Source organism: Rhodococcus sp. NPDC003382 (genome assembly GCF_053589135.1).
Genome location: NZ_JBSFRH010000009.1, coordinates 57,672 through 115,342, shown reverse-complemented (window position 1 = coordinate 115,342; position 57,671 = coordinate 57,672). Strand labels below are relative to the sequence as shown.

Genomic DNA, 57,671 nt, shown 5'->3' with positions numbered 1-57,671 from the left:
GCTTCGGGCCCGACGGCGACATCGCCGCTGCCACGGTGATCGGGACGCCGGGATACGAGTAGGGGCCCAGCTGGACCCGGGCATCCTCGAGCGAGAACCATTCCGTCTTCCGGTCGACCGGACCGGGCGTGGTGAGCAGTTCGAGGATGGCGTCGAGGGCTTCTTCCATCCGCGGCCGCAGGAGGTTGTAGTCCATACCCATCATCTGCGAGTCCGCCACCAGCGCGCCGGGCCCGACCCCGATGCGGATTCGGCCACGAGTCATGTGGTCCAAAAAGGTGATTCGATCGGCAACCATCAGCGGATGGTGGTAGGGAAGGGAGATGACGCCGCTGCACAGCTCGATGCGCGACGTTCGCTGCGCGGCCGCCGCGATCATCAGTTCCGGGGACGGCCCGACCTCGTATCCGCCGCTGTGATGCTCCCCGAACCACACTTGGTCGTATCCGAGTCGATCAAGCTCCTCGACGTGGCAGAGGTCCTGTTCGATCGCCATCGTAGGGTTACGCCGAGGGTTGTGATACGGCGGAAGAAACACTCCACACTTCAGTGGCGCAGGCTTCGCAGTTGTCGAATTCATGTCAGGTCTCCTGTCGATAGTTGCGTGATGCGCCGCAGATGGTGACGATGGCCCGGGCCGTCCGTTCACCGCGGTTGTGCCATCGATGTTTGTTGCCGTTGACGACCACCGTGTCGCCGGCATTCAATTCGACCTCCACCCCGTCGTCGAGCTCGAGGACGAGCGAACCTTCCAGAAGCACATGGACGTCAACGGAATCGGTGCGGTGAAAACCCGGTGCGTCATCGTCCATGACGACGATTCCGTTGTCGTTGTCGCCGATGCGCCCGGGTTCGAGGACCCAGCCGATCACCCACACTCCACCGGGATCCGGAAACCCGACGGTGTCCGGTATCGCACCGGGATCAGGAACCTCGGGAATGCCTTCGGTGCGCCAGATCGGGTCGATGCCGGCGGCGTGGATCCTGTCGATCTTCTCGTCGGCCACGAGCACCGCCGCACCGTTCCGCTCCATTGCGATCACACGTCGAAAACTCATCTCCGACCTCCGGGAGACAACTCTGTAGCGGCGCAGATTCTCGAAAAGCAGCTGCGCCGAAGGGAACTCGGGTCGATATCGGGTCCGTGCCGCCAACGCGGGCACATGAACTGTCCTACAACGGGTTTCAACCCGGTCGAACACACAAGAAGCACCACCGCACATCTCGTGCGCTACGCGACCCGCACACATCGGAGTGCTTCAGATCACATCACTCAATCTAAATGCTATCGGTTAATCGGTCAAGCGGAGCGAGCGGTTCGGCAGAATCCAGGAAATCGCGGACCCGAGACATCTACACTGTTGACCAGCGGGAAATCGCTGATCTACTTTCTTCCCAGAGGAATCGCCTTTCTTCCCAAGGCAATTCCCCTTTCATGGCAGCTCCCGCACTTGTCACCGCGCGTCCTCGGCCGACTCCCCGGAAGCCACCTCACCGAGGCGATCTCCCGGACCACTCCCCTCGCGAAGGATCACCGATGATCACGACACAGACCGATATTCCCGCTCACCTGATCACCGACTTCGATGTCTACGATCCGTCCCTGGCCGTGCCTACCGACGTCTTTCAGGAACGCGTCGCCGCATTACGCAGGCAGGGTCCGATCCTCTATTCCCCGCACCACGGCGGGCACTGGGTCGTCACGAGGTACAAGGAAGCCCTCCAGATCCTCCAGGATGCAGAGACGTTCTCGAGCTTCCCGAACAATCTACTCAATGCCGCACAGGGCAAATTCCTACCGCTCGAACTCGACCCGCCCGAACACAGCTACTACCGGCAGGCCTTGCAGCCACTGTTCAGCCCCAAACGTATGAAGGCGCTCGAACCCGAGATCCGAAGAATCATCAGCGAGCTGATCGACCGGTTCGCGCACAAGGGCGAATGCGAGTTCATCGCCGAGTTCGCACACGAATTGCCGACTCGAATCTTCCTTGCTCTCATGGGGTGGCCATTGGGCGACGCACCGCAGTTCACGGAGTGGACGGACATCACGCTGCAAGGCATCCCCGGTGCGACCGAAGAGGAATCCGCCGCGGCCCGCGCGAAGGCCGCCGCCGAAATCTACGAGTACTTCGGGCGGGTCGTTGCGCAGGTCCGATCCGGCGAAGACCGTTCCGAAACCCTCACGGCGCAGATCATCAACACCCCTCTCGACATCCAAGACACACCCCGGCCACTCTCCGACGAGGAGCTGTGCCGAATGTTCTTCCTGCTTCTGGTCGCGGGGCTGCATACCGTCCAAGGCGCTCTCGCGTGGGGACTGATCCACCTGTCGCGCAATCCCGAGCAGCGCGAGGCGATCGTCGACGACCCGACGCTGATCCCGTCGGCGGTGGAGGAGATTCTGCGCATCGAGACCGCGACGAGCGCCGGCCGGCGCGCAACCCGCGACGTTCGGATCGGCGGTGTCTCCGTCAAGGCCGGCGATCAACTACTGGTGGTGATGACCGCCGCCAATCGTGACGACGACGAGTTCGACTGCCCGGACGAGCTTCGCATCGAGAGACATCCCAATCGTCACATCGGATTCGGTGCCGGTCCTCATCGCTGCCTCGGCTCCCACCTCGCGCGGCTCGAGCTGACGCTGGCCCTCGAAGAGATCCACTCGAGGATTCCCGACTACGCCCTCGTCCCGGGTGATCCCGCCGTCTTCCATTCGTCACAGGTCCGGGGCTGCGCGAAGCTTCCGATCACGTTCACGCCGTCGACGCGCTGAGATCCGCCGGGCCGCCGACGGGTCCGCAACGACGAAGGTCCCCGGAGGAAAACTCCGGGGACCTTCGGGCTTGCGTCACACTGTGGAGGGAACCGGCGACAGCGCCGGATCGTCGGCGGGGGGCTGCAGCACCCTGTCACGCACGAGCGCGTCGATCTCGGGCGTGCTCAGGCCGAGCACGGTCTCGCAGATCTCCCGCGTCTGCTGTCCGGGCGCCGGCGCCTGCCGCAGCGGCCAGGCCGGCAACGCCGAGAAGTGCGCCACCTGCTTCGCCGTCGGCAGCGAGGCCGGCAACAACTCGTGGGTGAGTTCGGTGTACGCACCGCGGGCGACGAGCTGCGGATTCGTCAGCAACTCCGGCAACCGGACCATCGCCCCAGCGGGGATGCCGACTGCCTGCAACGCCTCCATCGCCTCGGTCGGCGTGCGCAGCGCCATCCACTGCGCGAGAACCTCGTCGACCTCGGCCCGATTCTCGATCCTGCGCTCGGCGGTCGCGAAACGCGGGTCGTCGGCCAGCTCGGACCGTCCGAGGACCTCGCACAGCCGGACCCAGTCCTCGTCACCGCGGACGGTGACGGCACACCACTCGTCGTCACCCGCGCACGAGTACACCCCGGACGGCGCCGAGTACGGATCCGAATTGCCCGGTGCGTGAATCGATCCCGGCTCGAGGTACTCCGCGACGAGTTGATTGGCCAGCTGCACGATCGCGACATCGGCCTGCGCGACCTCGATCGCGGCGCCGCGCCCGGTACGAAGCCGGTTGATCAGCGCGGCGAGGATCGTGGTCGCGGCGACCTGTCCGGCGATGTGATCGGGGTAGACGGTGGAGCCGTCGCACAGCCCGTCGGAGGCGTCCGAGTACCGCCAGAGCGCCGAGACACCGCAGGCCGCCCGCACCAGCGGCCCGTAGCCGAGGCGCTTGTTCCACGGTCCGACGCTGCCGAACGCGCTGCTCTCGGAGACGATGATGCGCGGGTTGATCGCGGCGAGCTCGTCGTACGACAGGCCCATCGCGGCGAGGGTGCCGGGCTTGAAGTTGGCGAGCACGAGGTCCGCCTCGGCGGCGAGCTTCTTGAAGATGCGGATGCCTTCGGGGCTGCGCAGGTTCAGCCCGAGGCTGCGCCGGTTGCGGTGGCCCCACGCCACGGACGCGGCCAGAGCGGCGCCGCGCTTGGACTGGCGCAGGCCGTCCGGGAAGTTCGAGTTCTCGATCTTGATGACATCGGCGCCGTTGTCCGCGAACTGACGCCCGAGTTCCGCGCCGAACACGACGACACCCATGTCGAGAACCCGCAGCCCCTCGAACGGACGCGTGCCCGGTTCGCGCCGCGGCGCGGGGATCAGGTCACGCGTGTCGTCGGCGGCCGCCCCGAAGACCTGTTCGTTGTGTTCCCCGGGTTCCGGTGCGCGAGTGCGGATTCCGGCCCGCTCGCCGTTGATCTTCGCGTAACCGGACGGAACCCGTGCGGTCAGGCCGGGCGCGATCTCGGTGTCGACGAAGGTGCCGGACGCGTCGAAGTGCTCGGTCGTCAGCACCTCGGCGACCGTGTTGAGCCCACCGATCGGGATACCGCGGGCAGCGCCTTCGGCGACGAGTTCGTCACGGGTGTAAGTGCTGAACAACTGCTCGATGAGCGGGTTGAGACGATCGGACGCGGCGAACCGGGCGGGGATCGTGTCGTACTTCGGATCCGCGAATTCCTCGGGCTCACCGAGCCATTCGAACATCGCCCGCCACTGACGCTTGGCGAGCAGGCAGATGCGCACCTGACCGTCGCCACACCGGTAGACCGGATAGAAGTTGGCGGCGTCGGGCCGGCCCCGCGGGAAGTCCTCGGAGCGGCCGGCGGCAGCGGACCCCTGCACACCGAAGCCGGGATCGAAGCCGTGCGTGACGACCTCGAACGCCGAGACGTCGACGGTCTGCCCCCGTCCGGTGTGCAGGCGGTCGAAGTAGGCGAGCAGAGCCGACCACGCCGTGTGCACGGCCACCGACTCGTCGATCAGGCCGTTGGGTGGCAGCAGCGGCTCCTCCCCCGGTTCACCGGACCGCGACAGCACGCCGCTGAGCGCGTAGAGAACCTGCTCGGTCGCCGCCCAGTCGCGGTACGGACCGTCCTGCCCGAAACCGGTGATCGACACGGCCACGAGCGCGGGATTGATCCGGCACAGATCCTCGGCGCCGATGCCCCGCGCCGCCAGGAAGCCCGGCGCGAACGAGTCGAGGAGAATGTCCGATCGCCGTGCCAGTGCGCGCAGCCGGTCCCGGTCCTGTTCGTCGTCGAGGTCGAGGACGACACCGAGCTTGTTGGCGTTGCGCAGCGCGAACGGAACACTCACTCCGTTCCGGACCGGCTGCGCCGATCGCCCGGCCGATCCGCCGGGAAGTTCGACCCGGACGACCTCGGCCCCGAGGTCGGCGAGAAACCTGCCTGCGGCGTCGCCGAATCCGTCCGTCAGTTCCAGTACCCGGACACCCTGCAGTGGAAGTGCCATCATGTGCTCCAAAGTGTGTGCTTGCCGCGAGATCCCGCGCGCATCAGCGAGTTCCGAAGTACACCGACTTCGCGTTGAAGTACGGCGCCAGTCCCTCGGGTCCGAGCTCGCGGCCCAGCCCCGACGACTTGACGCCGCCGAACGGCGCCGCGAGATCCAGGGCGTAGTAGTTGACTCCGACGGTGCCGCTGTGGATGCGTGCGGCCAGGTCGAGGCCGTGCTGTTCGTCGGTGGTCCAGACCGTGCCGCCGAGGCCGTATTCCGAGTCGTTGGCGATCGACACCGCTTCGTCCTCGTCGCCGTACGGGGTGATGGTCAGGACCGGGCCGAAGATCTCCTCCTGCGCGATGCGCGCGGAGTTGTCGACATCGGTGAACACGGTCGGCTCGACGAACCAGCCCACGGACTGCGACGCGGGGCGCCCGCCACCGGTGGTGATGCGGTAGCCGTCGGCGCGACCGGCCTCGATGTAGCCGAGCACGCGCTCGCGCTGCGCCGCCGACACCAGCGGCCCGATGTTCGTCGCCTTGTCGAGCGGATCGCCGACGGTCAGCGCCCGCACCGTCTCGGTGACCGCCTCGACCACCTCCGCGTACCGCGAGCGCGGCGCGAGGATCCGGGTGCTCGCGTGGCAGGTCTGGCCGTTGTTCACCAGCGACACCTCGAGCAGGTTCTTCGCGAATACGTCGAGGTCGGCCTGCTCGGTGACGATCGCCGCGGACTTGCCGCCCAGTTCGAGGGTGACCGGGCGCAGCAGCCGGCCGCAGACTTCGCCGATCGCGCGGCCCGCGGCCGTGGACCCGGTGAACGCCACCTTGTCGACGCCGGGGTGCGAGACCAGGTAGGCACCGGCTTCCCGGCCGGCCGGGACGACGCTGAGCACGCCCTCGGGCAGACCGGCCTCCACGGCGGCGTCGGCGAAGGCGAACGCGTCGAGCGCGGTCTCGGGTGCCGGCTTGAGGACCACCGTGCATCCCGCCGCGAGCGCGGGGGCGAGTTTCATCGCCGCCAGCGGCTGCGGGTAGTTCCACGGCGTGATCGCCGCGACCACACCGACGGGTTCGCGGCGCACGACGGTCCGGCCGCCGAACGCGCTCGGCCGCACGTCCTCGTCGGCCGCGTCGCGGATCAGGCCTGCGTAGTACGAGAACATCGCCGCGGGGCCGAAGCCGTTGACTCCGTTCGACAGTGCGATCGGCATGCCGTTCTCGCGGGTCACCAGCCGGGCGGTGTCGCGACCCCGGGCCTTCAGCGCTGCGGCGAACCGGTCGAGCAGGTCGGCACGTTCGGCGTTGGTCAGCGCGGCCCACGGGCCGGTCAGCGCGGCGCGCGCGGACGCGACCGCCTCGTCGATGTCGGCCTCGGATGCCAGGGCCGACGTACCGAGCACCTTCTCGGTGGCCGCCTCGATGACGTCGGTGGTGGCACCGGACTTAAGCGCGACCCACCGGCCGCCGATGAACAGTTCGTTCCTGTCCAGGTCGTTCATGTCGTGCCTTTCGCGGGGGTGACGGTCAGAGCGTGTCTTCGTGGCCGAACAGCACCGAGCTCACGAGCGGCGCCATCGGGCCGCCGATGAACAGCGACGTCTTCGCGTTCGCCACCGGATTGGTCGAGGTGCCGCGGATCTGGCGGACCGCTTCGACCGCGAGGTTCAGGCCGTTGACGAACGAGTCGGCGAGGTTGCCGCCACTGGTGTTGATCGGGAGTTTGCCGCCCGGTGCGGTGAGGTTCTCGACCGTCATGAACGTGCCGGCCGCTTCCCCCGGGGGACACAGGCCGTGATCGATCAGCGCCGCCACTGCGGGGCCGCTGAAGTTCTCGTACACCTGCACGACGTCGACGTCGTCGGGACCCAATCCGGCTCCGGCCCAGAGTCGTTGCGCAACACCGGGTTTTCCGTTGTTGGCGGGACCGAATCCGGCGGACATGTACTGCTCGCCCAGGTCGTTGTCGATCAGCTCGGAGAAGCCACCGGGTGCCCCCTGCGCACCGGCGAGCAGGTACGCCGGATCGGGCCGCAGGGTCTTGGCGCGTTCGGCGGAGACCAGCACCAGCGCGACCGCGCCGTCGCTTTCCCGGGAGCAGTCGAACAGGTGGAACGGTTCGGCGATCAGCCGGGACTTCTCGTAGGTGTCCTCGTCGAGGGGCCTGCCGTAACCCTGCGCGGTCGGGTTGTTCTGCGCGTGCTGGTACGCGGCGAGGACGAGCGCGCGCATCGCGCTGCGCGGCACGCCGCCGTGCTCGAGCATCCGCTGGGTGCGCATGGCGCAGATCTGCGCGGGCGAACCGATGCCGTGGGCCAGGAAGTGACTTCCGTAGTGGTACTTCGCATACCCGAGCCGGCCCGTATCCTCCTGCGACATGGCGCGGTACACCACGACGCACTCGGCCTGGCCGGTGGCGATCGCGGCGGCCGCGTTCGTGATCGCGGCGGCGACACTGCCACCGCCACCGCCCCACATCATGTTCGACCAGCGGAGTTCGTCGATCAGCAGCGCGCCGCCGATGATGGCGCCGTCGTTGGGACCGCCCGCATAGGAGACGAAGCCGTCGATCTCGCGGGGGTTGATGCCCGCGTCGACGCACGCTTCGAGAATGACCTCGAGGATCATCCGCTTCTCGCTGTGGGGTGCCTCGCCGCGACGGTAGTGCTGTTCGGCGACGCCGACGACCGCAGCGGCCCCGCGCACGTTGCCCGCGCTCATCGCTGTTCTCCTTCTTCGGTCGTGCCGGTGCGACGCCAGCGCAGCAACGGCCAGGTCGCGCCCTCGGTGTGCTCGAACACCCCGACGACGGGGTCGCCGATCTCGGGGTTCGTGTCGATGTCGTCGGTGAGGATGCCCAGTACCCGGCGTCCGCCGGCGTGGGGCAGTTCGACGAGCACCGTCACGTAGGGAAACTTGTCGGCGTATTCGTCCATGTAGGGGTACCAGCTGCGATTCCAGCTGTAGACGGTACCGACGGGTTCCACTGTCTCCCAGCCGATGTCGAAGCCGTGGCAGGTGCCGCAGATGGCCTGCGGGCCCCAGATCCAGGTGCTGCACCCGGTGCAGCGCTGCAGCCGCAGCTCACCTTCGAGGAGGCCTTCCCAGTAGGGCCGGTCGAGCCCGTCGGGAGCGGGCCCCCATGGTTCGGTCGTCGTCATGCGTTCGCGTCCGTTCCTGTCGGAAAGTTCTCGAGTTTCGCGGCCAGCCACCGTCCGTCGCGGAGTTCCCAGATGGAGCGCAGCCCGATCGAGCGGTCGCCCATGTCGTAGACGGTCTCGCCCACCATCAGGTCGCCCTCGGCACGCACGTCCCTGATCTCGAAACCCTGGGCGGCCGCGCGCGGGGCGTCGACGCCGTCGAAGACCTGCGGAATGTTCTCCTGCACCATGTCGGCCAGGGCGGCCTTCATGTTTCCGGCGACGACGTAGCCCACGTGCTGTTCGTACAGGGCGCGGAAGTCTTCGACAGACATTGTGAACTCCTCGCTTTCGTGACACGAGACCGTCGTGTCAGTGGCATTAACCTTATGTCTTTAGATAAAAGCCGTCAACGTCGGGCGAACCGGAACTGCCCGTCCTCCGAGACGACGACCTGCCTGCCTGCGACATCGTCCTCGACGAGACGCGCGAGATCGTCGGCGTCCGTGGTCGCGGCGAGCGTCCGCTCACCACCGGCGGTGCGGGCTGCGAGGAAACCGCGCTCCGGGGCGCCGTCGCGGCCGTACACCACGGTCCACGACTCCGCCGACGCCGTGCCCGCACAGGACAGCAGCGCCTTCGTCGTGGGGAGCGCGTCGACCTCGGCCTGCACATCCAGACGACGGAAGCCGCCGGCCGGCGGTTCGGACCGGTACACGCCCATGGCGTGCTTGGTCAGGTACCCGCTGTTGGCGGTGACCAGGCCGTACGAGCCGGGAGACTCGCGCAGCCGCGCCGCCATCGTCGCGATCGAGTGGCTGACGTAGTTGTTCCACGGTCCGCCGCCGAACGTCAGGCCACCGGTCACGGTGAGGGGCCGACCCGGGTCGTCCAGGGCGAGACCGAGTTCGTTCGCCGCGACCTGCACCGCCGAGGGGAAGCACGAGTACACGTCCACGTGCGCGACGTCGTCGAGCCCGATCCCCGCGAGCTCGAGGGCCCGCGCGCCCGCGATGCGGATCGCCGGGGACCGGTCGAGCGCACCGCGTTCGGCGATCGCATAGGTGTCGTGCGATTCGGTGCCGGACTGCGGAAAGACCCAGCACTCCTGCGGAATTCCGAGCCGGGTGGCGGTCTCCACCGAGCACAGCAGCAGCACCGCGCTCTGATCGACCATGTTGTTCGAGTTCAGCAGCTTCGTGTAGGGCGTGGAGATCATCCGGTTGTCGGGCGACGGGGTCGCGATCTCCGCGGCGGTGTACTCGCGCTGCACCCAGGCGTTCGGGTTCGTCGCCGCGATCTTGCTGAACCGCGACCACAACCCGCCGATGAAGTCCTGGTGCTCCGCGACCGAGCGCCCCGCCGACACGCGCAGCGCCTGCTCGAACAGCGGATAGACGTACGACGGCCGGTCCAGACCGATCCGGCGTTCGCTCTCGTCGGCCATCGGCACGTCGGTGACCATGATTTCGGCGGCCGGCACCGACTCGTCCTGCACCGTCCATTCCGGACGCTGCTTCTGCGCGCGCAACTTCGTTCGGGTGCGCCAGGATTCGGCACCACCGATGAGCACGACGTCGGCACGCCCTGCGGCGATGTCCTCGGCGGCACCGTTGACGAGGACCTGCGGCGTGCTGCCCCCGTTGCCCGAGTAACCGGTGTGCCGGACGGTCGCGCCGATGCGCTCCCCGACGAGCGCACCCGGATCCCGGTAGCGCCAGGACAGCAACCCGACCACACGGACCGAATCGACAAGCTCGAGCAGTCGCGCCGAACCGGCATCGTCGGCCGCCGCGCGCGCGGCACGCACCATCAGATCGACGGGTTCGATGCCACCGTCGCGCTCGTTGACCTGGCCGACGCCGACCAGGATGGGGGTTCTCGGATCCAGACTCACGACTGCACCGCCTCCAGAATGCGCTTACGGTTCTCCGGCTTCGGCCACCCACCGAGGATGAGGGTGGTGAGACACGTCGGCTTCCACTTGGTTTCGATCTCTTCGATGATCTTGTCCGCGGGACCGACGAGCGCGACGTCCTCGACCATCTCGGTGGGCACGGCCTGCGCGGCGAGATCGGCCCGCCCGCTCAGGTACAGCTCCTGGATCTCGGCACAGACCTCACCCCAGCCCATGCGCGCGAACACGTCGTTGTGGAAGTTCGCGCCCTTGGCGCCCATGCCGCCCGCGTACAGGGCGACCGTCGGCTTGAGCCGGGACGCGGCCTTCTCCACATCGTCGTTCTCGACGAGCCAGCACACGTTCGCGACCTCGAAGTCGTCGGCCGTGTGGCGTGCGCCTTCCCGGGCGAACCCCTCGGCGAGTGCCTTGCGGTAGAACTCGTCGCTCTTGGGCGAGAACCACAGCGGTGTCCAGCCGTCGGCGATCTCGGCGGCCAGCGCCACGTTCTTCGGTCCCTCGGCGCCCATGTAGACGGGAATGTCGTTGCGCAGCGGGTGCACGATCGACTTGAGCGGCTTCCCCAGTCCCGTTCCGCCTTGCAGGGGAAGCTGATAGTGCCGTCCCGAGTAGGTCACCGGTTCGTCCCGCGCCCACACCTGGCGCATGATCTCGATGTATTCGCGGGTGCGTTCGAGGGGCCGCGGGTACGGCTGCCCGTACCAGCCTTCGACGACCTGCGGTCCCGAGGCGCCGATACCGATGATCACGCGGCCGCCGCTGAGGTGGTCGAGGGTCTGCGCAGCCATCGCCAGCGCCGTCGGTGTGCGGGCGGACATCTGGCACACCGAGGTGCCCAGCTTGATCGTCGACGTCTGCGCGCCCCACCACGCCAGCGGCGTCAGCGCGTCGGACCCGTACGTTTCTGCGGTCCAGAAGCTGTCGACCCCGAGCGTCTCGGCCTCGGCGAGCATCCGCTCGACGTGCCGCGGCGGGCCCGACCCCCAATAACCTGCGGCGATTCCTACTCTCATGCTGCCTCGCTACTTCTGCTACGTGTGTTCTGGTCGAGCCGGCGTCGGCCGATGGTCAGTGGTTCCGGAACTCGGGGGGACGCTTCTCGAGGAAGGAGACGACGGCCTCCCTGTGGTCCCGGGTCAGCGAGCTGAGGATCTGGGTGCGGTTCTCGAGGTCGATCGCGGCACGCATGCTGGGCACCTCGAGGTTCGACCACATGACCTCCTTGGTCATCCACACCCCGAACGGGCTGTTCTGCGCGATGGCCTCGGCGGTGTCCAACGCGACGTCGAGCAGTGCGTCGGCAGGTTCGACGGACGAGACGAGGCCGATGCGTTCGGCCTCGCCGGCGTCGATCGAACGGCCGGTGAGCATGATCTGCGCGGCCCGGGAGAACCCGATCATGCGGGGCAGCAGCCAGCTCATGCCGATATCGCAATTGGACAGGCCGCGGCGGATGAACGCGGCGTGGAACACCGCGGATTCCGACGCGATACGAATGTCGGCCATCAGTGCGAGCGACATGCCGCCGCCCGCCGCAGCCCCGTTGACCGCGGCGATGACCGGCGGCCGCGCGCTGCGGAAGTCGTCGACGAGACCCGCGATGTGCTTCTGCACGCGCAGTCCGAGTTGCGCACGCCCCTCACCCTCCGTGGTGCCCGACGGCGTTCCGTATCCGCGCAGGTCCAGCCCGGCGCAGAAGGCCCGGCCTTCGCCGGTGAGGACGATCGCGCGGGTGGTCGAATCGTCGCGAACCTCGGCGAGCACCTCGTGCAACGCGTCGATGAGGTCGACGTTCATGGCATTCAGCTCGTCGGGGCGATTCAGCCGGATCACGAGCACACCTGGCCGCGGTCGCTCGGTCAGGATCGGTTTCACATCGGACATATGACTCTCCAAGGGACTGAGTGCTCGACACACGCAGGCTAATGGCTTTAGATTAAAAGCTCAAGGAAACCGCGCACGGACGACGACCGAAGGAGTCCCATGACGAACCTCGACGGCAAGGTAGCCCTGGTGACGGGTGCCGCCAGCGGAATCGGTGCGGCGACTGCGCACACGTTCGCCCAGCGCGGGGCCCGCGTGGTCGTCGCAGACATCGACGACGCACGCGGCGAGGCCGTCGCCTCCGCACTCGGCGACCGCGGCGTCTACCTGCACACCGATGTGCGCAACGAAGCCGAGGTGGAAGCCGCCGTCGCGCTCGCAGTCGACCGGTTCGGCCGGCTCGACTGCATGGTCAACAACGCGGGCCGCGTGGGAGCGTGGACGTTCCTCGAGGACACCACGCTCGAGGAGTGGGAGAACGGATTCGCGGTGCTGGCACGCAGCGTGTTCCTCGGGACCAAACACGCCGCACGGGTCATGCGCGAGCAGGGATCCGGCAGCATCATCAACGTCTCGAGCGTCGCGGGCGTCCGCACCGGGTTCGGTCCGCACCCCTACAGCGCAGCGAAAGCCGCTGTGCTGCAACTGACCCGAACCGCAGCAGTAGAGCTGGCCGAGTTCCGGATCCGCGTCAATGCTCTGGTCCCCGGCGGCGTCGCCACCCGCATCGTCGGCCACGGCGCCGGACTCGAGGACGACGCGCTCGATCGCAGTGTCGAGGCCGTGCGGCGCAGCCTGACGAACTTCCAGCCCATCCCCCGCGCGGGTGAACCCGAGGACCTCGCCCACGCCGCGGCGTTCCTCGCCTCCGACGACGCCGAGTTCGTGACGGGCCAGACCCTCGGGGTCGACGGCGGCCTGACCCTCGGCAAGAAGTGGCCGTCCAACTATCGAGAGGAAGCCCTCGCGGCGTCGTCGCGCGCCGCGACGGTCGGTGGATGACCGGATGACCGCGCGCCGGGTCCACACCTTCTGCCGCATCTGTGAACCGGGTTGCGGTCTCGTCGCCGATGTCGAGGACGATCGGGTCGTCCGGTTACAACCGGACCAGGACCATCCCGTCCACAAGGGCTTCTCCTGCCACAAAGGTGTGCACTATCTCCGGGTGCACGACGATCCGAACCGCCTCGACCGGCCACTCAGACGCACGAATCCACGCAGGACCGAGGCCGGCGACTTCGAACCGGTCGACTGGGACGATGCCGTCGGCGAGATCGCCGCCCGCCTCGAAGACATCCGCCGACGGCACGGACGCAACGCACTGGCGATCTACCAGGGCAACCCGTCGGCGTTCAACGGCACCTACTACGCCAACGCCGCGGCGCTCGCACGCGGATTCGACACCCGGATGCGCTTCAGCGCCGGCACCCAGGACACCTCCGCGAAATACGCTGCGAGCGAGGCGATCTACGGGGCATCGATGGCCCACCCGATCCCGGATCTGCTGCACACCGACTACTTCCTCTGCCTGGGCAGCAATCCTCAGGTCTCGCACATGACGCTGATGCACGTCTCGGACCCGATGGGGAAGATCAAGGCGGTGAAGCACCGGGGTGGGACCGTGCTCTTCGTCAACCCGCGGCGGATCGAGTCGTCGGGACCGGACACCGGCGACGTGCTGTTGATCAAACCGGACACCGATTTCTACTTCCTCGCGGCGATGCTGCACGAGATCGTCTTCCGGATCGGATACGACCGCACCGAGGTGGAGAAGTACGCACGCAACGTCGACGGACTGCTCGAATTCGTGCAGCGCTATCCGGCCGAGCGGGTGGCCGCGGTGACCGGCATCGAAGCCGACTCCATCAGGCAGGTCGCCGACGACTTCTGCGCCGCGCCCACGGCGAGCATCTATATGGCGACCGGCGTGAACCAAGGACGTCAGGGTGCGCTGGCGTACTGGATGCTCAACATGATCAGCTTGTTCTCCGGCAACCTCGGCAGGCGCGGCGGCAACATCTACTCGCGCGGCATGACCGACGTCGTGCAGAACTCGAAGCGCAGGCGCGAGGATCCGTTCTTCTCCAGCAGCCTCGGAGAGACCCGCACCGTCGGCGGGGATCTTCCCGCGGCGCGGCTCGCGGAGTACATCGAGAATCCGGACGATCCCATTCGGGCGTTGATCGTGATCTCCGGCAACCCGCTGTTGTCGGTGGGCGGCGAGCAAGAACTCCGCCGGGCTCTGGCGAGTGTCGAGCTGATCGTCACCATCGACCTGTATCGCACGGTCACCGGGGAGATCTCCGATTTCGTTCTGCCCGCCACCGACTGGCTCGAGCACGAGGACGTCAACTTCCTCAACACGATGGGCGTGGCCTTGGAGCCGTACGTGCAGTACACCCCCGCGGTGGTGCCGCCGAAGGGTGAACGTCGCGACGACTGGTGGATCCTGTCGCGGATCCAGCAGGAGATGGGGGTCACGACCCTGCTCGACGCCCCGGATCCCGATCCTCTCGCCGCGGCCGATGCAGCGATGCGCGATGCCGGTTTGAGCATCGAACTCCTGCAATCGATGCCGTGTCAGACGGCGGTGCTGCCCGAGGCGGTGCCGTCCCACGTGTTCACCATCGCGGTCCAGCACGACGACGGCCTGATCGATTGCTGCCCAACTATTTTCCGGCGCGCCTACCGCACCGCCGAGGACATCCTCGAGGAGCTGCGCGCCGAGAGCGCGGACCAGCTGAAGCTCGTCACCCGCCGCACCCCGTACATGGTGAACAGCTGGCTTCACAACCTTTCGATCTTGAAACAAGGTGTGCACCAGGATAATCCGCTGTGGATGAACCCCAAGGATGCGGAACGGCGCGATCTGGCCGAAGGCGATCACGTCACCGTCCACAACCGGTACGGCTCGATCGACGCCGTGCTGGAATACGACGACGGGCTGCGACCGGGCGTGGTGGCGATGACGCACGGCTGGGGCCAGCGCACCGCTCGCAGCCTCGACGTGGCGCGGCGTCACCCGGGGGTGAACGTGAACAACCTCTCCCCCACCGGAATCGGTGCGTACGACATCCTCAGCAATCAGTCGCACCTCACCGGGATCAACGTCGAGGTCACGCGGAGCGAGAGCAGCGCACCCGATAGACAAATCTAATCACTGTAGCTAATGTGGTCGGCGTCACTTCACGATCCGGGCCTCTCGCCCACCATCCCCCAACGCGAGGTTTCGCATGACCGAACGTACAACTGTGCCTGCAGACTCCCCTGCAGGCACCCATCCCGGACACTCCCGCGCGGACTCGCGACGCGCGAGCCGCGCCGCATTCGTCGGGACTCTGCTCGAGTACTACGACTTCAGCCTCTACGCCTCAGCAGCGTCGGTGGTCTTCGCCAGCGTGTTCTTCGCCGGCTCGAGCCCCCTCCTGGGAACGCTCCAGGCGGTCGGCACATTCGCCGTCGGATTCCTCGTCCGCCCGTTGGGCGGAGTGATCCTCGGCAGCCTCGGCGACCGCCTCGGTCGCAAGCGCATCCTCGTCTTCACCCTCGTTCTGATGGGTGTCGCCACCCTGCTCGTCGGTCTGCTGCCGAGCTACGCCCAGATCGGCTGGGTCGCACCGGCTCTGCTGGTGTTCCTGCGAATCCTGCAGGGCATCGGCGCCAGCGGTGAGTACGGCGGTGCGGCCCTGGTCGCCGTCGAGTTCTCACCCGAGAAGAAGAAGGGCCTGATGGGCTCGTTGCCCGGTATGGGCGCGGCGCTCGGCGGTGTGCTCGGAACGCTCTCGCTGCTCGTGGTGTCGTCGCTGATGTCCCAGGAAAACTTCCTCGCGTGGGGTTGGCGCATCCCGTTCCTGTGCAGCGTCGTGATCCTCGCCTACGGCCTGTGGCTTCGCCGCAGCCTGCCCGAGACACCCGCCTTCCGTGAGATCGAGGAGAGCGACACAGTCTCGAAACGTCCGCTCCTCGACGTTATCCGGCAGCAGCCGCGCGCCCTGCTGACCGTGCTCGTGATGACCATCGGCCAGACCGGCATCGGTTACTTCTACATCGTGTTCATGGGCACCTTCGGCAAGAACCAACTCGGCTACGGCGGCACCGAAGTCCTCGTCGGTCTCATCGCTGCGCAGCTCACGAACGCCGCTCTGATCCCGATGTTCGGCTCCCTGTCGGACCGGGTCGGGCGAGCGCCTGTGATCATGTTCGGCTTCCTCTACAGCGCCGCGTTCGCCTGGATCGGCATCTCGCTGTTGTCGGGCGTCGGCACTCCTCCGCTGCTGTACTGGGTGGTCATGGCCGCCGGCAACGGCATCGGCGTCGCCGCCATCTTCGGCCCGATGGGCGCATACGTCATCGAGCTGTTCCACACCCAGCACGCATACAGCGGTCTCGGTCTCGGCCGTGAGGCCGGCAATGCGCTGGGTGCGGCGGTCGTCCCGGTCATCGCGGTCGCGCTTGCGTTCGACGACACCACCGTGTGGCTCAGCCTCCTGGTCTGCGTCGTCTCGCTGCTCGGCTTCGCGGCCACCCTCCTGTCCCGCAGTCGACGATCCTCGGTCCGGGCCCAGGACGACGCCAAGGCCCCGGTGTCGGTGTAACACACAGGGTTAGAGGACGGGCCCCGGTCGATACGACCGGGGCCCGTCCTCGTTTCGGCGTCGGCTCGCCGGCGTGGGCCGGCCCGCTCCATGACGACACAAAGAAGTGCGACCCATGCCGATCGAATCGGCATGGGTCGCAGTAGGTTCGAGCTTCAGATCGAGTTTCAGACTCCTACCGGGCCGCCCCGCCACACCCCGATCTCCTCGCCGGAGACGTCGGCGGCGTCGTCGCTCACCAGGAACGACACGGTCGAGGCGATCGACTCGGGCGGGATCGACGGCCAGTGCTTCGTCAGTGCTTCCACACCCGCTTCGCCTCCCGACGAGACGATGTCGGTTGCAACGAACCCGGGCATCACACAGTTGACCGTGATGCCACGCCGCGCCACCTCCTGGGCCATCGTCTTGGCCATGCCCACGAGGCCGGCCTTCGCCGCGGAATAGGCGCTCATGCCGGGCGCGGGGCGACGACCACCCGACGGACTGTTGACGAAAACCACTCGGCCCCAGCCCGCTTCATACATGGCCGGGAGCGCGAAGTGCGTGCAGTAGAACGCCCCGTTGAGATTCACCGAGACGACCTCGTCGAATTCCTCGGGGCTCTGCTTCCGGGCTGCACCGGCCTTGTTCATCCCCGCGTTGTTGACGAGGACGGTCGGTGCACCCAACTGCGCGGTCGCGTCGGCGATGAGCCGTTCGGCGTCGGCAGCCTTGGAGATGTCCGCCTGTATCGCCACGGCCCGTCCGCCGTCCGCGACGATCTTCGCGACGACGTCCTCGGCGTCGCGCGCACTGCGCGAATAGTTGACCGCGACGGCGAATCCGTCGGCGGCGAGGCGTCGCGAGACGGCAGCACCGATACCGCGACCGCCGCCGGTGACGACGGCAACTCTCTGCGAGTCCACTACTCGATCACCGGACCTTCTCGTAGTTGTCGGGCACGTCCGCGAAGGTATCGCGCAGCTCTCGCTTGGCGATCTTCCCGCTGGCCATCCGGGGCAGCGGTTCGTCCAGGAACACGACGTAGCGCGGCACCTTGTAGTCGGCCAGCCGGTCGTTGCAGAAGTCCACGACCTCGGATTCCTTCATCTCCGTGGTGGCCCTGACCAGCGCGGCCGGCGTCTCACCGAACTTGGCGTCGGGAACGCTGATCACGGCGACCTCTTCGACGCCGGGGATCTGGTTGATGACGGACTCGATCTCGGCGGGCGAGATGTTCAGGCCACCGGAGATGATCATGTCCTTGAGACGATCGACGTACGTGAGGTAGCCGTTCTCGTCGAGCTTGCCGAGGTCGCCGGTCTGGAGCCAGCCGTCGACGAGGGCGGCGCGGGTGGCCTCCTCGTTGCGCCAGTACCCCGGCATCATGCCCGGCCCGCGCAGCAGGATCTGCCCGGTTTCGTTGGGCGGGAGGTCGTTTCCTTCGGCGTCGACGACCCGGATCTTCGTGAAGATCCCGCCCCAGCCGCACTTGTCGGGATGCTCGGCAGCCTCCTCTCGGGGCATCGCCGTCGCCGAACCGCCGATCTCGGTCTGACCGTAGATCTGCCGCAGCGCCACTCCCTGCTCCTGCCACTTGCCGAGCAGGTCGACCGGGACGCGGGCGCCACCGACGTGCGCGGTGATCATGTGACTCAGGTCGGCCTCGGCGAATCCGGGCACCTTCGCGATCTGCTCGAACAGGATGGGCGGCCCGGTGAGGGTGTTGGCCTTGTCCTCGGACAACACCTTCAGCGCCTTCGCCGGATCGAATCCGGGCTGAAGGAACAGGGTTCCGCCCTGCAGGACGACGCGCGAAATGCCCCAGATGATCCCGGCAGCGGTGAAGAGCGGCAGCACCAGCAGCGGCCGCAGGCCGTTGGGCTGGATGGGTTCCATGAGCGACCACTCGTGCATCTCGCCGGCGATCGTGGCGTGGGTGAAGATCACGCCCTTGGGTCGTCCGGTGGTGCCGCTGGTGAACACGATGGCGGTGGGGGTATCGAGATCGACGACCGGCGTGCGGTACCGCTCGTATGCACCCCCACGCAACGGACGAACATCCTTCTCGAACAACGCGATCGAGAACGTGTTGCGCGCCTGCTGCACCTCTTCGAGGCGGGGCAGCAACGCTTCGTCGCAGTAGACGACGGTGGGCTCGCAGTCCTCCACGAGGGTGGTGAGTTCACCTGCCAGCATGCGCTGGTTGAACCCCACGGAGATGGCACCGACCTTCATCGCGCCGAGCGACGCCACGGCCCACTCGAGGCTGTTGACGCCGAGGAAACTCACCCGATCGCCGGGGACCACGCCGCGGGACGCGAGGTCGTGCGCGACCCCGTCCGCCCAGGTGGACAATTCCGCGTAGGTGACGACGTCGCCGTCGAAGTCGATCGCCGCCAGATCCGGCTTCGACCGAGCCCAGTAGGTCAAAGCATCTACCACGGTGCCGCTCATGCAAACCTCCAAGATGTATGCGTCGATCGCGGGACCCGACCCGGTGAGATGTAGGTCACATCCGCGCGTTAAATCTAATGTTTGTTGTTTATTGGGGCAAGTCTCACCTACCGCCCGGACCGCCTGCCACCGAGAGCATCGACTCGACGTCGACCAGCTTCTGCCTGGCACGGCCGAGGCGTCGCCCCTCGACGCGTTCGTGCCGGTCGATGCGCTTCCAGCCGTCGACTTCGATGGCCGTCGGGCACCGGCTCTCGACCAGTGAGGCCAGCTCGTCACGTGCACGGTTCGGCCGAGGAAGCAGCGCACGCGAGTGATCGGCGACCACAGCCTCGACCGTTTCGGCGGCGCAGTACCGGTTGGTGCCGATGACCCCCGTCGGACCCCGTTTGATCCAGCCGGCGACGTACAGGCCCGGCACCGGACGGTCGCCGGCCGGATCGATCACCCGACCGGCGACGTTGGGTACCGTCCCGCGCTCGTCGTCGAACGGAAGACCCGGAAGCGGGCGGCCACGGTAGCCCACGGCACGCACCACCAGCGAGGCCTCGAGGTCGGCGTCGGTCCCCTCCCGTCCGTACGGCGCGATCCGGATGCCCTCGACGTGGTCGCCGCCGAGAACCTCGACCGGCGCTCCATTGAATCGCAGCGTGATCCGCCGGCGGTCCCGGCCGGGAACCCGTCGCGCATAGTCCGCGATCGTCCGAAGCTTGACCGAGGCGCCCTCGGGTGCCTCGTACCCCCCGTGCACGGTGACGTCGACCTCCGGCAGCGACCCCAGAGCGAGCAGCTCGGGGGTCGTGAACGCCGCGTGCTCGGGACCGCGGCGACCGAGCACGACCACTTCCTCGATCGCACTGTGCCGCAACGCTTCCAGCGCGTGCTCGGCGATGTCGCCCGGCACGAGGCGTTCGGGGTCGCGTGCCAGGATGCGCGCCACGTCCAGCGCGACGTTGCCGTTGCCGACCACGACGGCCCGGCGTCCCGACAGGTCGAACGTGCGGTCTGCGTGGTCGGGATGCCCGTTGTACCAGGCGACGAATTCCCGTGCGGCCACACTGCCCGGCAGGTCCTCGCCCGGAATTCCGAGCTTCCGGTCGTCGGACGCTCCGCTCGCGTGGATCACCGCGTGGTGATGGTCGAGCAATTCGTCGACGCCGATGTCGCGGCCGATCTCCACCCCGAAGAAGGCGCGGAACCCGGTGCGTCCTGCGGTACGGGCGAACACCCGCTCGACCGCCTTCGTCGTCTGGTGGTCCGGGGCCACCCCGTAGCGGACGAGCCCGCCGGCGACGGGGAGCCGTTCGAACATGGACACCTCGACGTCGACGTCGCGCCGTTTCAGCAGCTCCTCGGCCGCGTAGAAGGCCGAGGGTCCGGACCCCACGATCGCCACCCGCAGCGCACCCGGCCGGTCGGTTGCGGTGACGGGTTCCGCCGGTACCTCTCGGGGGCCGGACGCGGTCGGGTTGTCCGCGAAGTACGCGGCATTGAGTTCCCGGTAGATCTCGGTCTCGGCGGTGAGGTCACCGTCGGGAACGATCGCGTCCACCGGGCACACGTCGGCACAGGCGCCGCAGTCGATGCAGGCATCGGGGTCGATGTAGAGCATCTCGGTGCGGGCGTACTGCGCTTCGTCGGGGGTCGGGTGGATGCAGTTCACCGGGCACACCGCGACACACGTCGCGTCGTTGCAGCAGGATTGGGTCACTACGTATGTCATGGCCACTCCGGTTGTTCGTTGAATTGCGGACCCGGCTCGGGCGGGAGGAAACGGTCGCCGTAGCGATCGGCGAGTTCGTGCGCGCGGGCCGTGAACCCGTCGATGCCCCCTGGGTAGGCGCGGGCGAACGAGACGACCCCGCCCGTGTGTGCGGGAAACCCGATGCCGAGCACCGAACCGCTGTCCGCGTCGGCGGCGGAAGCGACGACACCCTCGGCGAGACACCGCAACGCTTCGACCACCTCGACGAAGAGCAACCGGTCGCGCATGTCGTCGATCGGGATCTGCTTCACCGGACCGAACGACTCGCGAAGGCCGGGCCACAACCCGATGCGCGCGCCGTCGGCGTCGTAGTCGTAGAACCCGCGGCCCACCGATCTGCCGCCACGGTCGTGGTCGTCGATCATGCGTGCCCGGACCCGGTCCGCACGGGTGCCGTGCCATGTGCCGCCCGCGTCCTCGACTGCAATTCGGTTCTCGCGCTGCACGTCCCGGTTGAGCGTCAGCGAGATCTCGTCGAGCAGCTGCAGCGGTGGAACCGGGTATCCGGCGTCGGTTGCCGCGCGTTCGACGACGCCCGGATCGATTCCTTCCCCGACCGCGATCATCGCCTCGTCGAGGTAGAGTTCCATCACCCGGCTGGTGAAGAATCCCCGGCTGTCGCGCACCATGATGGGTGTCTTCCCCAGCAGCCGCGCATAGGCCAGCGCACTGGCGAGGGTGCTCTCGGCGGTGCGCGCGCCGACCACGGTTTCCACCAGCGCCATCCGGTCGACCGGGGAGAAGAAGTGCATTCCCACGAAACGCTCCGGGCGCGCCAGCGCCGACCCGATGGTGGTGATCGGCAAGGTCGAGGTCGTCGAAGCGAGCACGGCGTCCGGCGCGGTGACCGATTCGACCGCCCGCAGGACCTGCTGTTTGACCGCGACGTTCTCGGCGACCGCTTCGACGACGAGCGCCGCCTGCGCCAGATCCTCGGTACGTGCGGTGGGCCGGATGCGGTCGAGCAGTGCCTGCGACACGGCTTCGCTCGTCGTGCCCGCACGGAGGGCACGTTCTTCCCGTCGCGTGGCGTACGACTTGCCCCTGCGTGCGCCGTCGTGCGTCCGCGCGAACAGGACCACGTCGGCTCCCGCCCTCGCGCACGTGTAGGCGAGGGCGGCCCCGATCATCCCCGCCCCGACGACTCCGATCGTGGTGCCCGCCAGGGTCCCCGGCTCCGCGGTCATGCCGGCACGCTCTCGATGCGGGCGACGTCGACGGCGAATCCGTTGAAGATCGGGGTACCCGTCAACGGCTCGACCACCATGTCGTCGACCAGGGCGTTGACGTTGGCGCCGGGCGCCGCGGCCGAGCGGGTGGTGCGCAGCCCCGCACCGTCGTGTCCCCACCCGTGCGGGAGGCTGACCACGCCCTGCCGCATCGAGTCGGTGACGTGCAGTTCCGCGACGATCGACGCGGTCTTCGACGTGACGCGCACCGTATCGCCGTCGACGAGGTCGCGCGCCGCCGCGTCGACCGGGCTCATGAACAGGGCGCACTGCCCCGAATCCGGTTGCGGCAGCGCATTGTGCAGCCAGGAGTTCATGCCGCGCCGTTGCCGCCGGTTGATGAGGACCAGGTCGGGAACGGGTTGCTCAAGTGCGTCGCGCAGACGGGACAGGTCGGCCACCAACTCGATGGGCGCGAGATCGATCCGGCCGTTCGGGGTCCGCAGCACCTCCGGCACTCGCGGTTCCAACGGCCCGTAGTCGATGCCGTTGGGGTTGCGTTCGAGCAGCTCGAGGGTCAGGCCGCCGGGCCCGGCACCGAACCGGTCACCGTACGGGCCGCTGCGCAGCCGCAGATCGAGCAGCCGTTCGGGGCCGGTGCGATCGCCGGTGGCCCGGACCACGTCGTCGAGATCGCGGCCGGCGAGTCTCGCGGCGCGTCGGATCGCGGTGGCGGCGACCTCCTCGTCGAGCTCGGCGATCGGGCGGTCGGGTTCACCCCTCACGATTGCCGTGAGCCGCAACAGAATCTGCCATTCGGGCATCTGTCCCGGGCCGGGCTCGAGCAGAGGCGCCGAATAGCGGGCCACGTTGCGCACCTGGAAGTGAGTGATCGCGAGGTCGTGGTGTCCGCGGGTGGTCAGCGGCGGGGGCGGCAGGATGACATCGGCGTGCCGGGTCGTCTCGTTGAGATAGCCGTCGATGCACACCATGAAGTCGAGATCGGCCAGCGCAGCCTCGACGGCTCGGCTGTTCGGGAGCGACCGGGCCGGGTTGCCGGAGATCGTGATCAGGCCGCGCACCTGTCCCGGCCCGGGGGTGAGGATCTCCTCGGCGAAACACACCGCGGGAATCTCCCCCATCGCCTCCGGCATGCCGCGCACTCGCGATCGCCATCGATCGAAGACACGTGGTGCCTTCGGGTTTGCGGGCCACGTGGTGGGTCCGCCGGCGGGCGGGACCGGGAACATCGCTCCGCCCGGCCGATCGAGATTGCCCGTCACGACGTTGAGAACTTCGATCATCCAGTTCGCGATACTGCCGAACTCCTGTGTGCACGAACCCATTCGGGAATGCGCAACGGCGGCGTCCGCAGCCGCGAACTCGCGGGCGACCCGGCGGATCTCGTCGGCGTCGAGTCCGCAGATTCCCGCGACCGCTTCGGGGGTGAAGGGCTCGGCGAGACGGAGAACGTCGCCGATGCCGTCGGTGTATTCGCTCAGGCGGCCGGGAGCGGCGAGACCTTCCGCGGCGATCACCGACACGAGCGCGAGCAGGAAGAAGGCGTCGGTTCCGGGCCGGATGGCAAGGTGGCGGTCGGCGATCTCCGCCGTGCGGGTGCGTGCCGGATCGACCACCACCAGCGTGCCGCCGCGCGCACGCAAGGCGTCGAGCCGCTTGCCGATGCCGGGCGCTGTGATCGTACTTCCGTTCGATACAAGCGGATTCGAACCGAGGATCAACAGGTAGGACGTGTGGTCGATGTCGGGGACCGGCATCCCCAGTCCGGTTCCGTAGAGCAGCATGTTCGCGTAGTTCTTCGGCAGGGTGTCGATGCTCGCGGGCGAGTAGACGTTGCGGGTGCCGATGGCAGCGATCAGCGGGTGCGCGTACAGCGACGGGTCGAGGTGGTGGGCGGCAGGGTTGCCCGAGTACACGGCACAGCTGTTCGGGTCCGCCGCGATGATCGGAGGCAGTCGTCGGCCGATCTCGGCGAAGGCTTCGTCCCACGTCGCCTCGCGGAAGCCGTCCCCGTCGCGGATCAGGGGCGTGCGGATGACGTCGGGGTCGTTCTCCAGCCGCGCGAGGCCCAGTCCCTTGGCGCAACTGTGTCCGGCGCTGAACACGTCGTCGGGGTTGGACGTCACCGACGTCACGGTGCGTCCGTCCAGTTCGAACAGCAATCCGCACGTGGCTTCGCACAACGGGCAGATGCGCACCCCGACGGTCTTGTCAGCGAGCACTTGCACACACCTCACGTTCGATGGTCACGGGTACTGCGGTCAGTCTGGGCATTGCGTTGATGGTCTGGACCCGGTCGTAGCCGGTCAGGTCGTTCACGTTGCTCCCGGCGACCCGAGGGTCCGCCTCGGTGTCGGAACCACCCCAACAATGGGTCATCGACACCGTGCCCGGGCCGACGCTCGGGTCGGTGTGCGCGACGGCCCGGATCCGTCCGTGGGCCGAGCGGATCCGGACGATGTCGCCGTGTTCGATGCCCAGTCGCTGCATGTCCTCCGGATTCACGCCTGCGGGGTTGTACCCGTGGCGTGGTAACCCGCCGATCTCCCGGCCCAGCGAGTTCATCAACTCCCGCATTCGCCGCACCGTCAGGCGCATCGGAAACTCGTTGATCCGGATCGATTCGCCGAGTGCAGCGGCGATTTCCCCGGCGACGTCGTCCGGGCACAGCGAAAGGCGATGTCCGGCTGCGTCTTCGGATGGCGGGCCCACCACCTTGTCGTCGGGAGGCGCAAGCATGCCACGTGGCGCTTTCTTCAACTCGGCCACGGGAATGCGCCCGCGCTCGGCGAACATCGCGAGCAGTTCCTCCGAGGTCGGCGGTGCAGCCGGATCCAGCACGCGCCCGGCGAATTTGATCGACCGACCGGACGCGGCGGCGAGGCGGAAGTAGAACTCCCAGTCCTCGATCACGCCTTCCGGCGGCTCCACGATCCGCGGGGTGTACTGCGCGAAGGGCCGCGCGAAGAAGAACTCCATCAGCAGCGTGTGGTCGGGACGCTCGTACGCCATGGTCGGCGCGATCACGTAGTCGGCGAGCTGCGCGGTATCCGACATGCGGGTGTCGACACACACCAGCAGGTCCAGCGCACGCAGTGCCTGTTCGGCTTTCACCCGGTCCGGCAGTGCCCGTGCGGGATTGCCTCCCGAAACCACCAGGGCCCGCACCCGGTCGGGGCCGGGCTCGAGGATCTCGTCCGCGAGAATCCCGGACGGCAGTTCCCCGTTCATCGTTCCGATGCCGCCGATGCGGCTGCGGAATCCCGACTCCCAGGTACGAGCTGCAGAACGAGCCTCGGCCCGCGCCGGGACGTCCCGCGCGAGCACGTTGTGGTTGGGCGTCGCCTCGCCTTCGCGCAGGTACCGGCCACAGACGACGTTCAGGCACGCCACGAGATGCTCGGCGAGGTTGGAATGGGGGCCCATGCACACCCCGGTGCCCGTCGTCGCCATGCCCCGGGGTCCCGCTGCGAACAGCCTGGCTGCCCGGATCACGTCGACGGCGGGAACACCCGTTGCTTCCTCGGTGCGCTCGGGGGTGGCCGGCGCGACCGCGGCGGCGAGGGCGTCGAGGCCGTCCGCGAAGCGGTCGCAGAACTCCCGGTCGTGGCGGCCTTCGGACAGGATCACGTGCAGCAATCCGGCGAACAGCGCGGCATCCGTCCCGGGCCGCAGCTGCAGGTGCAGATCGGCGCGAACTGCGGTCTCGGTGCGTCGCGGATCGACGACGATGAGCTTCAGTCCGCGGGCCCGCGCGTCGCGGATCGAGACCGACGGGTTGCGGGTGATCGCGCCGTCGCCGTCGCCTCCGTTGAGGGAGACCATCGGGTTCGTGCCCGCGAGCAGCCACACGTCCGCCGTGTCGAAGCGCTGTCTTCCACCGAGGTACTCCCCCATCCGCGCCTGCACGACCCACTTGGCGGACTGGTCGATCGTCATGGTCGAGAAGAGTTTGCGAGATCCGGTGGTGCGGAACCACGCTCGCGCCATCGGTCCGGTCAGCGCTGCGAAGTTCTGCTGGGTGCCCATGAAGAGACCGAGCGAGTCCGGGCCGTGCTCACCGGTGATTGCGGCGATCCGCTCGGCGATCTCCGCGATCGCGGTATCCACCGGAACGGGCTCGTAGTCGCCGTTGCGGGTTCGGCGCATCGATGTGGTGAGCCGGTCCGGGCCCTGGAGGAAATCGCCGCCCCGACGGCCCTTCGGGCACGAGTAGCCGCCGGACAGCGGGTGCAGGCCGTCGCCGACGATGCCGACGATGCGGTCGCCGTCGACCTCCACACGCACCCCGCACGACGCGGGGCACAGACGGCAATAGGACAACTTCACCGGCACCGGTTGCTCCCTCCGCGGTTTTCGGGCAGAGACAATCGCCCTGCAAAGACGTGACCACCACCACACATCGGGCTTAATCTAACATCTGTAGTTAAACACTGCAAAAGGTGTCGGGCGGGCAACGTCGTCGTCGACACAGCACAAGGCCGTTCACCGACAACGTGGTGTCGGTGAACGGCCTTGTGGTCCAGTTCTATTCGGCTTCGACCAAGCTTGGAGTTGCGGCCGCCGCGACGCTGTCGTCACGCCCTGGTCGCCGACTTCGGAGCGCCAGGACGCCGAGCGTCACCACAGCCAGCAGCGTCGGCACGATCGTGAGCAGGAAGATGCTCTTGGCATCCAACCCGGCCGCGATGAGCAGCGCACCGATCGCCGGCCCCGCGATCGAACCGACTCGTCCGATGCCCATCGCCCAGCCGACACCCGTTGCGCGGACCGCGACGGGATACACCGTTGCCGCGATCGCGATGATGCCTGCCGAACTTCCCGACATGCCGAACCCGACGAAGAAGACCGCCACCAGGAGAAGCCATCCGCTGCCGAGCAGCAATGCGACCGCTGCGGTGAACACGGCGCCGAGGGTATAGCCGGCCATCACGACGACGAATCCGTTGCCGATCCGGTCGGTGATCCGCCCGAACGTCAGCGCACCGGTCATCCCACCGAGATTGAACAGCGACGCCGCCACGAGGGCGGTCGATGCACTCCGGCCGCCCTCCCCGAACAGGGTCGGCATCCAGCTGAGCAGGAAGTAGATGACCAGGAAGTTGATGACGAACACGCCCCACAGCAGGACCGTGTCGGCCGCGCGGCCGGAGCGGAACAGGGCGCCCACCGGCGACTTCGTCGCGACCGCCGCGTCCTGGATGAACCGGGTCGCGGCGTCGATACGCGCCTCGGGTGCGATCTCGCCGACGATCTGCACGGCCTCCTCGTGGCGCCCGCGGGCCACCAGGAACTTCACGGATTCCGGCAGCCATCGCAGGGCCGCGACCACCAGGATCAACGGCAGCACACCACCGAGGACGAACAGCGACTGCCAACCGAACCTGGGGATGAGGAATGCAGCGCCGAAGCCACCGATGAACCCACCCAGCGACATGCCCGCGATCGTCACCGTCACCATCGTCGCGCGGATCCGTGCAGGGCTGTATTCACTCACCATGGCAACAAGATTCGGTGTCACTCCACCGAGCCCGAGGCCCGCGATCACCCGCAGCACGATCAGCGCCGGCATCGAGGTCACCACCGCAGTGGCCAGCGTGAACACCGCGAAGATGACGGTGCACGCAATGATGATCTTGCGCCGACCGTAGCGGTCGGCCAGCGGGCCGAACAACAGACTGCCCACCACCATCGCGCCTGTGCTCAGCGCGAGCGCGAAGCCGAACGATGCCGGTGCGATGTCCCAGTCCTTGGAGATCGCCGGAATGACGAACCCGATGAGTTGCGCGTCGATGCCGTCCAGGATCGCGAGACCCAGGCACAGCGCCAGCACACGCTTCTGCAGGGACGACAGAGACGAACGGTCGATGAGCGCGGTGATGTCCACATCGCGAGTACCGCTCACGTGCGTGTCCTCTCGGAGAAGGGATGGAGCTCAGGACCGGGACGTGGCAGCGTCCGCGGTGGATACATCCTTGGGCACCGGGATGGCGTCGACCGGCGGCGTCTGGAATCGCTCCCGCAGAACAGCTTTCGCCAGCTTGCCGGAGAAGGTGCGGGGCAGCGGCTCGTCGAGGGCCACCGCGTGCACCGGTCGCTTGAACTTGGCGAGGTTGCCGCTCGACACCGAGGTGATGTCGCGGACGATCTCCTCCGCCGGACGTTCGCTGTGGAAGACGACCATGGGAACCTCACCCCACCGGTCGTCCTTGACGCCGATCACGGCGAGATCGACCAACCCCTCGATGCCGTGTAGCACCTTCTCGATCTCGGCCGGGTACACGTTCAGGCCGCCGGAGATGAGCATGTCCTTGCTGCGATCGACCACCTTGAGGAAGCCCTCCTCGTCCTGCAGGCCGAGGTCGCCGGTGTGCAGCCAGCCGTCGACGAGCGTCGCCGCCGTGGCCTCCGGCTTGTTCCAGTACTCCCGCATGACGTGCTCACCGCGCACCAGGATCTCGCCCACCTGGTGCGGCTCGGCGAATCCACCGTTCTCGCCCGCGATGCGCAGCTGCGTTCCGGCCAGGGCCAGCCCGGCAAATCCCGGACGGGTTCGAGCATCCTCGTAGTTCAGCGTCGATGCCATGCCGGATGCTTCGGTCAGTCCGTATGCCTGCGTCATCGGAACGCCACGGCTCTGGTAGAAGTCGAGCAGGTCCAGGCTGATCGGTGCGCCGCCCGCGCCGGCGAACGTGAACTTCGCGAGCTTGCGCCTGCCGAAGTCGGGCAGCTGCGTCATGCGCTCCCAGATGACCGGGACGGTGGTGGTCGCGGTGATCTGTTCGCGCTCGAACGTGTCGAGGGCGATGGCCGGGTCGAACTCGCGGAGCAGCACCATGGTGGATCCGGGCAGCACCACGAGTTGCGCGAAGATGGACAACACGGAGCCGGTGTAGACCAGCGGAGCCGAACACATGACGCGGTCACGACCGGAGATGCCGTGACTGAGCACCTGGGCGATGCCCGGGGCGAGCGCACTGCGGTGCGTGATGAGCGCGCCCTTCTGGACCCCGGTCGTGCCCGACGTGTAACAGATGAACGCCGGATCCGAGGGGTGAATCTCCACGCTGGGAGCCTCACCGGGTTCGAGCAGCTCGGTGTACTGCCGATGATCGGTTCCGCCGATCGCGAAGATCTCGAAATCCGTTTCGGATGCCGCGACTTCGAGCAGGGGCGCCAGCTCGTTCTCGACGATCACGACCCGAGGGGCCGAGTCGACGATCATCGGCGCCAACTCCTTGCCGACCAACCGGAAGTTGAGCGGGACGCTGATCGCTCCGAGCTTGAGCGTGGCCAGGACGACGTGTGCCAGCTCGGGACGGTTGAGCATCATCACGGCGACACGATCGCCCTTGCGCACGCCACGGGCTGCGAGCCCCCGCGCAAGCGAGTCGGTGACCGCATCCACCTCGGCCCAGGTCTGGGAAGTGTCCCCGAAGACGATCGCTTGCTGGGTGGGACGAGTCTTGCCCCAGTATCGAACCAGATCGGCCAGATTCATTCTGTCTCCTCGTGCCGGCCGTGGCGGCGTAGCCCGCTCTCGCTCACGACTGTCGAAATGTGCGGCTCCTGCCGAGCCTGTCCACCCGTCCAAGATCCCCGGGCGCGGGATGCACACTCACCGAGAGTGTGAGCGCGGTCACCGGGGACGGGACGAATCTAACATGCGTAGGTAAACGGTACAACCGAATCTGCCGGGCATTTTCTCACCTAACCGCGAGCGGCCGCGCTCCTGCCGGACGGATCGCCGGAACCGTCGTGGCACGACAGGCCGGCGAGCACCTCGTCGGTGTCCGCGCCGAACTTCGGAGGCAGTGCCGGCGCGAATTCCTCCCCAGACACCCGGATCGGGCTCGCAACGAATTCGAGTTCACCCACGCCCTCGTACTCGACGCGGTAGGTGTTGGAACGGCTGGCGAAGTGCGGATCGGCGATCATGTCGCTGACCGAATTGACTGGCCCACCTGCGATCTCGTGCTCGAGGAACAGCGCGAGCCATTCGTCGCGCGTGCGCTGCAGGAAGATCTCCCGAAGCTCCCGGTACACGTGATCAGCGCGCGCCGACGCCTCGGCATCGGTACTCACGAGATCTATCTCCAGCAGATCCGGGCGGTCCACCGCGAGACAGAAGTTGCGCCAGAACTTCTCGACGTGCGAACCGAACAGCATGGCTTCGCCGTCCTTCGTCCGGTACGCCTCGAGACGCGGCCAGTCGGGCAGGCGCCCGTCCGGCAGCCAGGTGGGACGCGGGATCGACCGGTCCTTGTTGAGTTCGGCATCGATCAGATCGGGCATCCACGCTGCGGCGACGTCGATTCCCGCCACCTCGAGCCGGCAGCCCTCCCCGGTGCGGCCCGCCCGGTGTACCGCGGCCAGCAGGCCCATCGCGCCGTACGCACCGAGCGCGTACATCGCCATCGGTGGCGTTGTCCCACCGGCGATCCCGTCGATCGGCGGCTCCTCGGGCGTGCGAACCTCACGGAGCCCCGCATAGGCGTCGAACACCGGCCCGCCGGTGCCGAGTTGGCTGTACGGGCCGTCCGACCCCATGCCCGACACCGTGCAGAAGACGATCCTCGGATTCACCTGTCGCAGTCGGTCGTATCCGACGCCGAGCCAATCCAGGTAGCCGCCGCGCATACCTTCGACGACGGCATCGCACGTGCGGGCGAGTTCCAGGAATGTGCGTTTTCCCTCGTCGGTGCGCAGATCGAGCGCCACGCTCTTCTTCCCGCGGTTCCACCGCAGATGCATGAACGAGGGTCCGTCCTCGTCACCGATCGCGCGGCTGCCGCCCACCCGCACCGGATCTCCCAGCGGCCCCGACTCGATCTTGATGACTTCGGCTCCCAGATCGGCGAGGTGACCGCCGACCGACGAAGGTGCCAGTTGCGCGACCTCGAGGATGCGCATTCCCTCGAGGAGGGAGTATCCGCTCATTCCGTGCCTCTTTCGGAAATATTCAGTGTCTGTTCGGGTTTCAACTCGACCCACAGGCCTTCGGCCTCTGCGACCAGTGTGTCGCCGTGGTACATGGCTCCGCGCATGAACCGCTTGCGACCGTCCTGTCGCACGAATTCCGCCTCCACCCGCAGTTCGACGTGGAGCGGAGCAGGCGCCCGGAAGTCCACATGGAGATAAGCCGTGCGAGCCCACGGACGCCCGAAACCGTTCGCGAGCCGAGCCATGATCTCGTCGAAGATCAGCGGCGTGACACCGCCGTTCATCGCGTAGCGGCCGGAATGGAAGCGGCCGACCGTGACCCGTCCCCGAGCGGTCGTTTCCGTCACCTCGTCGAGATGCAACGGGGGCGCAAGGGCCTGGCCTCGTCCGGCCAGATCCCATCGATGGCCCGGGATCTGGTCGTCCTCGCCGACCTCGTGTTCCTCCAATTCCGTTGCTATGGAACGGAGTTTTCCCGCCATTGCCGATGCCGTCGCGGGGTCGGGACGCGATCGCGTGAAAGCCTCCTGCACCGCACGCACTGCGGCAACCAGTTCGGCGAACTCGTCGTCGGCCTCGGCCGTCGGGGTGAACGGATCATCCCAGTTCGGATCCCAGATATCTATCGATGCGCTCGCACGGTTCAGAACGTCCATGATGTCCCTCTCACACGGTTTCCTCACGGGCACCGAAGAATTCCGTGAACATGTCGCCGACGGCGCGCGGCCGCAAGGTGGTGCGCGCGACCGTGTTCTCGCGGTCGTAGCGACTGCGCAGATCGCGTCCGTGTCCGGCGAGCAGGAGCGATTTGATCTCCCTGATCGCCTCGGGCGGTTGCGCCGCTATCTGCGCTGCCGCCTCCAACGCGGCCTCGAGCACGTCGCCGTCCCCCGCGTAACGAGTGAGCAGGCCGATGCGGTAGGCCTCGTCGCCGGCGACCGCGCGCGACGTCATGAGGAGATCTCGCGTCTGCCCCGCTCCGATCAACGTGTCGAGAATCCACGTCAGATTCGCGCCACCGTACTTGGCGGCGGTCACCGTGAACCGCGTCGACGCGCCTCCGACCCGCAGGTCGGAGCACGCCGCGAGTAGGGTTCCCCCGCCGTACGATATGCCCTGAACTGCAGCGATCGTGGGTTTGGGAAATTCGAGGTATCGCCACAGCAATTCCTCGCGCTCGAGCATCGCCTCCAGGTTCTCCTCCGACGACAGCACGGCGAGTTCCTTCAGGTCGTACCCCGCAGAGAAGGCACGATCCCCCGCCCCCGCGATCACGACGACCCGGACGGTGTCGTCGGCTGCGGCCCGCGTGAGCGCCGCATCGAGTGCTCGTTGCATCGACAGGGAGATCGCGTTGTGCGCCTCCGGACGATTCAGCGTCAGCTGCAGCACGCCCGGCCCGGGCGACGACTCGAGTAGTTCGCTCGTGGTCATGCCGCTCGGGGTCATGCCTTGGCGCCGGCGTTCTTCCGGCGCTCCTCCGCCATCGCGGCGGCATCGCTCATGATCATCTTGTGGAACACCTGTCCCGGAAGTTCGTTCCGCCCGTAGACCAGTTCGTCCACCTGCCCGTGCGAGACATTGTCGGTGATGGTCTTGGTCACGAACCAGTCCTCCGCGTGGAGCGTCTCCATGAGGAGTTCCCAGTTCTTCTCCAGGACCCGCTTTTCACGAGGAGTGGCGGGCTCGGACGGCGAGAGCAGCCGGATCGTGCAGTACGACACGTTGGGATCGTCCACGTCGGGGACGATCGTCCAGATCTCGAAGTGATTCGGCTCGGTGACGAGCATCGTGCCGGGATAGATCGTGTAGTTGGCGAGCGAGTAGTCGCGCACATCGAACGAATCCGGATCGGCATCACGTACGTCGGTAATCGACCTGCGCGCCACCACGATTCGCCACGAACGGTCGACGAGATCGAACGCGGTGATGTTGCCCTCGAGGTAGTTGCACACCGTCTTGGTGTGCAACTGGCACAGGTGGTACGAGTCCTGCACCCCGTCCACCGCGATCTTCCAGTTCATGTCGAGCTTCCAGGTCTCCTTGCGGACCTGGAACGAGTCCCCGATACCGGTATCCGCGACCTCGGCGTCGTGCTTGTCTCCGAGTACCTGGGCGATGTCCAGGTCGGCCCCGACCGTCGGCACGACCCAGACGAGACCGTGCCGCACCTCGCACGGAAACTCCACCAGACCGTATTGCGAGCGATCCATCCCCTCGAAGCCCTCGGCGTGCGGCAGGCCGCGCAGCGAACCGTCTCGGCCGTACGCCCACTTGTGATAGGGGCAGCTGAAGATGCGCTTGCATCCCGAGTCGTCGAACTCGACCTTGGCTCCGCGGTGCCGGCACACGTTGGAGAACGCCTTGACGGAGCCATCGGACTGCCTGACCACCAGCAACGGCGTGCCGATGAGGTCGGTGGTGATGAAGTCGCCCGGCTGCTTCAGCTCGTCGACGTGCGCCACGATGTGCGGAAACCGACGCACGACGTCGCGTTCGAGGCTTGCCAGCTCGGGGTCGTTGAACACGGAGAAGGGCACATGCAACAGGTCGTCCGCGTAGTCGGTGGTGTTGTTGTCCTTGTGCGCGATCAAGCGCCGAGTGAGTTCGATCTTGTCTTCACGCTGCATGCCCTCAGGATGGCACATGAGACATCAGGCGTCTAGTGTCTCAGTGAGACTACTCGGCGGTATTGTTCATGCGTGGCACAGAAGACCGATGCAGAGACCGTGGACGTCACCGCGGCGATCCTCGTCGCTGCCGAATCGTGCTTCGAGCGGTTCGGTATCACGAAGACGACCATGGCCGATGTGGCCCGAGCAGCGAACATCTCCCGGGCGACGCTCTACCGATACTTCTCGGACCGCGAAGCGCTCATCATGGCCTCGATCGTCCGCCGCGCACGCATGAACATGGAGCCGTGGCGAGCTCGCATCCGGGAGTACCCGACCTTCGGCGAACGGATCGTGGAGGGCCTCTGCGCCAACATCCGGCGAGGCATTCGGGATCCGATGATCCACCTGCTCGTGTCTCCCGCCGAGGCCACGCTCGCCATCACGCTGCTCGCGACGTCCGGCAGGGCCGTCGAGCTGACCCGCGAGCTGTGGGAGCCGATCCTCACCGAGGCACAGGAATCCGGCGAGTTGCGCACGGACATCGACCTGGACCTGCTGTGCGAATGGCTGTCCGAGCTCGAGATGAACTACATCAGCGCCCTGGGCGCCGATGCCGGCTCGCTGGACCGGCTGCGGGACAAGCTCCGCATGTTCGTGGTTCCCGCCCTGGTGGCACCAGGGCACTGACACTGGATCACCGACAACGCCGGGTCGCCGATCCCGCACGGAGGTCCTGCAATATGCGGGACAGTGGGATTCATGAACGCATTCGACCTGAACCACTCGCTGCGTGAGCAGTGGGAATTCCACTGGAACCATCAGATCCGAGCCAGGCTCGATGGCCTCACCGACGACGAGTACTTCTGGTCCCCGGTACCCGATGCGTGGAGCGTGCGACCGCGGGGCACGTCGACGGCGCAGATTCAGGCGGGATCGGGTGACTTCACCATCGACTTCGCCTTCCCCGAGCCCGTGCCGGCACCGTTCACGACGATCGCGTGGCGGCTCGGCCACGTCATCGTCGGGGTGCTCGCCGTCCGCAACGCGGCGCACTTCGGTGCCGCACCGGCGTCGTACGAATCGTGGGAGTACGCCGGCGACGCCGCCACCGCGCTCGACCAGCTCGAAACGCAGCTCGACGTGTGGCTCGCCGGCGTCCGGGATCTCGGCAACGACGGGTTACTGGTCCCCGTTGGCGACAAGGAACCGTATCCGGAGCTGACGAGGGCGGATCTGGTGCTTCACATCCACCGCGAGCTGATCCACCACTTGTCGGAAGTCTCGCTGCTGCGCGACCTGCATACGCACACGCATCGCTCCTGAGCCGGGGTCAGAGTGACCATGTGGGCTCGGTCCGATCCACGACTCGAGTCGGAATCCGCCCACACTGTAGCGTGAGCGAATCCGCACTCGCCCGCGTAGATCGTCGGGCGGCCGCGCTCGAATCGCTGTGCGGCTGTCCGGCCGGCGCGCGAACCCCGCCCTACGAAGGCACTACACCGGCCGCGCGATATACCGTCCGCTCCCCCGGCGCGGAGATCTCGTCGACAACACCCTTGGCGACGAGGTCCTCCAGCACCGCAAGCACGATCGTCCAGTCCACATCGAGCCTGCCCGCGAGTTCGACGACCGGATGCGACTCGTTCCCGAGTGCATCCACGATCAGTTCGGCGAGCCGCGCCGACACCGCCATCGCAGGCGAAGCAGCGAGTCCGGGGAGCTCGAGGGACGAAATCTCGACCATCGGAATCGGCTCGGTGATCGCAGAGTCGACACCCGGTGCCGGAATGACTTGGGTCTCAGCAAGGTTGGGCGTGATACCCCGCCGCTCGAGCTCGCCCCACAGGCCCGCCATCGACGCGACCGAATCGAAGTAGTAGTCGGATTCGCGGATCCGCCAGAACCTCCACCCGGACCGTTGCAGTTCACGTTCCCGTTCGAGCTCGGCGCGCTGCCGGTCGGGGCCGGCATGCCAACGATCGCCGTCGCACGCGACCGCCAGCCTGCCTGCTGAACCGGTCACCACCAGATCGATGAAGTGGCCGTTGACCTCGACCTGCGGGTTCACGTGATATCCGCGAGCAACGATGTCGAGGAAGACCTCCTGCTCGAAGAGGCTGCCGAACGCCTCGTGCCGCTCGTCGCGTGTCACGCCCTCCGGCATCGGCGCGGCGGGTGTCGGGGACGTCGACTGCATGTAGGAGAGCAGCGAATGCCGCAGGTCCGTCGGCCGCAGCGTATCGACCGTCCGCGAATGGAACAACCACAGCTGGTCCTGCGCCCGCGACGCGGCAACGTTGAACCGCCGCTGGTATTCGGTCCGCGTCATCGCCGCGATGTTCTGTTCGGGTGCGACGACCATCGACAGGAACACCACGTTCCGCTCGTCGCCCTGGAAATCCGGGGGCGTGCCGACGCGGAGCCGGCGTTCCTCCCACTGCTCCGGGGTGAGCCTGTCCAGCAGTTCGTTCTGGATGACGTCGACCTGCGACTGTCCCTGCAGAACCACCACACCGAACGTCTTCCCGTCATAGGCCTCGTCCTCGAGGCACTGCACGAGCGTGTCGACGAGGGCACGTGCCTCGACGCGGTTCGTCAGCGACGAATTCTGCCCGGTCACGAAGCCGTCTTCGACGAAGGTGGTGCGCAGCGGCGGCAACCGGTCGGACCCGAACTGCCGCACCGGAACCAGCGGGTCGTCCGCATAGAACTGGTCGCTGGACCAGGCGATGATCTCGGGCATGGACCGGAAATGCTCCCGCAGCCGGACGACGCTCCCGAATCGCGATCGCAGCAGCGAGAACATGCTCGACCGCGGAGTGAAACTGTCCCGCAGATAGTTCGGGATGTCCGGCAGGTAGGAGTCGAGACGACTGAACACACCGTCGAGCGCACCCAGCGACACCGCACTCGGCGCACACTGCTTGTCGTCGCCGACCACGATGACACGCGGCGCCAGCCACAGCAGGAACAGGCTGCTGATGTCGGCCTGGCTCGCCTCGTCGACGATGACGACGTCGAACGAATTCTGTTCCGGCGGAATCGAAGCCAGCACCTGTTGCAGCGGCATCACCCACGCGGGCACCGCGCCCTGCGCGACCTGCATGGCCTCACGTGCCGCGGCACGATAGCGCTCGGCGTACCTGCCGGTGCCCTTGCCGATGCTCGCCACGTGGTCGCGGTACGAATGCAGCGCCTGGACCTGCTCGGCGGTCGTGCGATCGAGGCACGTGCTCCACGCCTTCTCTGCGGCGAGCTGGGCGGTGAGCCGCGCGATGTCCTGCTCGACTTCATCGAGGTCACGGTCGAGCTGCAGGTCGTCGCGGTTCTCGTGACAGTCCCGCACCCATTCCTCGGCGCGACGCCACGCCCACGCGTTCTCGATGTCGGCGAGGCGGGCCGGCCATTCCGGTATCGACGGATCGTTCCCGATGGCGTGCGCGAGGGACGGTGCGGCGTCGGTCAATCGCGCGTGCAGGGAGACGAGGTCCAGTTCCTCGCGGTGTTCGCCGGCCGCACGGTCCCACGCGTCCAGAGCCGCGTTGATGCCGTCCAGGTCCGCGTCGTGAAAGGCCCGGGCCAGGGCGCGTCCCTCGGGTGACGCACCTCCCGAAATCTCACCCCGCACATACATACCGATCGATTCGAGCCAGGCCTTGCTCGCCTCGGCGGTACCGGCCGCGGCGATGGCCCGCGCCGACTGCGCAACGGACCGTGCCTGTTCGACGCTCGCGATCCGCGGCGCACCGGGGTTGATCTCCCGCAGCGCCGACTCGACGTCCCGTGCCCGGGCGACGAGGTCGGCGACGATGACGCGGTCCCTGTCGATGAAGGCCAGCGCGCCGACGGCACGGCTGCGCGGCTCGTCGAGCGGGATGTCGATACCGAGATCGCGGAGGGCGATTCCCACCACCCGGACCGCGTCGAGCGCGCGTAGGTGTTCGGCGACGATCCGGGCCGTCTGGGCGGTGGTGGCCGCGACGCCGTCGACGGTCGCGAGCTCACCGAGTTCCTCCACCGCGGATTGCTCGTCGCTCCTGCGGAATCGGGTGAAACCGCTGCGCCACGTGTCGCCCGCTTCCAGCTTGTTCGCCAGCGCGTCGTAGGCCTCGAAGGCACGCTGCCCCGTCACCGGTGTCTCCACCGTGTGGGCGCCGACGAACCGGTCGGCCTCCTGCGCTGCCTGCACGAGTTTCGCGAACTCGGCGGCCTTTCCCCACAGATGCTGCGCCTGCCCGGACAGGACGTCGTCGGCGAGGCGCTGGAATCGCGGGTCGAGCCGTTCCGCATCCTGCAGGGCCCCCTGCAGTTGCCGGCAGAGTTCGTTGATGCGGGCGAGCGCCTCGGGTGACGCGCCCTCGAGAACCCACAGAAGTCCCGACGCGTGACCCTCCGTCGCCTCGGACGGTGCCTGGGCGACCGCGTTGCACGCGTACTGCAGCTCGCGCTGGGTGGGAAGGCTCAGTTCCGGGAAGACCTGGAATCGGCGCCGCGCGCGGTCGACGTTCGACCGCTGGTGGAGCATGAGGAGGATCTGGAATTCCTCGGGGGTCAGCGGTGGGGTGTCGGTGAGGAGCGGGCCGGGCAGCCATCCGTACCGCGTTTCCTGTGCCCGGACCCGCCGGACGATCGACGCGACGGTCCCGCCGTAGCCGGCCGGGACCTCGGGGTGGACGACCGTCTCTTCCGCGCGGCTCTGCCGGATCTGTTCCGTCAGCATCGCTCGACGGTTCAGTGCCTCGTCGCGTTGCGCGGTGAGGTCACCGATGCGCTGCGCCGCGCGCCGTGGGTTGAATTGTGCTTTGCGCGTGGCGATCCCGCTGATGCTGTGGGTGAGCTCCTCGGACCCGCCCCGCGCCGTGTCGGTCACCGACACGCACAGTTCCTGCAGTTCGGGCGGGAGCATGCCGCGGAGCACGCGCAGTGCCTGCGCCTTCTCACTCGTGACCAGCACGCGCTGGCCGCGAGCCAGCAGGGCGGACATGAGGTTGGCGATGGTGTGGGTCTTGCCGGTGCCGGGCGGGCCTTCGACCACGACGCCGATGTCGCCGGTGAACCGGTCGATGATGTCGCGCTGCTCCTCGTTCGCGGGCAGCGGGAACAGCGGATCGTCGGCGAGCAGGGCGGACGGGGTGGCTGCGCGAGCACCGTCTGCGGCGGCGATGCGGTCGAGCCATGCGACGCGGTCGGCCGGTTCGATCGTCTCGACGAGCTGCGCCAGCCCGAGCGGCACGGGGTTCGACTCGTCGGCGGCAGCCCTGATCATGCGGTCGTAGTACTCGACGAGCGCATAGGCACCGCGCTTGCGCAGCACCAGGGCGGGTGAGGGCGTCAGGAACGCCTCGGGTGACGGCGCCTCCTCGGCACGATCGACGACGTCGACTCGGACGGTGAGCGCACGATCGGCCCACTCCTTGAAGAATGCCCGGGTCGCGGGGTCGACGGGCGACGCGACCTGCAGGGCGAGGGATTCGTGCAGGTTGCGGGTACTGGACGGGTCGAACACCTCCAGCCCGGTGAGGAGCTGGGTGTCCTCGAGCGACGGACCTGCGTCGGAGTTCAACCGGACGAACAGGTCGCCGGACTCCGCGTCGCGCTCGACGAGGGCGGACTGCGTGATGAGGTGGGTGCACACCCGCTCCCCCGCCACGCCAGTGGAGAGCTGCAGCAATCCCGATGCGACGACGAGCTCCAGCGATTCCGGTTGGCCTTCGAGGTCGAGCATCGCGCGCTGCAGGAACGTGTAGATCTGCGACTCGGCGCGGCGTTCGCGGTCTGCAGCCGCCCACGCCCGCCATTGCGCGAGCCAGGTGTCGAAGCCGCCGGTGTCCCCCGGGGTCCGCGGGTGGAGAACCGGTTCGACGCTGGAGTCGTCGATCGCCCCCTGCACGTACCTCGCGAAAAGCTCGGGAGGTTGCGGCGGCGGCTCCTCGAGGCGACCGCGCGGAACGCGGAGGACGACGTCGCCCGCTGCGGCATCCGCACGGAGACTCACCTCGTCGAGAGGCATCACGGCACGGTGCTTTCCCAGGACCCGGACGGGCGCGCTGCGCGCTTCGACGAGCTCGGACAAGAAGGTGAGCAGGCGTTGCACGCGATCCCTCAGCTGGGGATCGCTCTCCCTCGACTCGACACCCACTGCACTCACCCTGCTTCCACCCGTCTGACGGAAACGGGCAGTACCACCTTAGGAACTGTCGCCGACATCTTCATGTCCGGTCCCCCTTCGAATCCCCTCACCGAAATGACAGAATCCCACGTCCGGAACGTGCGCGGCTGAACACCCGGCGAGCAACCTCCACGATCCCGGCCACTCCCGGCGTTACGGTACGAAACAAGCCCGACCCGAGGAGAAGCATGAGCGAGTGGACCGACCGCCCGACGGCGGACATCGTCGCCGACCTGACGCTGGGGGAGAAGGCGTCGCTGACGAGCGGTCTGAACTTCTGGTTCACCGAGCCCGTGGAGCGCGCCGGGATCCCGTCGATCATGCTGACCGACGGTCCGCACGGGGTGCGGAAGCAGACCGGTGGCGGCGACCATCTGGGCCTCGGCGCCGCGGAGCCCGCGACGTGCTTCCCGCCGGCGGTGGCCTTGGGTGGCACCTTCGATCCGGACCTGCTGGAGCGGGTCGGGGTCGCACTGGGCACCGAGGCCCGCGCCGCGCAGGTCGGGGTTCTTCTCGGGCCGGGTATCAACATCAAGCGAACCCCGTTGTGCGGACGCAACTTCGAGTATCTCTCCGAGGATCCGTTGCTGTCGGGTGTCCTGGGCGCGGCGCTGGTGCGGGGCCTTCAGTCGCAGGGCGTCGGTGCGTCGCTCAAGCACTATGCGGCGAACAACCAGGAGACCGACCGGATGCGGGTGTCGGCGGACATCGATCCGCGGCCGTTGCGCGAGATCTATCTGCGCGGGTTCGAGCGGGTCGTCGAGGACGCCCGTCCGTGGACGGTGATGTGCTCGTACAACCGCATCAACGGGGTGTATGCGTCGGAGAACCGGTGGCTGCTCACCGACGTGCTGCGCGGCGAGTGGGGATTCGACGGCCTCGTCGTCAGCGACTGGGGCGCGGTCGCCGACCGGGTCGCGGCGCTGGCGGCGGGGCTGGATCTGGAGATGCCGTCGACCGGTGGCCGCACCGACGCCGAGATCGTCGCCGCGGTGCGCGCGGGCACGCTCGACGAAGCGGTCCTCGACACCGCCGCGGGGCGGGTCGTCGACCTGGTGCGCCGGGCCGTCGCGGGCGCGCAGCCGGACGCGACCTACGACGCGGACGCACACCACGCGCTGGCGCGGGAAGCCGCGGCCGCGTCGGTGGTGTTGCTGCGCAACGAGGGCGGCCTGCTGCCCCTCGCCCCGGACGCGAAGGTCGCGGTGATCGGCGAACTCGCCCGCAGCCCGCGCTACCAGGGTGCCGGGTCGTCGCGGATCAACCCGACGCGGCTGGACAACGCGCTCGACGAAATCCGGGCGCTCGCGACCGTCGAGGTGCCGTTCGCGGCGGGCTACTCCGCCGAGGGATCCGGGGCGTCGGAACTGACCGCCGAGGCGACCGCGGTGGCGGCCGCCGCCGACACGGTGATGCTGTTCCTCGGGGTGCCCGCCGAGCTGGAATCGGAAGGCTTCGACCGCGAGGACCTGGAACTTCCCGCCTCGCAGCTCGAACTGCTCGACGCGGTCGTCGTGGCGAACCCGAACACCGTCGTCGTGCTGTCCAACGGTGGCGTGGTGCGGCTCTCCGGTTTCGCGGACCGGGTACCCGCCATCGTGGAGGGCTGGCTGCTCGGACAGGCGGGCGGCGGCGGAGTCGCCGACGTGCTCTACGGGGTGGTCAATCCGTCGGCGCGGCTCGCCGAGACCGTGCCGGTGCGGCTCGAAGACACCGCCGCGTACGGGAACTTCCCCGGCGAGCACGGCCACGTCCGGTACGGCGAGGGCCTGCACGTCGGCTACCGCTGGTACGACGCCCGGCAACTCGAGGTGTCGTACCCGTTCGGGTTCGGCTTGTCCTACACCACCTTCGACTACGGCGACGCTGTGGTGACCGGTAATGCCGAGGTGACCGGTAGTGCCGAGGGGACCGGGGGCGGCGACCTGACCGTCACGGTCACCGTCACCAATACGGGTGACCGGGACGGCGCCGAGGTCGTGCAGGTCTACGTGAGCCTGCCGGATTCCGCGATGACGCGGGCGCCGCGCGAACTGAAGGGCTTCGCGAAGGTACACCTCGCCGCGGGCGAGTCCCGGGAGGTCCGGATCCCGGTGCGCCGCGCCGACCTCGCCTACTGGGACACCCGCGTCGACGCCTGGGTCGTCGAGGGCGGCACCTACACCGTCGAGGTGGGGGCCTCGAGCCGGGACATCCGCGCCGTGTGCACGGTCGAGGTGACCGGCGACGAGGTGCAGCTGCCGCTGTCGCTGGAGTCGTCGATCGGTGAGGTCCTCGCGAACCCGGTCGCGGCCGGGCTCGTCATGGAGGCGTTCGCATCCATCACCGGGGCGGGCGACGGTGGCGCGGCTCCGGTGCTGGACGAGAGCGTGCTGAAGATGGCCGAATCGATGCCGCTGAGCCGGATGGTCGGGTTCCTCGGCGAAAAGTTCGATCGCGACCGGCTTCGGCAACTGATCGACGCCGCCAACGCCGCTCGGTGAGTGCGCCGTGTGAAACGTGTGGATCGTTCGGGCGATTGTTCGCCACCGCCCTAATGTGATTGAGTGGGCGGCGCCGGTGGGGGCCGGCGTTTTCACTCGACGATGTGGGGGAATGTCCGTGGCGGATGAAGCAGCGCTACCGGAGCCGAGTATCGCGCTCGACGACCGGAAACCCGGGTCGATGGCGATCGACCCGGAAACGCACACGATCTACGTCGTGACGCGGCGCGGTGTCGGTGGCGACAGCACGATCGACGTCGTCGATCCGGCGCGCGGCGATGTGGCGGCGACGATTCCCAGCGTCACGAATGCGAGCGCGGTAGCGATCGCGCCGGATCGTCACGAACTCTACGTCGCCAATTACGCCCTGCGCACCGTCTCCGTCGTCGACACCCGGACCCGGGCCGTCACGGCCACGATTCCGGTCGGGAAGGAACCGTGGGCCGTGCGAGCCGATCCGTCGGCTCCCACGCTGTACGTGATGACCGGGGACGAATTCACCGTGATCGACGCGGACCGCAGGGTCGTCACCTCGAACTTCCGCATCGACAACGAGTTCCCGGAGATCTCCCGGGGATTCGCCGTGATCGCGGGACGTCTGTACGTTCCGATTCCGATCGCCGGTGAACACGACTGGGTCGGAGGCAAGGTCGCCGTCGTCGACATCGCCACCGGCGGCGTGATCACCGAGATCACCGTCGGTCGTTCCCCCGACCTCGTCCTCGACCCGGCCGGTCCGACGATCTACGTCGTCAATCGGTACGACGAGACGATCTCGGTCATCGACCCCGCCACCGGCACCGTCACCGGCCCGTACCCCGTCGACTTCGAGGGCGGGGGCGACTCGGCGATCGACCCCGCACGGCAGACGCTGTACATTACGAACTTCAGCAGCGACACCGTCTCCGAAATAGACCTGGAATCAATGGAATTGGTGCGGACCCATCGGGTCGGCGATGCTCCGCGCAGCCCCGTCGTCGACCCCGCGACGCACCATGTCTACACGTCCGACAGCCACTCCCACAGCATCTCGGTGATCGAACCCGCCGAAGCGCCGCACTGAGCGCACGACGCGAGCGCAAGGCGGCCCGCCGGTGCAGGCAGGTCGATCGGCGACAGTTCCACCCGGACCGTGTCGGTGCGGTGTGCCAGCATGGGCTTGCACTCGACACCGAGGGGAGTTCCGTGACCACAGCCGATGTCCATCGCCTGGTCCGCTTGCAGCGCGATCACCAGGCATGGTCGCTGCTGCGGGCGGACAACGCCGCCGTGGTCCTCGCACTGCTGGCCCGGCATTTCGACCATGGGACGCGGCGGCTCCCGGCCCCCGAACTGTTCGAGTTGCTCGACACCGATCTCCAGGAACTGCGCGACGAAGGTTTCGATCTGCCACGCACCGGTCAGGCCTACTGCGCGGACTGGGTGCGCGCCGGCTACCTGCTGCGCCGGCCGAGCACAGACTCGCGCGAGGAAACCCTCGAACCGACCGAGTCGACGTTCGCCGCGCTCGCCTTCGTGTCCGGATTGACGAGTACGACCAGTTCGGTGACCGAGTCGCGGCTGACGACCCTGTCCAGCCAGCTGCAGGCACTGGCCCGCGATTCCGATCCCCGCAGCGAGTCGCGGTTGGCAGCGCTGCGCGCCGAACGCGACGCGCTGGACCGGCAGATCGCCGCCGTCGAATCCGGGGATTTCCCGGTCCTGGACGGCACCCGCGCCGCGGAACGGGCGAAGGAGATCCTCGCGCTCGCCGGGGAGATCCCGGGCGACTTCGCGCGGGTGCGCGCCGAGCTCGACTCCCTCAACCGGGAGCTGCGCGCCCGCATCCTCGACGACGAGGGCGACCGCGGCGATACCCTCGGGGAGGTGTTCCGGGGCGTCGATCTGATCGGCAACTCCGACGCCGGGCGCAGCTTCACCGGGTTCTACGACATGATCATCGATCCGGAGCGCTCCTCCCAGCTCGACGCATGGATCGAGGTGGTGCTGCAGCGGTCGTTCGCGCAGCTGCTCGACCTCGCCGAGCGGCGCCGGTTCAGGTCGCTGCTCACCGAGATGGAGACCTCGGGCAGCGAGGTGCACGCAACGATGACCTCGTTGTCGCGGTCGCTACGCCATTTCGTGCAGTCCCGCCACTACGAGGAGCATCGGCGGCTGCAGCGGCTGTTGCGCTCGGCTCAGCAGCAGGCATTGGAGGTGGCACGGCGCCGCAAGCCCTACGACCTGCTCGACCTCGAACTGGTCCGGATCGGCATGAGCATCGACTCGGTGGCCGCACTGCAGCTGCACAATCCCGCCGACGACCTGGTGGCCGAGCCGGTGGTATCGCAGCCGGCCGGTGAGGTCGACCTCGACGAACTGCGCCGCATCGTCCGCGAGTCGGAGATCGATCTGGACGAGCTGGCCGGGAACGTCGCTGCGACGCTGGGTGCGCGTGGCCGCGCCACGATCGGCGACGTCCTGCAGGATCATCCCGCGACGCAGGGACTGGCGAGTGCCGTCGGACTTCTGGTGCTGGCGGCAGAGCACGGACATCCCATGGACGGCACCGAGGACATCTCGTGGACTTCACCGCGCGGCAATGTCCGGATCGCGTCGATCCGTCGCTACCTGTTCGACCCGACCGACGCTGCGTTCGCACTCCCGCAAGAGGACGCCTGATGACCGAATCGATCCCGCTCTACCCCGGCGACACCGGCGAGCTCGGCCTCGAAACCCGCCGTGCCCTGGTGCAGCTGCTGAAGGGGCCACTGGTCACCGCGGAGAAGCACCCCGAGATCTGGCGGACGATCATCCGGGACGAACGGGTGCTGCGCTCACGGCTCGCCGACGTGTTCCTCGACCTCGTCGTCGACGAGAACGACCTGCTGGCCTTCACCCGTCCGGCCGACACCGGCGACCACAAGACCCCCACGGTGCTGCGCACCGAACGGCTGACGTTCATGGACACCGCCATGGTGCTGGCGCTGCGCCACCGGTTGTTGCGGGCACAACCGGGCGAGCGGGTGATCGTCGACTTCGACGAGGTCACCGCCCAGCTGGAGATGTATCGCGGGGCGACGAGCACCGATCCGGCCGGTTTCCGGCGACGGGTGCATTCGTCGTGGGAGAAGCTGAAGAAGTACTCGCTGCTGGCGTCGACATCCACGGAAGGTCGCATGGAGGTGTCACCGGTGCTACGGCAGTTGTTCGATGCGGATCAGGTCGCGGCCGTCGAAGCGGAGTTCCGGCGCATCGTCGAAGGGAGCCCGATGTGACCGGCGAGCCGATCCACCCCACCCAGTTCCGCCTCGCACGCGTGCAGGTCGTGAACTGGGGAACCTTGCACGGGCACCACGATATTCCGGTGGCGCGCAAGGGTTTCCTCATCACCGGCGCTTCCGGATCGGGCAAGTCCACGCTGATCGACGCGATCTCGACGGTGCTCATGCCCGCGGGCAATGTCCGATTCAACGCCGCCGCACAGGAATCCGCGGCCGGCTCGGGCCGCAACTTCGTCAGCTACATCCGCGGTGCGTGGCGGCGCGAGGCGTCCGCCGACACCGATTCGCTCACCGCGTCGTATCTGCGGCCCGGGGCGACGTGGAGCGCCGTCGCACTCACCTACCGCACCGGCGACACCACCGCTCCGGTCACGCTGGTCAAGCTCATGCACTTACGACGCGGCGCCAATACGAACAACGACGTGTCACATCTGCATCTGATCCTCGACATCGACGTCGACCTGACCGAATTCGAGCCGTTCGTCGCACGGGGGATCGACACTCGCGCGATCCGCAAACAGTGGCCCGATGCCGTGGTCAATCCCACCTACGCGCCGTTCGCCCGCGCGTTCCGGTCCAGGCTTGGCATCTCGTCGGAAGCTGCGCAGCGTCTGCTGCACCGCACGTTGTCGGCGAAAGGCCTGAACAGCCTCGATCAGCTGCTGCGCGACTACATGCTCGACGAACCGGGCACGTTCGCGATGGCGGAGCGAGCCACCACCCAGTTCCGCGATCTGCGGGAAGCACACCGAGTCGTCGTCGATGCGCGCCGGCAGGTGCAGACCCTCGACCCTCTCGTGGATCTCGCCGCCACCCGCAACGGCGGACTGCGGGCGCAGCGCGAACTCCAGGACGAGTCCGACCATCTCGACGCCGTCCACGCCGCGCTGACCGTCGACCTGCTCGAGGACAAGCTGGAGGAAGCCAAGGCGCAGACCGGGCTGTTGCTGGCCGCTGCCGACAAGACCGCCGCCGAAGCCGACCGTGCTGCCGAACGCACCCTCGATCTTCGGGTGCGGGTGGAAAGCGCGGGCGACGGCAGGCTCGCCACGCTGCGCACCCAACGGGCGGCAGCGGAGACCGACATTGCACGGATCACCAAGCAGCGCAGTCGGTTCGAAGCATCACTCGGGCCGTGGGAGGCACAGGTGCCGAGCACAGCCGAGGAATTCGCACACCTGCAGGCACAGATCGAGACCGAACTCCGCGAACTCGACGCCCAGGCCGACACCCGCCGCCGCGAGCTGTACGAGGTGGCGAGCACACTCGCCGAGCACCGCAAACGCCTGCGCGAACTCGTCGCCGACCGGGAGGTGCTGGCGCGGCGACGGTCCAACCTCGACCCCGAACTGCTGCGCGCCCGCGAGCTGGTGTGCTCGGCCGCCGGCCTCGGGGAGGACGCGCTGCATTTCGCCGGCGAACTGCTCGAGGTCCGTCGCGAGGATGCCGCGTGGACCGGGCCGATCGAGCGCGTACTCGGCGGATTCGGCCGGACCCTGCTGGTGCCCGACGAGTTCTATCCGCGCGTGGCCGCCGCGGTCGACGCTCATCACCTGGGCGCACGGCTGGTGTACCGGCGGGTGCGGGCCCCCGCCACGCCACCCGACACGCCCGCGACCGCCGAGAATTCCCTGGTCCGCAAACTCGATGTGCGCGCCGGGTCGCTCACCGCGTGGGTGTGTCGCCATCTTGCCGAGCGATTCGACTACGTGTGCGTGGAAACCGCCGACGATCTGCGCCGCGTCTCCCGCGGTGTCACCCGGTCCGGGCAGGTCAAACACGGACCCGACCGTCACGAGAAGGACGACCGGCGCCGCATCGACGACCGCAGCCGGTGGGTACTGGGCTTCGACAACGAGGCCAAGCTGATCGATCTGCGCGGACGCATCGACGCCGTCGAGGGGGACATCGCCGGACTGGAACGACGGCAGAAGGCGCTCGAACAGTCCGAGGACAATGTGCAGCAGCGCCGCCAGTCCGGCGCAGCGATCCGCGAATCCTCCTGGGCGGAAATCGATGTCGAATCGGCCCATCGGGCACTCGACGCGATCGATACCCGGCTGCAGGACTGGATGCAGGACAACACCGAGTACACGACCCTCACCGCCGAACTGGAACGCGCCCAGGCCGAGGACCGGGCCGCGCGGCAGGCCCACACCGCCGCCCGCGCCAAACTCGACCAGCACCGCGACGAACTCGCCGCGGTACAGCAGCGCCTCGACGACGCGCGCACCCACATCGGTGGCACCGTCCCGGACGTCGTCGCCGCCCGGATCCGCGCGCGATTTGCCGCCTCGGTACGACGCGTCACCGCCGACAACGTCGACCGCACTCTGAGCACAGTGGGCCGGGCCATCAGCGACGAATTGCGCGCGGCCCAGCGCGCCACGGCCGATGCCGAACAGCACATCACGCGGATTCTCACGGCGTACCTCGCCGAATGGGAGGCGCGGCGGGCCGAGATGCGTCCCGACGCCGAATACGTCGACGACGCGATCGCCGTCCTGGCCCGGCTGCGTTCCGACAATCTGCCCGCCTACGAGGACGAATTCTTCCGGCTGTTGCGCGAACAGTCGCATCGGAACATCGGTGAGCTCGCGCGGGCGATCCGCAAGGCACCCGGCGAGATCCGTTCGCGCATCGAACCGGTGAACGAGTCGCTGCGCCGCTCCCCGTTCGACACCGATCGGATCCTGCGCATCGATGTGAAGGACCGCCGCTCCCCCGCCGCCTCGGAGTTCCTCGCCGAGCTGGTGCGAATCACGAGCGGGTCCTGGAAGGAGGAGGATCGCGGCGAAGCCGAACTCCGATTCGAGCAGATGGCGGCTGTGCTCGAGCGCCTCGACTCGGGCGAACCCGCGGACCTCCGGTGGAAGCGCCTCGTGCTCGACACCCGGCTGCACGTCGGATTCATCGGCGTCGAGGTCGATTCGGAGGGCAACGACGCGAACTACCACGATTCGAGTTCGGGATTGTCGGGCGGGCAGGCACAGAAGCTGGTGTTCTTCTGTCTCGCCGCGGCCTTGCGCTATCAGCTGGCGGCGGACGGCGACGAACTCCCGCGGTACGGCACGGTGATCCTCGACGAGGCGTTCGACCGCGCCGACCCGGCATACACCCGGCGCGCACTGGATGTGTTCACCCAGTTCGGTTTTCACATGGTGCTCGCGACCCCGCTCAAGCTGCTGCAGACTCTCGACGACTACATCGACGGTGTCGCGTCGGTGAGCATCCGAGACAAGCGGTACTCGCAGTTGGCGTTGCTGCCGATCCGTGACGGCGGCGAGGACACGGAGTGAAGTGGGTGCCACCCGGCGCGGTGAGTGCCAAGGCACTGGCCGCGTACCGGAACCGGCGGGCACGCTGGATTGCCGATCCCGTTGCGGCCGAGTCCGATGCGCTGTCGATCGCGCTGCATCCGCCGTCCGAGGTGCGGGTGGCGGACGACCCCGACGCCGCGGTCGCGTGGGTACGCGAGTGGCACCGGTATTCCGGTCCGGGGCGCGTCGACTGGGAATCCCGCCGCTGGCGCGACTTCGGCACCCAGCAGGTTCCGGTGCGGCTGGTGTTGTCGTCGGCCTCCGAGATCGCGGCCGCGGCGAGCCGCACCTCGGAGTGGACCCTGCTCGGAACGCGGCAGCGGCGGCTCGTCACCGGACTCGGTCCCGGAACCCCGACGCTGGCCGCCGCGGTAGCGTCGACCCACACCCGCTGGATGGAGCTGGAGGAGCACGACTTCGCCACTCTCGTCGCGGTGGTGCAGTGGCTGGCCGACCATCCCGCGTCGGGGATGTTCATCCGTCAGCTTCCGGTGCCGGGGGTCGACACGAAATGGGTGTCGCGGCACCGCGGTCTGGTCGAGACACTGCTCGACGGAGTCCGCGGCGACCGCGACCTGGGCGTACGCTCACTGCCGCGCATGTGCGAGGTCGCGGTGTGCGACCGCTCGCTGCTGCCGGCGGCGCCCCGCATCTTCGCGACACCGCTCGCCGAACTCGCCGCGCTCCCGCTACACCCGGCGATCACACTCGTGCTGGAGAACAAGGAAGGCCTGCACGCGCTGCCGGACCTGGCGTCGACAGTTGCGCTGCACGGCGCCGGTTATTCGGTGCACGAACTCGCGGACGTGCCGTGGCTCGCCGCGTCGGACGTCGTGTATTGGGGTGATCTCGATACGCACGGGTTCGCGATCCTCGACCGATTCCGCCGGTACCTGCCGAACGTGCGCAGCCTGCTCATGGATCCGGCGACCGTCGAGAACTGGCGACACCTGGGCGTGCCCGAGCCGACCCCGAGCTCGTACGCCCCCGAGCACCTGACCGAGTCCGAGCGCACGGCTTTCGAGCTGGTCCGGGACGAAAACCTGCGGATCGAACAGGAGCGGCTCCCGTGGCCGTACGTTCTCGACCGACTGCCGGGCGATGGGAGCCAGTTTTCGGTCTGACCGGGCCGAGCCACCACACCGTGGGAGGAGGCGGCATTCGGGAGGTTGTTCAGACGGTCGCAGGTCCCGTTTCGACGGGGTTGGCCGGATCCGACGACCACTGCGACCACGAACCGGGGAACAGCGCGAGATCGATGCCCGCGATCTCGGCCGCGGCGACGACCACCGCGGCGGTGACCCCGGACCCGCAGTAGGTGCCGGCGCCGCGTTCGCCGTCGACGCCGTGCGCCGCGAACAACGCGCGCAGGTCGTCGGCGGGCGCGAACCTGCCGTCCTCCCCGAGCAGCGCGGTGGACGGCAGGTTCACGGCACCCGGGATGTGTCCGGCGACCGGGTCGATCGGTTCGACCTCGCCGCGGAAACGTTCGGGGGCGCGGGCGTCGAGCAGCACACCGGCGCGGGCGAGGTCCGCCGATTCCGAGGCGGTGAGGGCTGCGAGCGCGCCCGTGTAGAAGTCCCTGCGTCCGAGTGTGATCGAACCGCACTGCGGCCGAACCGCTTCCGTGCTTTCCGCTCCTCCGGCGGCACGCCACGCCGCCCATCCCCCGTCGAGAATGCGCACATCCTCGAGCCCGGCGGCGCGCAGCAGCCACCAGGCGCGGGCCGACCCGGCGCGGTTCCAGTCGTCGTAGACGACGACGGTGTCGCCATCGTCGACACCCCACCGGCGCAACGCTGCCTCGAGTGCGTCGGCGGACGGCAGCGGGTGCCGGCCGCGACCGGGCACGGTGTGGTCGCTGAGGTCGGTCTCGAGATCGGCGTAGACGGCACCCGGGATGTGCCCGGCGGTATATGCGTCGCGGCCGTCCGGTTCCGAAAGTGACCACCGGACGTCCAGGACGCGGACGGGCTGGTCCGAGGCGAGGAGGTCGGCGAGGTCTGTCGCGGAGACCAGGGTCATGGCATGTCCTGTCGGTCGGAGTGGTCGGGGCTCGGGGTCAATCTTCCTCGTCGACCTCGACGCCGTAGCGAGCGACCAGCGCGGCGAGGTCGTCGTCGTAGCCCTGCCCGACCGCGCGCACCCGCCACTTGCCGGCGCGGCGGTAGATCTCGGTGAGCACCATCGTGCGTTCGGTGGTGCCGGCGTCGAGGACGAACGTCGCGGCGGTGGTGTCGTCGCCGTCGACGCTCACCGACACGGCCCCCAGCTCGCCGAAGGTGCGGTCGCCGTCGATCGCGGCGGCGATCGCGACGCGGTGGCAGTCCTCGGGGAGCCCGGCGAGGTCGAGGCGCACGCACTGTTCGCTGGGCCCGTCGACGGTCAGCTCGACGACACCGTCGTCGACGAGGGGGTTGTTGTAGAACACGAAATCGTCGTCGGTGTCGACCTTGTCGTCCGGCCCGAGCAGGAACGCGACGACGTCCACGTCGTACTCCTTGCCCACGGCCTCGGCCTTCCACGCGACGTTCACTGCCCACGACGTGTTCTTCGCGGGCAGGTCGATGACCTCGCCGCGGGCCAGCACGGGTGCGGACAGTTGCGCTTCGAGGCGCATGTGCGGCGGCACGACACCCCGCTCGAGCGCGGCGTCGACGTCGTCGCGGGTCAGGACCGGGAGTTGCCGCGCGGTGACTCGCGGCATGCGCTTGTCGTCGTGGCCGCCGTCGAGGACGAGCACGTCGGTGACCGCGGCGGTGAAGTTGAGCGCGGGCCGGGCGCCGAGCTGGGTGATGCGCGAGCGCATCAGTACCCCGTCGAGGTGCGTGCCGCCGAGCAGCAGCACGCGGCGTCCCGACCACAGTTTCGGCTTCCGCCCGGCCAGCGTCCATGTCGGGGCCGGAGCCTCGGCCGGCGCGGCGGGCTGCTCGATGACGATCGGTGTTTCGATGTGCGCGACGGGTTGCGGCACCACGTCGATGACGGTCGCGACCTTCGGGACACCGGGCCGCACCTCGGCGAGCAGCCGATCGAGTTGCGGTTCGTCGATGATCGGGATGTCCAGGGCCATGGCCTTGCGGACCTTACCGGTCTGCACGAGCGGGTCGTTGCACACCAGCACACTGGTCTGGCGGCTGACCTGGTTCATCACGTCGAGGCCGGCGTCGGTCATGCGGGCTGCGAGCGTCAGGCGCGGGGTGGTGGTCGAGCCGCTGATCACGACCTTCATGCCCTGCACGAGCCCGGCGTCGGCGAGCCGGCCCGGGTTCTGCCAGTCGCACGCCACGCGCGGCACCGAATCCGGATAGACAGCCTTGCGGCCGCGGCAGTTCACGACGGGCAGCGGCAGTTGCAGGCTGTCCGCGAGCGCGGCGCTGTGCACGAACACCTCGGACAGGACGCGCGCGTCGTCGTAGGCGTCGTGCTCCTGCAGCTGCTGCACCTGCCAGTGCTGCGCGAGGGTGGAGAGGCGGAAGTTGGGGACGTCCAGTTCGAGGCGCCGCGACAGCGCCATCGTGCACAGCCGCTTCTGCACGGGCAGCGACGTTCCGGCGCGGCGGAATTCGGCATCGAGGAAGCCGTAGTCGAACGTCGCGTTGTGGGCGACGAGGGTGCCGCCGTCGAGGACCTCGGCGAGGTCGCGGGAGATGTCCTCGAATCGGGGCGCGCCGGCGAGCCGTTCGCGGGTCAGGTTGTGCACGTGGACGGGACCGGGATCGCAGTCCGGGTTCACGAGGGTGGAGAACTCACGCTCGACGGTGCCGTCCTCGCTCAGGACCAGCGCCGCGACGCTGAGCACGCGGTGGGCGTTGGGACGCAGACCCGAGGTCTCGACGTCGACGACGACCCACCGGTGGTCGCGCGGCAGTGTCGTCGTGTGCGTATCGATCACGTTTCCTCCGGTCGTCCCCGGCCGGGCTGCACCCCGGCACAGTGAGACATTCTGGACCGACGGTCCGACACGATCGGCGACACCCCCGGCGCCTGACTCCCGGGCCGGCTTTCCGCTCTATACGGCTCTCAGCCCGTACAGGTAGGTGGTGAGGTACTGGTCGATGAAGGGGGTCCGGATCTCGTCCGAGTCGGGCATCGTGATGAGCAGGGCGTAGAGACCGACGAGGAACGAGACCGCGTTGTGGAACGTGTCGACCCCGGCGGGAATCTCGCCCCGTTCCTGTGCGCGCGCGAATTCGTCGACGAACGCCACGATCACCGGATGGTGCGGCCACTCCTCGGACGGCGGTCGCTTGGTGGAAAAATGCAGGGCCAGAAAGTCTTTGAACAGCCTGTTGCCGAGGCGCCGCTCGAGCGCCTTCAGGATGCGGACGGCTTCGGCGAGGGTGTCGCGCACACTGTGCCCGGCCGCGAAGAACCGCTCGAGCTCGGCGGCCATGCGCTCCTCCTCGCGCTTCTCGAGCTCGAGCAGGACGTGTTCCTTCGTCGGGAAATGGAAGAAGAACGTGCCGTGGGCGACGCCTGCGGCCGCGACGATCGCCCCGGTGTCGGCCGCCGCCATGCCGTCGCGCTTGAATTCCGCGATCGCGGCGCCGAGCAGCCGCTCCCGCGTCTGAAGCCCCTTCGATCCGCGCGTCTGCGGTTTGCTCGTCGCCATCCACAACCCGTTTCCGCCCGCCTAGGGCTGATCGTTCTCGACTCTGCGGCGAGTTTACGACAGCCGAGAAAAACTGACTCAACTCAGAAAATCCCTTCCGCCGAGGTCAATCGCGGGTTACCGTTCACCGGAAGCCCGTCGGGCGGCTCGCGCACGAATCGACTGAAGTCAGTCTGTGGAGGTTGCGGTGCAGATACTCGAACAAGCCCAGGACTCCCCCGCGGCGGGCAACGTCAAGGCGCAATGGGTGAGCCTGTGGACCGCACCCGCGGTCGCGGCCGTGCTGCTGGTGGCATGCCTGGCGTTCCCCGGCTTCCGGCCCCCGATGCCCCCCACCCTGCCCACCGACGAGGTCGCCGCGTTCTACCGGGAGAACACCGCGTGGATCCGGTTCAGCATGGTCACGTTCAACCTCTGCGGAATCATGATCCTGCCGCTGTTCACGGTGATCGTGGTCCAGATGAAACGCATGCGGCAGAGTCACGTGTTCGCCTACTGCTACCTCACCGCGATCGTCAGCGGCGCAACGATCTTCGCGCTGTCGAACATCTTCTTCCTCGTCGCCGCGTTCCGCCCGGAACGCGACCCCGAACTGGTGATGCTCCTCAACGACCTCGCGTGGATCGTGTTCATCGCCCCGATCGGCATGGTGGTCAGCCAGTTCCTGCTGCTGGCGGCCGCGATCTACTTCGACCACGGACCCGACCCGGTGTTCCCGCGCTGGGTGGGGCACTACTCGCTGGCGACCGCGGTCGCGATGATCCCGGCCGCCGGTGCCGCGGTCGTGCAGACCGGCCCGCTGGCGTGGGACGGACTGCTCTCGTTCTGGTTGCGCAACGGCGCCTTCGCCCTGTTCATGATCGTGATGTTCTTCGTGCTGCGCCGGACGCTGCGCCGGCAGGCCCTCTCCGAAGGCCTGATCCGATGAGCACCCTGATCCCGGACCGCGACGTCACCCCACGGCCGGCACGCGGCGGCAGGCCCGACGTCCGGTTCGTCTACTGGATCTTCCCGGGCTTCTACGCGGCGTTCGGCGTGATCATCTGCCTGCTGACGCGGGTGACGCCACCGCCGCGGCCGGACGTGTCGACCGCGCAGAAGGTCGAGTTCTTCGCGCAGCATCACACCACGATCCAGATCGGATTCTGCCTGCTGCTCGTGCTGCTCGGCGGCGCCGCGATCACCAACGGACTGGTCGCCTACCACATGACACGCATGTCGGTCGGTTCCGTCTTCGCCTACGGCTACATCGGCGGCATGGCGGTCGGCGCGCTGCCCGGCTTCCTGCTCGTCGCCGCGTGCTTCCTCACCGCGACCTTCCGGCCCGACCGCGACCCCGAACTCGTCGGCCTGCTCTACGACCTGGGCATGCTGTCCTACAACGGTTCGCTCGGCTGCTTCTCCGCCGCATATCTGGTCCTGGCGATCGCGATCCTCTACGACCGGAACAACATCTTCCCGAAATGGTTTGCGTACGTGAGCATCTGGCAGATCGTCACCGAGGTGATCGCGACCCAGATGTTCGCCTTCGCGTCGGGGCCGTTCGCCTGGAACGGCTCGATCGCCTTCTGGCTTGCCGTCGTCGTGTTCTGCGTGTGGCTGGGAGCGCTGATGGTTCTGCTGAAACAGGCGACCGCACGTGAACCCGCCTACTCGCCGGGTCGGACCGAGGAAACCGCGTCATGAACCGTCCGAGTTCGATACCCGTACCGGCACAGACCGCCATCCCGGTCACCGCCCGCACCGCCGCACCGAGCCGGCACCTGCCGGGCGATCGCGACATGTGGGTCATGGTGCTCGGCGACATGCTCATCTTCGGTGGCTACTTCGTCATCTTCATGATCTACCGATCGATGACGCCGGAAGCCTTCCTCGAAGCCCAGCAGCATCTCGACGTGGATATCGGGGTGATCAATACCGTTGTGCTGCTGACTAGTTCGTGGTTCGTCGCACTCAGCGTCCCCGCGGTCCGGAACGGCCGGCACGAACACGGGATCCGGCTGGTGTACGCCGCGGGCGCGTGCGGCGTGCTGTTCACGGCGCTGAAGCTCTACGAGTGGTGCACCAAGATCACCGGCGGGCAGACCAACTCCGAGATGTTCTACTCGTTCTACTACGTGCTCACCGGCGTCCACCTGCTGCACGTGCTGATCGGCCTCGTCGTCCTCGGGGTCGTCGCGCGCGAACTGCGCAATCCCGCCCGGCGCAGGGTGTCGATGGTCGAATCCGGAGCGGTCTACTGGCACATGGTGGACCTGCTCTGGGTGGTCATCTTCGCTCTGCTCTACGTCATGAGGTGACCGGTGACCACAACAACCACTCGACCCGGAACGTCGACGCGCACGATCACCGTCACGTGGCTCGTGCTCACGGCCGTCACGATCGCCTCGTGGTGGCTGGCACCCGGCCATTCGCCGACCGCGGTCGGTGCCAGCGCACCGATCACCGTGCTCGTCCTCGCCCTGGCCGCCGTGAAGTGCCGCCTGATCATCCGGACGTTCATGGAGGTTCGCGGGGCCCCGCGCTGGTTGCAGTGGGCGACCGACGGCTGGCTCGTCACGCTGATCGCGACGGTGCTGGTGCTCTACCTGATCTGATCGATCGCGACCCTCACTCGGGGATCACCTGGAAGCCGGCGGTACCGACGGTGGTGGCGCCGTCGGCGCCGATCACCGTCGTCGTGATCGTGTAGTCACCCGGTGCGTCGAGGACCAGTTCGTGTGCGCGGACGCGACCCGAGCACGCGGCACTCCGGTCGGTGTGGCTGTAGTCGCCGGGGCCGGTCACCGTGGACACGACCTGGCAGGTCTCGTTCCATATTTCGGCTCCGGACTCGTCGATGGATCGCCATCGGAACACCACGCCCGCGGTGCCGTAGGTGGTCGCCTGGTACATGTCCGGTCCGACCAGATGCCCGCGCCCGCCCCGCTCGGTGAACACCCGGACCTGCTCGATCGCCGGAGGTCCGGGAGTGGATGTCGTCGTCACCGGTGTGGTGGCCGGGGTACTCGTGGGCGGAGCGACGACCCGCACCGGCGAGGTGGGGGCGGTGACGGTCACCGTCGGGGCGGGAGCCGTGACCGTCACGGTCGACGGCGGTGCGGCCACGGGTTCCGGCGCTTCCGGTTCCTCCCGGAGAACGAGCAGGTAGAGCACCGACAGTACGAGCGTCGCCACCGATGCTCCCGCGAGGGCTGCGATCAGCAAGGCTCCTCGTCCCGATCCGTTACGCCCTGGGCCCGGGTTGATCATCCGGTGATGGTGTCAGGCGATCGGGCACGGGAACATCGTCCGACCGAACGAAATCCTGGTCGGCCACCCCACGAAGAGGTGTCCGTGGTCAGTCGGTGCCGTGCTCGCCGAACAGATCCGGCAACCCGTCGGAGATGCGGTTCGGGAACTGAGGTTCCCGCTTCTCGAGGAACGCCTCGACACCTTCGCGCACGTCGTCGGAGGTGCCGCGGACGTAGATGCCGATGGACTCCGCCCGGTGCGCGACCTCCGGGCTCGACGCACCGAGCATCCGCCACATCAGTTGCCGGGTCAGGGCCACCGAGACCGGCGCGGTCCCGGTCACCAGTTCGCGGGCGACCTCGAGGGCACGGTCGAGAACGCGCTCGGCCGGGACGATTTCGCGCACGAGGCCACGCGCGAGCGCTTCGTCCACGGGCACCATCTTGCCGCCGGCCGTCCACTCGACGGCGGTGGAGATCCCCACGACGCGGGGCAGGAACCACGTGGAGCAGGCCTCCGGTACCAGCCCGCGGCGTGCGAACACGAATCCGAATTTAGCTGTGTCCGAAGCGATCCGGATGTCGGCGGGCAGCGTCATGGTGACGCCGACCCCCGCGGCGGGACCGTTGATCGCGGCGATCACCGGCTTGGTGGAGCGGAAGATCCGCAGCGAGACCAGACCGCCCGTGTCGGCGGGTGCGCCACCGGTGTCGGGATCGTCGTCGAGGACGAACGTGTCGCCACCCGCCCCGAGGTCCGCGCCGGCGCAGAAGGCACGACCGGTTCCGGTGAGCACGATCGCGCGCACGTCGTCGTCGGCGTCGATCTCGTCGAAGGCCGCGAGGAGCCGGTCGCACATCTCGGTGGTGAATGCGTTGAGCCGATCGGGGCGG

General features: G+C 67.9%; 44 protein-coding genes (2 of these 44 cut by a window edge). 16 read left to right on the top strand and 28 right to left on the bottom strand.

Going from position 1 to position 57,671, the window contains the following annotated elements; all coding sequences use genetic code 11:
• Both ACWDUD_RS09135 and ACWDUD_RS09130 read right to left on the bottom strand, forming a co-directional pair.
• Positions 1-580, bottom strand: partial view of an LLM class flavin-dependent oxidoreductase gene (locus ACWDUD_RS09135; RefSeq protein WP_450109116.1) — the 5' portion only. Its footprint begins 608 nt before the window's first position; 580 of the gene's 1,188 nt are visible here — the first part of the coding sequence; its start codon is at positions 578-580; the stop codon falls past the left edge of the window.
• Between the two features lies 1 nt (position 581).
• Entirely contained in the window at positions 582-1,058 is a 477-nt protein-coding gene (locus ACWDUD_RS09130) for a cupin domain-containing protein (protein ID WP_197251403.1), read from the bottom strand.
• Between the two features lie 479 nt (positions 1,059-1,537).
• Between ACWDUD_RS09130 and ACWDUD_RS09125 the strand changes: the two genes are divergently transcribed.
• Positions 1,538-2,776: a cytochrome P450 gene (locus tag ACWDUD_RS09125; RefSeq protein ID WP_450109115.1), complete on the top strand. Its 1,239-nt coding sequence runs from the start codon at positions 1,538-1,540 to the stop codon at positions 2,774-2,776.
• 75 nt (positions 2,777-2,851) lie between these two features.
• Here ACWDUD_RS09125 and ACWDUD_RS09120 read toward each other — a convergent pair whose 3' ends face one another.
• From ACWDUD_RS09120 to ACWDUD_RS09085, 8 genes are all read right to left on the bottom strand, one after another.
• Positions 2,852-5,281, bottom strand: coding sequence for a CaiB/BaiF CoA transferase family protein (locus ACWDUD_RS09120; RefSeq protein ID WP_450109114.1), 2,430 nt, complete (start codon positions 5,279-5,281; stop codon positions 2,852-2,854).
• 40 nt (positions 5,282-5,321) lie between these two features.
• Positions 5,322-6,767 (bottom strand): aldehyde dehydrogenase, encoded by a 1,446-nt coding sequence (locus ACWDUD_RS09115; protein ID WP_450109113.1) that lies wholly within the window; start codon positions 6,765-6,767, stop codon positions 5,322-5,324.
• Positions 6,768-6,792: 25 nt separating this feature from the next.
• Positions 6,793-7,986 (bottom strand): thiolase C-terminal domain-containing protein, encoded by a 1,194-nt coding sequence (locus tag ACWDUD_RS09110; RefSeq protein ID WP_248675081.1) that lies wholly within the window; start codon positions 7,984-7,986, stop codon positions 6,793-6,795.
• Positions 7,983-8,426 carry a Zn-ribbon domain-containing OB-fold protein gene (locus tag ACWDUD_RS09105; protein WP_450109112.1) on the bottom strand — a complete coding sequence of 148 codons (444 nt, stop codon included), beginning with the start codon at positions 8,424-8,426 and terminating at the stop codon, positions 7,983-7,985. The genes ACWDUD_RS09110 and ACWDUD_RS09105 overlap by 4 nt, the downstream gene beginning before the upstream one ends.
• The gene (locus ACWDUD_RS09100; RefSeq protein ID WP_248675083.1) at positions 8,423-8,740 is read right to left on the bottom strand and encodes a hypothetical protein; all 318 of its coding nucleotides are present in this window, start codon (positions 8,738-8,740) and stop codon (positions 8,423-8,425) included. The genes ACWDUD_RS09105 and ACWDUD_RS09100 overlap by 4 nt, the downstream gene beginning before the upstream one ends.
• 74 nt (positions 8,741-8,814) lie before the next feature.
• On the bottom strand, positions 8,815-10,302 hold the full coding sequence (locus ACWDUD_RS09095) for an acetyl-CoA acetyltransferase (protein ID WP_248675084.1): 1,488 nt from the start codon (positions 10,300-10,302) through the stop codon (positions 8,815-8,817).
• Positions 10,299-11,336 (bottom strand): LLM class F420-dependent oxidoreductase, encoded by a 1,038-nt coding sequence (locus tag ACWDUD_RS09090; protein WP_248675085.1) that lies wholly within the window; start codon positions 11,334-11,336, stop codon positions 10,299-10,301. The genes ACWDUD_RS09095 and ACWDUD_RS09090 overlap by 4 nt, the downstream gene beginning before the upstream one ends.
• A gap of 55 nt (positions 11,337-11,391) precedes the next feature.
• Complete coding sequence (locus ACWDUD_RS09085; protein WP_248675086.1) at positions 11,392-12,207, bottom strand: enoyl-CoA hydratase/isomerase family protein; 816 nt, start codon at positions 12,205-12,207, stop codon at positions 11,392-11,394.
• Between the two features lie 99 nt (positions 12,208-12,306).
• On the opposite strand from ACWDUD_RS09085, the gene ACWDUD_RS09080 reads away from it, so the two are divergent.
• From ACWDUD_RS09080 to ACWDUD_RS09070, 3 genes are all read left to right on the top strand, one after another.
• Positions 12,307-13,149 (top strand): glucose 1-dehydrogenase, encoded by an 843-nt coding sequence (locus ACWDUD_RS09080; RefSeq protein ID WP_248675087.1) that lies wholly within the window; start codon positions 12,307-12,309, stop codon positions 13,147-13,149.
• Between the two features lie 4 nt (positions 13,150-13,153).
• The gene (locus tag ACWDUD_RS09075; protein WP_248675088.1) at positions 13,154-15,304 is read left to right on the top strand and encodes a molybdopterin-containing oxidoreductase family protein; all 2,151 of its coding nucleotides are present in this window, start codon (positions 13,154-13,156) and stop codon (positions 15,302-15,304) included.
• Positions 15,305-15,380: 76 nt separating this feature from the next.
• Positions 15,381-16,742: an MFS transporter gene (locus ACWDUD_RS09070; RefSeq protein WP_450109111.1), complete on the top strand. Its 1,362-nt coding sequence runs from the start codon at positions 15,381-15,383 to the stop codon at positions 16,740-16,742.
• A 167-nt stretch (positions 16,743-16,909) separates the two neighbouring features.
• On the opposite strand, the gene ACWDUD_RS09065 is transcribed toward ACWDUD_RS09070, so the two are convergent.
• From ACWDUD_RS09065 to ACWDUD_RS09010, 12 genes are all read right to left on the bottom strand, one after another.
• The gene (locus tag ACWDUD_RS09065; RefSeq protein WP_450109110.1) at positions 16,910-17,650 is read right to left on the bottom strand and encodes an SDR family oxidoreductase; all 741 of its coding nucleotides are present in this window, start codon (positions 17,648-17,650) and stop codon (positions 16,910-16,912) included.
• A 7-nt stretch (positions 17,651-17,657) separates the two neighbouring features.
• Positions 17,658-19,181, bottom strand: a complete 1,524-nt coding sequence (locus ACWDUD_RS09060) for a class I adenylate-forming enzyme family protein (protein ID WP_450109109.1) — start codon at positions 19,179-19,181, stop codon at positions 17,658-17,660.
• 103 nt (positions 19,182-19,284) lie between these two features.
• Entirely contained in the window at positions 19,285-20,904 is a 1,620-nt protein-coding gene (locus tag ACWDUD_RS09055; RefSeq protein ID WP_450109108.1) for an FAD-dependent oxidoreductase, read from the bottom strand.
• Entirely contained in the window at positions 20,901-22,133 is a 1,233-nt protein-coding gene (locus tag ACWDUD_RS09050) for a 3-hydroxyacyl-CoA dehydrogenase NAD-binding domain-containing protein (protein WP_450109107.1), read from the bottom strand. The genes ACWDUD_RS09055 and ACWDUD_RS09050 overlap by 4 nt, the downstream gene beginning before the upstream one ends.
• Positions 22,130-24,358, bottom strand: coding sequence for a molybdopterin-dependent oxidoreductase (locus ACWDUD_RS09045; RefSeq protein WP_450109106.1), 2,229 nt, complete (start codon positions 24,356-24,358; stop codon positions 22,130-22,132). Before ACWDUD_RS09045 ends, ACWDUD_RS09050 begins: the two co-directional genes overlap by 4 nt.
• The gene (locus ACWDUD_RS09040; RefSeq protein ID WP_197251418.1) at positions 24,348-26,471 is read right to left on the bottom strand and encodes a molybdopterin-containing oxidoreductase family protein; all 2,124 of its coding nucleotides are present in this window, start codon (positions 26,469-26,471) and stop codon (positions 24,348-24,350) included. Before ACWDUD_RS09040 ends, ACWDUD_RS09045 begins: the two co-directional genes overlap by 11 nt.
• Before the next feature lie 193 nt (positions 26,472-26,664).
• On the bottom strand, positions 26,665-28,041 hold the full coding sequence (locus tag ACWDUD_RS09035) for an MFS transporter (RefSeq protein ID WP_420750306.1): 1,377 nt from the start codon (positions 28,039-28,041) through the stop codon (positions 26,665-26,667).
• Positions 28,042-28,071: 30 nt separating this feature from the next.
• The gene (locus tag ACWDUD_RS09030) at positions 28,072-29,637 is read right to left on the bottom strand and encodes a class I adenylate-forming enzyme family protein (protein WP_450109105.1); all 1,566 of its coding nucleotides are present in this window, start codon (positions 29,635-29,637) and stop codon (positions 28,072-28,074) included.
• A 209-nt stretch (positions 29,638-29,846) separates the two neighbouring features.
• Entirely contained in the window at positions 29,847-31,076 is a 1,230-nt protein-coding gene (locus tag ACWDUD_RS09025) for a CaiB/BaiF CoA transferase family protein (protein WP_248675097.1), read from the bottom strand.
• Entirely contained in the window at positions 31,073-31,735 is a 663-nt protein-coding gene (locus tag ACWDUD_RS09020) for a PaaI family thioesterase (RefSeq protein ID WP_450109104.1), read from the bottom strand. The genes ACWDUD_RS09025 and ACWDUD_RS09020 overlap by 4 nt, the downstream gene beginning before the upstream one ends.
• A 10-nt stretch (positions 31,736-31,745) precedes the next feature.
• Positions 31,746-32,513, bottom strand: a complete 768-nt coding sequence (locus ACWDUD_RS09015) for an enoyl-CoA hydratase/isomerase family protein (protein WP_450109103.1) — start codon at positions 32,511-32,513, stop codon at positions 31,746-31,748.
• 11 nt (positions 32,514-32,524) lie between these two features.
• Positions 32,525-33,709 (bottom strand): aromatic ring-hydroxylating oxygenase subunit alpha, encoded by a 1,185-nt coding sequence (locus ACWDUD_RS09010; protein WP_450109102.1) that lies wholly within the window; start codon positions 33,707-33,709, stop codon positions 32,525-32,527.
• A gap of 72 nt (positions 33,710-33,781) precedes the next feature.
• On the opposite strand from ACWDUD_RS09010, the gene ACWDUD_RS09005 reads away from it, so the two are divergent.
• Positions 33,782-34,381, top strand: coding sequence for a TetR/AcrR family transcriptional regulator (locus tag ACWDUD_RS09005; protein ID WP_450109101.1), 600 nt, complete (start codon positions 33,782-33,784; stop codon positions 34,379-34,381).
• 72 nt (positions 34,382-34,453) lie between these two features.
• Entirely contained in the window at positions 34,454-35,017 is a 564-nt protein-coding gene (locus ACWDUD_RS09000; RefSeq protein WP_248675102.1) for a DinB family protein, read from the top strand.
• Positions 35,018-35,177: 160 nt separating this feature from the next.
• Here the strand turns inward: ACWDUD_RS09000 and ACWDUD_RS08995 are convergent, their stop codons facing one another.
• Entirely contained in the window at positions 35,178-39,833 is a 4,656-nt protein-coding gene (locus tag ACWDUD_RS08995) for an AAA domain-containing protein (RefSeq protein ID WP_450109129.1), read from the bottom strand.
• A gap of 218 nt (positions 39,834-40,051) precedes the next feature.
• Between ACWDUD_RS08995 and ACWDUD_RS08990 the strand changes: the two genes are divergently transcribed.
• The 6 genes from ACWDUD_RS08990 to ACWDUD_RS08965 all read left to right on the top strand — a co-directional run bounded on the left by ACWDUD_RS08990 (position 40,052) and on the right by ACWDUD_RS08965 (position 50,053).
• Complete coding sequence (locus ACWDUD_RS08990; protein WP_197251427.1) at positions 40,052-42,346, top strand: glycoside hydrolase family 3 C-terminal domain-containing protein; 2,295 nt, start codon at positions 40,052-40,054, stop codon at positions 42,344-42,346.
• Between the two features lie 118 nt (positions 42,347-42,464).
• On the top strand, positions 42,465-43,409 hold the full coding sequence (locus ACWDUD_RS08985; protein ID WP_197251428.1) for a YncE family protein: 945 nt from the start codon (positions 42,465-42,467) through the stop codon (positions 43,407-43,409).
• A gap of 122 nt (positions 43,410-43,531) precedes the next feature.
• Complete coding sequence (locus ACWDUD_RS08980; RefSeq protein WP_197251429.1) at positions 43,532-45,007, top strand: DUF3375 domain-containing protein; 1,476 nt, start codon at positions 43,532-43,534, stop codon at positions 45,005-45,007.
• Positions 45,007-45,603, top strand: a complete 597-nt coding sequence (locus tag ACWDUD_RS08975; protein ID WP_197251430.1) for a DUF4194 domain-containing protein — start codon at positions 45,007-45,009, stop codon at positions 45,601-45,603. The genes ACWDUD_RS08980 and ACWDUD_RS08975 overlap by 1 nt, the downstream gene beginning before the upstream one ends.
• Complete coding sequence (locus ACWDUD_RS08970; RefSeq protein WP_450109100.1) at positions 45,600-48,908, top strand: ATP-binding protein; 3,309 nt, start codon at positions 45,600-45,602, stop codon at positions 48,906-48,908. Before ACWDUD_RS08975 ends, ACWDUD_RS08970 begins: the two co-directional genes overlap by 4 nt.
• Positions 48,905-50,053, top strand: a complete 1,149-nt coding sequence (locus ACWDUD_RS08965) for a DUF3322 domain-containing protein (RefSeq protein ID WP_450109099.1) — start codon at positions 48,905-48,907, stop codon at positions 50,051-50,053. The genes ACWDUD_RS08970 and ACWDUD_RS08965 overlap by 4 nt, the downstream gene beginning before the upstream one ends.
• Positions 50,054-50,102: 49 nt before the next feature.
• Here ACWDUD_RS08965 and ACWDUD_RS08960 read toward each other — a convergent pair whose 3' ends face one another.
• From ACWDUD_RS08960 to ACWDUD_RS08950, 3 genes are all read right to left on the bottom strand, one after another.
• Positions 50,103-50,954: a sulfurtransferase gene (locus ACWDUD_RS08960; RefSeq protein ID WP_450109098.1), complete on the bottom strand. Its 852-nt coding sequence runs from the start codon at positions 50,952-50,954 to the stop codon at positions 50,103-50,105.
• Positions 50,955-50,991: 37 nt separating this feature from the next.
• On the bottom strand, positions 50,992-52,824 hold the full coding sequence (locus tag ACWDUD_RS08955) for a TerD family protein (protein ID WP_450109097.1): 1,833 nt from the start codon (positions 52,822-52,824) through the stop codon (positions 50,992-50,994).
• Positions 52,825-52,941: 117 nt separating this feature from the next.
• A complete protein-coding gene (locus ACWDUD_RS08950) occupies positions 52,942-53,544 on the bottom strand; it encodes a TetR/AcrR family transcriptional regulator (protein ID WP_248675109.1) in 603 nt (200 codons plus the stop codon).
• A 187-nt stretch (positions 53,545-53,731) separates the two neighbouring features.
• Here ACWDUD_RS08950 and ACWDUD_RS08945 point away from each other — a divergent pair, with 187 nt between their 5' ends.
• The 4 genes from ACWDUD_RS08945 to ACWDUD_RS08930 all read left to right on the top strand — a co-directional run bounded on the left by ACWDUD_RS08945 (position 53,732) and on the right by ACWDUD_RS08930 (position 56,141).
• The gene (locus tag ACWDUD_RS08945; protein WP_450109096.1) at positions 53,732-54,472 is read left to right on the top strand and encodes a hypothetical protein; all 741 of its coding nucleotides are present in this window, start codon (positions 53,732-53,734) and stop codon (positions 54,470-54,472) included.
• Positions 54,469-55,230: a hypothetical protein gene (locus ACWDUD_RS08940; RefSeq protein WP_450109095.1), complete on the top strand. Its 762-nt coding sequence runs from the start codon at positions 54,469-54,471 to the stop codon at positions 55,228-55,230. The genes ACWDUD_RS08945 and ACWDUD_RS08940 overlap by 4 nt, the downstream gene beginning before the upstream one ends.
• Before the next feature lie 95 nt (positions 55,231-55,325).
• Complete coding sequence (locus ACWDUD_RS08935) at positions 55,326-55,844, top strand: cytochrome c oxidase subunit 3 (RefSeq protein WP_197255590.1); 519 nt, start codon at positions 55,326-55,328, stop codon at positions 55,842-55,844.
• Positions 55,845-55,847: 3 nt separating this feature from the next.
• A complete protein-coding gene (locus ACWDUD_RS08930) occupies positions 55,848-56,141 on the top strand; it encodes a cytochrome C oxidase subunit IV family protein (protein ID WP_248675328.1) in 294 nt (97 codons plus the stop codon).
• Positions 56,142-56,154: 13 nt separating this feature from the next.
• Here the strand turns inward: ACWDUD_RS08930 and ACWDUD_RS08925 are convergent, their stop codons facing one another.
• On the bottom strand, positions 56,155-56,751 hold the full coding sequence (locus ACWDUD_RS08925) for a hypothetical protein (RefSeq protein ID WP_450109094.1): 597 nt from the start codon (positions 56,749-56,751) through the stop codon (positions 56,155-56,157).
• A gap of 133 nt (positions 56,752-56,884) precedes the next feature.
• Positions 56,885-57,671: the 3' portion of an enoyl-CoA hydratase-related protein gene (locus ACWDUD_RS08920; RefSeq protein ID WP_450109093.1), read on the bottom strand. The gene runs 71 nt beyond the window's last position; only the last 787 of its 858 coding nucleotides appear in the window; the start codon falls outside the window, past its right edge; the stop codon is at positions 56,885-56,887.

Coding starts and splice junctions, on each gene's coding strand:
- ACWDUD_RS09105 (WP_450109112.1), bottom strand. CDS start 8,426: ATGACGACGACCGAACCATGGGGGCCCGCTCCCGACGGGCTCGACCGG.
- ACWDUD_RS09085 (WP_248675086.1), bottom strand. CDS start 12,207: ATGTCCGATGTGAAACCGATCCTGACCGAGCGACCGCGGCCAGGTGTG.
- ACWDUD_RS08935 (WP_197255590.1), top strand. CDS start 55,326: ATGTGGGTCATGGTGCTCGGCGACATGCTCATCTTCGGTGGCTACTTC.
- ACWDUD_RS09115 (WP_450109113.1), bottom strand. CDS start 6,767: ATGAACGACCTGGACAGGAACGAACTGTTCATCGGCGGCCGGTGGGTC.
- ACWDUD_RS09075 (WP_248675088.1), top strand. CDS start 13,154: ATGACCGCGCGCCGGGTCCACACCTTCTGCCGCATCTGTGAACCGGGT.
- ACWDUD_RS09090 (WP_248675085.1), bottom strand. CDS start 11,336: ATGAGAGTAGGAATCGCCGCAGGTTATTGGGGGTCGGGCCCGCCGCGG.
- ACWDUD_RS09060 (WP_450109109.1), bottom strand. CDS start 19,181: ATGAGCGGCACCGTGGTAGATGCTTTGACCTACTGGGCTCGGTCGAAG.
- ACWDUD_RS08960 (WP_450109098.1), bottom strand. CDS start 50,954: ATGACCCTGGTCTCCGCGACAGACCTCGCCGACCTCCTCGCCTCGGAC.
- ACWDUD_RS08940 (WP_450109095.1), top strand. CDS start 54,469: ATGAGCACCCTGATCCCGGACCGCGACGTCACCCCACGGCCGGCACGC.
- ACWDUD_RS09130 (WP_197251403.1), bottom strand. CDS start 1,058: ATGAGTTTTCGACGTGTGATCGCAATGGAGCGGAACGGTGCGGCGGTG.
- ACWDUD_RS09015 (WP_450109103.1), bottom strand. CDS start 32,513: ATGACCACGAGCGAACTACTCGAGTCGTCGCCCGGGCCGGGCGTGCTG.
- ACWDUD_RS09030 (WP_450109105.1), bottom strand. CDS start 29,637: ATGAATCTGGCCGATCTGGTTCGATACTGGGGCAAGACTCGTCCCACC.
- ACWDUD_RS09125 (WP_450109115.1), top strand. CDS start 1,538: ATGATCACGACACAGACCGATATTCCCGCTCACCTGATCACCGACTTC.
- ACWDUD_RS09020 (WP_450109104.1), bottom strand. CDS start 31,735: ATGGACGTTCTGAACCGTGCGAGCGCATCGATAGATATCTGGGATCCG.
- ACWDUD_RS09055 (WP_450109108.1), bottom strand. CDS start 20,904: ATGACATACGTAGTGACCCAATCCTGCTGCAACGACGCGACGTGTGTC.
- ACWDUD_RS09100 (WP_248675083.1), bottom strand. CDS start 8,740: ATGTCTGTCGAAGACTTCCGCGCCCTGTACGAACAGCACGTGGGCTAC.
- ACWDUD_RS08975 (WP_197251430.1), top strand. CDS start 45,007: ATGACCGAATCGATCCCGCTCTACCCCGGCGACACCGGCGAGCTCGGC.
- ACWDUD_RS09050 (WP_450109107.1), bottom strand. CDS start 22,133: ATGACCGCGGAGCCGGGGACCCTGGCGGGCACCACGATCGGAGTCGTC.
- ACWDUD_RS09070 (WP_450109111.1), top strand. CDS start 15,381: ATGACCGAACGTACAACTGTGCCTGCAGACTCCCCTGCAGGCACCCAT.
- ACWDUD_RS09110 (WP_248675081.1), bottom strand. CDS start 7,986: ATGAGCGCGGGCAACGTGCGCGGGGCCGCTGCGGTCGTCGGCGTCGCC.
- ACWDUD_RS09120 (WP_450109114.1), bottom strand. CDS start 5,281: ATGATGGCACTTCCACTGCAGGGTGTCCGGGTACTGGAACTGACGGAC.
- ACWDUD_RS09000 (WP_248675102.1), top strand. CDS start 34,454: ATGAACGCATTCGACCTGAACCACTCGCTGCGTGAGCAGTGGGAATTC.
- ACWDUD_RS08950 (WP_248675109.1), bottom strand. CDS start 53,544: ATGGCGACGAGCAAACCGCAGACGCGCGGATCGAAGGGGCTTCAGACG.
- ACWDUD_RS09025 (WP_248675097.1), bottom strand. CDS start 31,076: ATGAGCGGATACTCCCTCCTCGAGGGAATGCGCATCCTCGAGGTCGCG.
- ACWDUD_RS09080 (WP_248675087.1), top strand. CDS start 12,307: ATGACGAACCTCGACGGCAAGGTAGCCCTGGTGACGGGTGCCGCCAGC.
- ACWDUD_RS09010 (WP_450109102.1), bottom strand. CDS start 33,709: ATGCAGCGTGAAGACAAGATCGAACTCACTCGGCGCTTGATCGCGCAC.
- ACWDUD_RS08990 (WP_197251427.1), top strand. CDS start 40,052: ATGAGCGAGTGGACCGACCGCCCGACGGCGGACATCGTCGCCGACCTG.